Annotated in this window: 54 protein-coding genes and 3 pseudogenes (2 of these 57 running past the window's edge); 33 read left to right on the top strand and 24 right to left on the bottom strand. The window is 66.2% G+C overall.

Annotated elements, in window-relative coordinates:
* A protein-coding gene (locus POS15_RS12405; protein WP_284128232.1) for a GntP family permease crosses the window boundary here: on the top strand, positions 1–304 show its end. Its footprint begins 1,157 nt before the window's first position; the window shows 304 of its 1,461 coding nt (coding positions 1,158–1,461); its start codon lies off the left edge, out of view; the stop codon is at positions 302–304.
* A gap of 40 nt (positions 305–344) precedes the next feature.
* On the opposite strand, the gene POS15_RS12400 is transcribed toward POS15_RS12405, so the two are convergent.
* Positions 345–554 carry a hypothetical protein gene (locus tag POS15_RS12400; protein ID WP_019186274.1) on the bottom strand — a complete coding sequence of 70 codons (210 nt, stop codon included), beginning with the start codon at positions 552–554 and terminating at the stop codon, positions 345–347.
* A 23-nt stretch (positions 555–577) separates the two neighbouring features.
* A pseudogene (locus POS15_RS12395) lies at positions 578–1,780 on the bottom strand (transposase); the annotation flags it as partial.
* On the opposite strand from POS15_RS12395, the pseudogene POS15_RS12390 reads away from it, so the two are divergent.
* The 6 genes and pseudogenes from POS15_RS12390 to POS15_RS12365 all read left to right on the top strand — a co-directional run.
* Positions 1,779–1,988, top strand: a pseudogene (locus POS15_RS12390) (transposase); the annotation flags it as partial. The pseudogenes POS15_RS12395 and POS15_RS12390 sit on opposite strands and share 2 nt — an antisense overlap.
* A gap of 247 nt (positions 1,989–2,235) precedes the next feature.
* Positions 2,236–2,679 carry a peptide-methionine (R)-S-oxide reductase MsrB gene (gene msrB, locus POS15_RS12385; protein WP_116089488.1) on the top strand — a complete coding sequence of 148 codons (444 nt, stop codon included), beginning with the start codon at positions 2,236–2,238 and terminating at the stop codon, positions 2,677–2,679.
* Position 2,680: 1 nt separating this feature from the next.
* Positions 2,681–3,220, top strand: coding sequence for a peptide-methionine (S)-S-oxide reductase MsrA (gene msrA / locus POS15_RS12380; protein WP_164146002.1), 540 nt, complete (start codon positions 2,681–2,683; stop codon positions 3,218–3,220).
* Between the two features lie 132 nt (positions 3,221–3,352).
* Positions 3,353–4,057, top strand: a complete 705-nt coding sequence (locus POS15_RS12375; protein WP_164146003.1) for a glutathione S-transferase N-terminal domain-containing protein — start codon at positions 3,353–3,355, stop codon at positions 4,055–4,057.
* Complete coding sequence (locus POS15_RS12370) at positions 4,054–5,022, top strand: magnesium and cobalt transport protein CorA (protein ID WP_164146004.1); 969 nt, start codon at positions 4,054–4,056, stop codon at positions 5,020–5,022. The genes POS15_RS12375 and POS15_RS12370 overlap by 4 nt, the downstream gene beginning before the upstream one ends.
* Positions 5,023–5,116: 94 nt before the next feature.
* Complete coding sequence (locus POS15_RS12365) at positions 5,117–5,401, top strand: hypothetical protein (RefSeq protein WP_069953517.1); 285 nt, start codon at positions 5,117–5,119, stop codon at positions 5,399–5,401.
* Between the two features lie 106 nt (positions 5,402–5,507).
* On the opposite strand, the gene POS15_RS12360 is transcribed toward POS15_RS12365, so the two are convergent.
* Positions 5,508–7,043, bottom strand: coding sequence for a transposase (locus POS15_RS12360; RefSeq protein WP_183153828.1), 1,536 nt, complete (start codon positions 7,041–7,043; stop codon positions 5,508–5,510).
* Positions 7,044–7,113: 70 nt separating this feature from the next.
* Between POS15_RS12360 and POS15_RS12355 the strand changes: the two are divergent.
* Together POS15_RS12355 and POS15_RS12350 are read left to right on the top strand one after the other, a co-directional pair.
* A pseudogene (locus POS15_RS12355) lies at positions 7,114–7,677 on the top strand (transposase); the annotation flags it as partial.
* A gap of 242 nt (positions 7,678–7,919) precedes the next feature.
* Positions 7,920–9,665, top strand: coding sequence for an alpha/beta-hydrolase family protein (locus POS15_RS12350; RefSeq protein WP_149500785.1), 1,746 nt, complete (start codon positions 7,920–7,922; stop codon positions 9,663–9,665).
* 30 nt (positions 9,666–9,695) lie between these two features.
* Here POS15_RS12350 and POS15_RS12345 read toward each other — a convergent pair whose 3' ends face one another.
* Positions 9,696–10,139 (bottom strand): hypothetical protein, encoded by a 444-nt coding sequence (locus POS15_RS12345; protein WP_047290313.1) that lies wholly within the window; start codon positions 10,137–10,139, stop codon positions 9,696–9,698.
* Positions 10,140–10,744: 605 nt separating this feature from the next.
* Between POS15_RS12345 and POS15_RS12340 the strand changes: the two genes are divergently transcribed.
* The 3 genes from POS15_RS12340 (at position 10,745) to POS15_RS12330 (ending at position 13,537) form a co-directional block, all read left to right on the top strand.
* A protein-coding gene (locus tag POS15_RS12340; protein WP_149500787.1) for an IS3 family transposase occupies positions 10,745–11,835 on the top strand; the annotation gives its coding sequence in 2 pieces (ribosomal slippage) (positions 10,745–11,003 and positions 11,003–11,835; 1,092 coding nt in all).
* Positions 11,836–11,962: 127 nt separating this feature from the next.
* On the top strand, positions 11,963–12,133 hold the full coding sequence (locus POS15_RS12335) for a hypothetical protein (protein ID WP_180882534.1): 171 nt from the start codon (positions 11,963–11,965) through the stop codon (positions 12,131–12,133).
* Positions 12,134–12,511: 378 nt separating this feature from the next.
* Positions 12,512–13,537 (top strand): AI-2E family transporter, encoded by a 1,026-nt coding sequence (locus tag POS15_RS12330; protein WP_019186213.1) that lies wholly within the window; start codon positions 12,512–12,514, stop codon positions 13,535–13,537.
* Between the two features lie 13 nt (positions 13,538–13,550).
* Here POS15_RS12330 and POS15_RS12325 read toward each other — a convergent pair whose 3' ends face one another.
* Positions 13,551–15,596: a TonB-dependent receptor gene (locus tag POS15_RS12325; RefSeq protein ID WP_284128231.1), complete on the bottom strand. Its 2,046-nt coding sequence runs from the start codon at positions 15,594–15,596 to the stop codon at positions 13,551–13,553.
* Positions 15,597–15,812: 216 nt separating this feature from the next.
* On the opposite strand from POS15_RS12325, the gene POS15_RS12320 reads away from it, so the two are divergent.
* The 8 genes from POS15_RS12320 (at position 15,813) to POS15_RS12285 (ending at position 22,685) form a co-directional block, all read left to right on the top strand.
* Positions 15,813–16,274, top strand: coding sequence for a DUF1801 domain-containing protein (locus tag POS15_RS12320; protein WP_037554143.1), 462 nt, complete (start codon positions 15,813–15,815; stop codon positions 16,272–16,274).
* A gap of 88 nt (positions 16,275–16,362) precedes the next feature.
* Positions 16,363–17,487 carry a metallophosphoesterase gene (locus tag POS15_RS12315; protein WP_019186210.1) on the top strand — a complete coding sequence of 375 codons (1,125 nt, stop codon included), beginning with the start codon at positions 16,363–16,365 and terminating at the stop codon, positions 17,485–17,487.
* Entirely contained in the window at positions 17,487–18,338 is an 852-nt protein-coding gene (locus tag POS15_RS12310; RefSeq protein ID WP_157267262.1) for an alpha/beta hydrolase-fold protein, read from the top strand. Before POS15_RS12315 ends, POS15_RS12310 begins: the two co-directional genes overlap by 1 nt.
* Positions 18,339–18,421: 83 nt before the next feature.
* Positions 18,422–18,856, top strand: a complete 435-nt coding sequence (locus tag POS15_RS12305; RefSeq protein ID WP_019186208.1) for a pyridoxamine 5'-phosphate oxidase family protein — start codon at positions 18,422–18,424, stop codon at positions 18,854–18,856.
* A 3-nt stretch (positions 18,857–18,859) separates the two neighbouring features.
* Positions 18,860–19,615, top strand: coding sequence for a DUF72 domain-containing protein (locus POS15_RS12300; protein ID WP_284128230.1), 756 nt, complete (start codon positions 18,860–18,862; stop codon positions 19,613–19,615).
* Positions 19,608–20,444: a DNA-formamidopyrimidine glycosylase family protein gene (locus tag POS15_RS12295; protein WP_046272997.1), complete on the top strand. Its 837-nt coding sequence runs from the start codon at positions 19,608–19,610 to the stop codon at positions 20,442–20,444. Before POS15_RS12300 ends, POS15_RS12295 begins: the two co-directional genes overlap by 8 nt.
* Before the next feature lie 121 nt (positions 20,445–20,565).
* Positions 20,566–21,243, top strand: coding sequence for a methyltransferase domain-containing protein (locus tag POS15_RS12290; RefSeq protein WP_019186205.1), 678 nt, complete (start codon positions 20,566–20,568; stop codon positions 21,241–21,243).
* A gap of 215 nt (positions 21,244–21,458) precedes the next feature.
* The gene (locus POS15_RS12285) at positions 21,459–22,685 is read left to right on the top strand and encodes an MFS transporter (protein WP_046272996.1); all 1,227 of its coding nucleotides are present in this window, start codon (positions 21,459–21,461) and stop codon (positions 22,683–22,685) included.
* Positions 22,686–22,919: 234 nt separating this feature from the next.
* Here the strand turns inward: POS15_RS12285 and POS15_RS12280 are convergent, their stop codons facing one another.
* The 4 genes from POS15_RS12280 to POS15_RS12265 all read right to left on the bottom strand — a co-directional run bounded on the left by POS15_RS12280 (position 22,920) and on the right by POS15_RS12265 (position 28,895).
* Positions 22,920–25,118, bottom strand: a complete 2,199-nt coding sequence (locus tag POS15_RS12280; protein ID WP_070426840.1) for a TonB-dependent siderophore receptor — start codon at positions 25,116–25,118, stop codon at positions 22,920–22,922.
* A 325-nt stretch (positions 25,119–25,443) separates the two neighbouring features.
* Positions 25,444–27,135 (bottom strand): malate dehydrogenase (quinone), encoded by a 1,692-nt coding sequence (mqo, locus tag POS15_RS12275; protein ID WP_019184557.1) that lies wholly within the window; start codon positions 27,133–27,135, stop codon positions 25,444–25,446.
* Positions 27,136–27,287: 152 nt separating this feature from the next.
* Positions 27,288–27,872 carry a hypothetical protein gene (locus POS15_RS12270; protein ID WP_046273024.1) on the bottom strand — a complete coding sequence of 195 codons (585 nt, stop codon included), beginning with the start codon at positions 27,870–27,872 and terminating at the stop codon, positions 27,288–27,290.
* A 117-nt stretch (positions 27,873–27,989) separates the two neighbouring features.
* Positions 27,990–28,895, bottom strand: coding sequence for a LysR family transcriptional regulator ArgP (locus tag POS15_RS12265; protein WP_046272993.1), 906 nt, complete (start codon positions 28,893–28,895; stop codon positions 27,990–27,992).
* Positions 28,896–29,028: 133 nt separating this feature from the next.
* Between POS15_RS12265 and POS15_RS12260 the strand changes: the two genes are divergently transcribed.
* The 3 genes from POS15_RS12260 (at position 29,029) to POS15_RS12250 (ending at position 33,377) form a co-directional block, all read left to right on the top strand.
* Complete coding sequence (locus POS15_RS12260) at positions 29,029–29,664, top strand: LysE family transporter (protein ID WP_019184554.1); 636 nt, start codon at positions 29,029–29,031, stop codon at positions 29,662–29,664.
* A 148-nt stretch (positions 29,665–29,812) separates the two neighbouring features.
* A complete protein-coding gene (locus POS15_RS12255) occupies positions 29,813–31,780 on the top strand; it encodes a S9 family peptidase (RefSeq protein ID WP_284128229.1) in 1,968 nt (655 codons plus the stop codon).
* A gap of 154 nt (positions 31,781–31,934) precedes the next feature.
* Positions 31,935–33,377 carry a hypothetical protein gene (locus POS15_RS12250; protein ID WP_284128228.1) on the top strand — a complete coding sequence of 481 codons (1,443 nt, stop codon included), beginning with the start codon at positions 31,935–31,937 and terminating at the stop codon, positions 33,375–33,377.
* A 37-nt stretch (positions 33,378–33,414) separates the two neighbouring features.
* Here POS15_RS12250 and POS15_RS12245 read toward each other — a convergent pair whose 3' ends face one another.
* Both POS15_RS12245 and POS15_RS12240 read right to left on the bottom strand, forming a co-directional pair.
* Complete coding sequence (locus POS15_RS12245; RefSeq protein WP_284128227.1) at positions 33,415–35,190, bottom strand: oligopeptide:H+ symporter; 1,776 nt, start codon at positions 35,188–35,190, stop codon at positions 33,415–33,417.
* A gap of 105 nt (positions 35,191–35,295) precedes the next feature.
* A complete protein-coding gene (locus POS15_RS12240) occupies positions 35,296–36,447 on the bottom strand; it encodes a heparan-alpha-glucosaminide N-acetyltransferase domain-containing protein (RefSeq protein ID WP_284128226.1) in 1,152 nt (383 codons plus the stop codon).
* A 223-nt stretch (positions 36,448–36,670) separates the two neighbouring features.
* Here POS15_RS12240 and POS15_RS12235 point away from each other — a divergent pair, with 223 nt between their 5' ends.
* The 3 genes from POS15_RS12235 to POS15_RS12225 all read left to right on the top strand — a co-directional run bounded on the left by POS15_RS12235 (position 36,671) and on the right by POS15_RS12225 (position 42,378).
* Entirely contained in the window at positions 36,671–38,641 is a 1,971-nt protein-coding gene (locus POS15_RS12235) for an oligopeptide transporter, OPT family (RefSeq protein ID WP_019184547.1), read from the top strand.
* Positions 38,642–38,795: 154 nt separating this feature from the next.
* On the top strand, positions 38,796–40,859 hold the full coding sequence (locus POS15_RS12230) for a S9 family peptidase (protein WP_019184546.1): 2,064 nt from the start codon (positions 38,796–38,798) through the stop codon (positions 40,857–40,859).
* Positions 40,860–41,139: 280 nt separating this feature from the next.
* The gene (locus POS15_RS12225; RefSeq protein ID WP_172838052.1) at positions 41,140–42,378 is read left to right on the top strand and encodes a DUF819 family protein; all 1,239 of its coding nucleotides are present in this window, start codon (positions 41,140–41,142) and stop codon (positions 42,376–42,378) included.
* Positions 42,379–42,565: 187 nt separating this feature from the next.
* Here the strand turns inward: POS15_RS12225 and POS15_RS12220 are convergent, their stop codons facing one another.
* From POS15_RS12220 to POS15_RS12200, 5 genes are read right to left on the bottom strand one after another with little or no spacing between them, the layout of a single operon-like run.
* Positions 42,566–43,051: a hypothetical protein gene (locus tag POS15_RS12220; protein WP_284128225.1), complete on the bottom strand. Its 486-nt coding sequence runs from the start codon at positions 43,049–43,051 to the stop codon at positions 42,566–42,568.
* Between the two features lie 47 nt (positions 43,052–43,098).
* Entirely contained in the window at positions 43,099–43,359 is a 261-nt protein-coding gene (gene minE, locus POS15_RS12215) for a cell division topological specificity factor MinE (RefSeq protein WP_017355894.1), read from the bottom strand.
* A 2-nt stretch (positions 43,360–43,361) separates the two neighbouring features.
* Positions 43,362–44,171 carry a septum site-determining protein MinD gene (minD, locus tag POS15_RS12210; protein ID WP_019184543.1) on the bottom strand — a complete coding sequence of 270 codons (810 nt, stop codon included), beginning with the start codon at positions 44,169–44,171 and terminating at the stop codon, positions 43,362–43,364.
* 35 nt (positions 44,172–44,206) lie between these two features.
* A complete protein-coding gene (gene minC, locus POS15_RS12205) occupies positions 44,207–44,992 on the bottom strand; it encodes a septum site-determining protein MinC (RefSeq protein WP_070473440.1) in 786 nt (261 codons plus the stop codon).
* Between the two features lie 15 nt (positions 44,993–45,007).
* On the bottom strand, positions 45,008–45,604 hold the full coding sequence (locus POS15_RS12200; RefSeq protein WP_019184541.1) for a GNAT family N-acetyltransferase: 597 nt from the start codon (positions 45,602–45,604) through the stop codon (positions 45,008–45,010).
* Between the two features lie 138 nt (positions 45,605–45,742).
* Between POS15_RS12200 and POS15_RS12195 the strand changes: the two genes are divergently transcribed.
* The 6 genes from POS15_RS12195 (at position 45,743) to POS15_RS12170 (ending at position 50,124) form a co-directional block, all read left to right on the top strand.
* Positions 45,743–46,939 (top strand): sensor histidine kinase, encoded by a 1,197-nt coding sequence (locus tag POS15_RS12195; RefSeq protein ID WP_019184540.1) that lies wholly within the window; start codon positions 45,743–45,745, stop codon positions 46,937–46,939.
* Positions 46,939–47,580 carry a response regulator transcription factor gene (locus tag POS15_RS12190; protein WP_019184539.1) on the top strand — a complete coding sequence of 214 codons (642 nt, stop codon included), beginning with the start codon at positions 46,939–46,941 and terminating at the stop codon, positions 47,578–47,580. Before POS15_RS12195 ends, POS15_RS12190 begins: the two co-directional genes overlap by 1 nt.
* Positions 47,581–47,672: 92 nt before the next feature.
* Entirely contained in the window at positions 47,673–47,837 is a 165-nt protein-coding gene (locus POS15_RS12185; protein WP_160298430.1) for a hypothetical protein, read from the top strand.
* Between the two features lie 56 nt (positions 47,838–47,893).
* A complete protein-coding gene (locus POS15_RS12180; protein WP_019184538.1) occupies positions 47,894–48,973 on the top strand; it encodes an SRPBCC family protein in 1,080 nt (359 codons plus the stop codon).
* Positions 48,974–49,076: 103 nt separating this feature from the next.
* Positions 49,077–49,448, top strand: a complete 372-nt coding sequence (locus POS15_RS12175) for a DUF423 domain-containing protein (RefSeq protein WP_284128224.1) — start codon at positions 49,077–49,079, stop codon at positions 49,446–49,448.
* Between the two features lies 1 nt (position 49,449).
* Positions 49,450–50,124, top strand: a complete 675-nt coding sequence (locus POS15_RS12170) for a DNA-3-methyladenine glycosylase (RefSeq protein ID WP_284128223.1) — start codon at positions 49,450–49,452, stop codon at positions 50,122–50,124.
* Positions 50,125–50,126: 2 nt separating this feature from the next.
* Here the strand turns inward: POS15_RS12170 and POS15_RS12165 are convergent, their stop codons facing one another.
* The 6 genes from POS15_RS12165 to POS15_RS12140 all read right to left on the bottom strand — a co-directional run bounded on the left by POS15_RS12165 (position 50,127) and on the right by POS15_RS12140 (position 53,351).
* A complete protein-coding gene (locus POS15_RS12165; protein ID WP_284128222.1) occupies positions 50,127–50,639 on the bottom strand; it encodes a hypothetical protein in 513 nt (170 codons plus the stop codon).
* Positions 50,640–50,666: 27 nt separating this feature from the next.
* Positions 50,667–51,476, bottom strand: a complete 810-nt coding sequence (locus POS15_RS12160; RefSeq protein ID WP_284128221.1) for a M15 family metallopeptidase — start codon at positions 51,474–51,476, stop codon at positions 50,667–50,669.
* Between the two features lie 9 nt (positions 51,477–51,485).
* Complete coding sequence (locus POS15_RS12155; protein ID WP_019184533.1) at positions 51,486–52,028, bottom strand: PH domain-containing protein; 543 nt, start codon at positions 52,026–52,028, stop codon at positions 51,486–51,488.
* A 1-nt stretch (position 52,029) separates the two neighbouring features.
* The gene (locus POS15_RS12150; RefSeq protein WP_284128220.1) at positions 52,030–52,218 is read right to left on the bottom strand and encodes a DUF4177 domain-containing protein; all 189 of its coding nucleotides are present in this window, start codon (positions 52,216–52,218) and stop codon (positions 52,030–52,032) included.
* On the bottom strand, positions 52,215–52,394 hold the full coding sequence (locus POS15_RS12145; RefSeq protein ID WP_046272204.1) for a hypothetical protein: 180 nt from the start codon (positions 52,392–52,394) through the stop codon (positions 52,215–52,217). Before POS15_RS12145 ends, POS15_RS12150 begins: the two co-directional genes overlap by 4 nt.
* 87 nt (positions 52,395–52,481) lie before the next feature.
* Positions 52,482–53,351, bottom strand: coding sequence for an SPFH domain-containing protein (locus tag POS15_RS12140; protein WP_070473430.1), 870 nt, complete (start codon positions 53,349–53,351; stop codon positions 52,482–52,484).
* Positions 53,352–53,482: 131 nt separating this feature from the next.
* On the opposite strand from POS15_RS12140, the gene purT reads away from it, so the two are divergent.
* Complete coding sequence (gene purT / locus POS15_RS12135) at positions 53,483–54,670, top strand: formate-dependent phosphoribosylglycinamide formyltransferase (RefSeq protein WP_284128219.1); 1,188 nt, start codon at positions 53,483–53,485, stop codon at positions 54,668–54,670.
* 149 nt (positions 54,671–54,819) lie between these two features.
* On the opposite strand, the gene POS15_RS12130 is transcribed toward purT, so the two are convergent.
* On the bottom strand, positions 54,820–56,025 hold the full coding sequence (locus tag POS15_RS12130; protein ID WP_019184528.1) for an endonuclease/exonuclease/phosphatase family protein: 1,206 nt from the start codon (positions 56,023–56,025) through the stop codon (positions 54,820–54,822).
* A gap of 37 nt (positions 56,026–56,062) precedes the next feature.
* Positions 56,063–56,322: the final stretch of an arginyltransferase gene (locus POS15_RS12125; protein WP_019184527.1), read on the bottom strand. Its footprint extends 496 nt past the window's final position; 260 of the gene's 756 nt are visible here — the last part of the coding sequence; its start codon lies beyond the right edge, outside the window; its stop codon occupies positions 56,063–56,065.

Below are 56,322 nucleotides of genomic sequence, written 5' to 3'. Positions count from 1 at the left end.
CCTCGCCGGCCTCACCGGCTCGGCGTCCGGCGGCCTGACCATCGCCCTGGATGCGCTGGGTCCGACTTTCATGGCCATCGCCTACGAGACCGGACTGTCGCCGGAGCTGATGCATCGGGTGGCGGTGATCGGCGCCGGCACCCTGGACAGCCTGCCGCACAACGGCGCGGTGGTGACTCTGCTGGCGGTGTGCGGCTGCACCCACCGCGACAGCTACGGCGACATCGCGGTGACCGCGGTGCTCGGCTCGATCGTGGCGCTGGTGGTGGTGATCGTGCTGGGGACGATGTTCGGGTCGTTCTGAGCGCACGTGCGCGGCGTGACGGCGCCGCCCGGCACGATGCTCAGGCGCGGCGCGGCTGGATCGAGGCCAGCTGCGCGTCGGCCAGTCCCAGCAGCAGGCGCCGCGTTTCGCGGCCGCCGCAGCGGAACGCCTGCAGCAGGCGTCGCTCGAGCGGGTCGTGGACCAGTTCGGCGTCGAGTGCCGGAATGTCGTCCGGATCCGCCTCCCAGGCCAGCGGGCCACGGCCGGTGGCCAGCCACTCGAAACGCACGCGGGTGACATGCGCCAGGCGGGCGCGCCGTGTTTCTCGAAGTGGGCGAGGATGGCGCGGATGGTTTTGGGTTCCTCGATGCTGGCGACGATCCGCACCGCGCCGCCGCAGTGGGCGCAGGTGGTGACGTCGATGGAAAAGACCCGCTTGAGCCGTTGCGCCCAGCTCATCGCACGGCGCTTCTGCTCGGGGCTGCGCGGCTCGTCGTGGGCGCTTGCGTCAACCGGCGCCGCATCGCCCGCAGGCCGCTTGCCGCGCCCCGATGGCGTCACCTGCGCGCGCAGGTTTGCATTCGGGGCGAATACGCCGTGGAAGCGGGTGAGATGCGCGCGAGGTGGCGGGACCAGTGCCGCCAGCTTGGCGATGAAGTCCACCGCATCCCATTCGACATGGGTGGTCCCATTTCGCCACGGCGTCTTGAGCTGATACCGCACCCTACCCTGCGGTGAGATCGATAGCCGCTGCTCGCTGATCGCCGGGCGCGTGATGTAGCGGCACAGCTTTTCGAGCTTGTGGCTCTCGTGTGCTTCCGCGGCCACGCCGGCATGCAGCGAGAAGCCGCCGACCTTGCCGGCGTCGCCCTCCAGCGAGCCTGCGTCACCGGGCAATGTTTGCAGCGTGACGACCTTGCGGCCAGCGTCGCGACCGGTGGCGATGCGGTAGGTCATCGAACTCATCCGCAGCCCATCCATGCCGTCGTCGCTACCCGCGCTGTCGGACAGGAACACGGATTCGTCTTCGCCTTCGAGCCAGCCGCGGCGCGACAGGTGCCGGCACACGCGATGCGCGATGGTGTTGGCGACCTGCGTCAGTTGCGCAGAGGTGGGGGCGCGGCGCAGGCGCGGCTTGCGCCGCGGGGGCTCGACGTTCGCGTCGTACACGCCGTCGAGCCACAGCATGTGGAAGTGAACATTCAGGTTCAGCGCGCTGCCGAAGCGCTGGATCAGGGTCACCGCACCGCACTGGGCGCTGGCGCGGTCGATGCCGGCTTGATCGGCCAACCAGCCGGCGATCACGCGCTGCACGATGCCCAGCACCGGGCCAATGGCTTCTGGCTTGCTGGCGAACAGGAAACGCAAGGGGTACGGAAAGCTCAGCACCCATTGCCGCACAGGCCGCGGGCCGAACACCTCGTCCACCAGATGCCGCGCCGACTCGGCCATGCGCCGTGCGCCGCAGCTCGGGCACAGCCCGCGCTTCTTGCAGGAATACGCCACCAGCCTCTCCTTCCTGCGCTGCATCGAACTGCCCGAGGCCATGGCGGACTGGTCGTTGACCAGCCTGCAACTCAAGCTGATCAAGATCGGCGCCCGCGTCGTCCGCCACGCCCGCGCCATTACCTTCCAGTTGGCCGAGGTCGCCGTCACCGGCCCGATGGTGCGGGCCGTCCTTGCCGCCATCCGCCGTCTTCGAACGCCTCCGTCATGCGCATGACCACGATCCATGCCCAAGCTGAACGAAAGCGGCAGGACAGGTCCGTCTGCCGCGCGGAAAAGCGGCTCTGCCGGGCCAGAATGCTGCGGGTTCGAGGCTTGATCCACCCGACTTCGGCCGTTTGCGCGACGACAGACACCGCTCGGGGCGAAAAACGCTTGCCCAGCGAGCAAAATCAGGCGATCTTGAAGTCAAGCGGCAGGCCACTTGGGGAATGTCGGCTCTAGATTAATTATTGGAGACTATCATGAAGTTTGAAAAGTCACAGACAGCAGTTGACCGCCTGACCCCCGAGCAACGCCGGATTACCCAGGAGTCGGGGACCGAAAGGCCCTTCACGGGCGAGCACAACGACAACAAGGAGCCTGGCATCTACGTCGACATAGTGTCGGGCGAGCCGCTGTTCGCTTCAACGGACAAGTTCGATTCGGGTACTGGCTGGCCCAGCTTCACCAAGCCGATCGTTCCGGCAAACGTGAACGAGGTGCGGGACAGCGCACACGGCATGGTCCGGACGGAGGTCAGGTCGGTACATGCCGACAGCCATCTCGGCCACGTGTTCCCAGATGGTCCTTCCGACCGCGGCGGTCTGCGCTACTGCATCAACTCAGCGTCCCTTCGCTTCATCCCGCGCGACGAAATGGAGGCCGAGGGATACGGTGAATATCTCGATCAGGTAGAGGAGGCTTAACATGCATCAGCGCGCTATTCTCGCAGGCGGATGTTTCTGGGGCATGCAGGATCTGATCCGCAAGCGGCCCGGCATCGTCTCGACTCGTGTAGGTTACACTGGCGGCGATGTTCCGAACGCCACTTATCGCAATCACGGCACGCATGCCGAGGCGATCGAGATCGTTTTCGACCCGGCGGTGACGAGCTACCGGAACATCCTGGAATATTTCTTCCAGATCCACGATCCGACGACCAAGAACCGCCAGGGCGGTGATATTGGGCTCTCCTACCGGTCGGGCATCTATTACGTCGACGAGGAGCAGAAGCGCGTCGCCGAGGACACGATCGCCGACGTGGATGCCTCCGGGCTGTGGAAAGGCATAGTGGTCACTGAAGTCGTCCCGGTCGGAGATTTCTGGGAGGCCGAGCCCGACCACCAAGATTATCTGGAGAAACGGCCGGGTGGCTACACATGCCACTTCCCCCGTCCCGACTGGGTTCTTCCGAAGCGGCGTGAGGCCGGCGATATGAGCCCTGCGGCCGGGGCTGCAGCGGAATAAGCTTCGCTGCCGTCCGTGTCGCGTCGATCCGGTTCGCAACCTTCGACGACCGCGTCAATCGACGCGGTCGTCGAACCTGGCCTTGAAGCAGATCATTTCATTCAGCCGCCGTCGCAGTGCCAGGATCCAGATATGACAGACCTCTCCTCCTTTCCCATCACGCAGCGCTGGCCAGCATCTTATCCGGATCGCCTGCAACTATACGCGGCCCCCACGCCCAACGGCGTCAAGGTCTCGATGATGCTGGAGGAGACTGGCCTGCCGTACGAGCCCCACTTCGTCGACATCTCGAACAACGAATCGAAAGATCCAGCGTTCGTGTCGTTGAATCCCAACGGCCGCATACCCGCGATCATCGATCCGGCTGGCCCTGACGGCCAGCCCATTGGCATATGGGAAACCGGTGCGATCCTCGTCTATCTGGCCGAAAAGACTGGCCAGTTCATCTCAACCACACCCACCCAACGATACGAGACTCTGGCCTGGGTGTTCTTTCAAGTGTCCGGCATCGGGCCGACCTTCGGCCAGCTTGGCTTTTTCCTGCGATCTGCTGGCAAGGATTATGAGGACAAGCGGCCTCGGCAGCGCTTTATCGATGAATCCAAGCGTCTTCTCGGGGTCCTAGATCGCCGCCTGGAAGACCGCGAATGGATTGTCGATGATTACTCGATCGCGGACATCGCGACGTTTGGCTGGGTGAATGCGCTGGTTGAATTTTACGCTGCTGGCGACATCCTCGGCCTTAGCAGCTATCCTAACGTCCAGGCATGGGTCGGGCGCGGGCTGGCGCGGCCCGCGGTACAGCGTGGCCTGCGAATTCCTGCGAGGCCTGCATGACCATCATCGCCGCTTATTATTACAACGAAGGCAAGCGAGTCCGGGAAATCGCGCTCGACGAGCGCATTGAACTGGGCGAGAGTCGTTCGGGCTTCTGCTGGATCGCGCTCAGCGAGCCTACCGACGACGAACTTCGCGCGATCCAAACGACGTACAATCTGCATCCGCTGGCAATCGACAACGCGATGCACCCGCTGTGCCCGCCCAAGCTCGAAGTCTACAACGATGAGCTATACATCGTCGCGCAGACCGCCGAACTGGTCGGCGACCGGATCAGCTACGGCAAGATGGCGATCTTCACCGGTCACAATCACCTCATCACCGTGCGGCACGGCAACGCCGGAGCGCTGGGCAAACTTCGGGCGCAACTCGAGGCATCGCCGACGCAGTTCGGCAAGGGTGTCGACTATGTGCTGCATGCGATCCTGCACCGCGTGGTCGACCAGTATCTGCCCATCTTCGAAATGATCGAGGACGACGTCCTGGCCATGGAACGACGGTCGCTGCACGACTTCCTCGGGCCAGAAGAGGTGGCGCGAATCTTCGAACTAAGGTCCGAACTCACGCGGTTCCAGCGCACGCTCGGGGCTATGGCCGAGCTGGTGCGAAAGCTCGTTCGCGGCCACTTTCCCTGCATCAGCGCCGAAATGACACCATATTTCCACGACGTCGCGGACCATGTCCACCGCGTGCAGTCCATGGTCGACGGCCTCCTGCTTGTCCTGTCCACGGTCTTTGAGGCCAGCAGCCTTCTGGAAGCGCAAAGGATCGGGGTGGTCACCCGCCAGCTCGCTGCCTGGGCGGCGATACTCGCAGTCCCGACGGCGATCGCCGGAATATACGGCATGAACTTCAAGAACATGCCGGAACTGAACACGACCTATGGCTACTTCGTCGTGCTCGGGCTGATCGCGGTGTCCAGCCTCATCCTGTTCGTGCGCTTCAAGAAGTCCAAGTGGCTATGAACTCCGCACTCCGCGCTCTTCTCCGTCATCTGATGGACCAAAGCACGACTTGTGCGGAAGCGCGTCCAATCCAACTCGATATGAAAGTGCGCGCATGACATCCGAAGTGACCGACGTTCTAGAAGCAGTCCAGTCGTTCATCGCCAAGGGCTATGACCGCGAATACCGCGTCAAGGACGGCAATCTCGTTGATCTCGAACTTGGATCGATCCTCGACGCGTGCACCATTGGGTATAGGAAGTTCAACCGCCCTTTTTTGCGAGTCTGGCGGGTAGGAAGCGGCCGCGCAAGCGCCGCTTTGGGCACAGATCGGGCACAGATCGGGGGTTCATGCGTGGGTTTTCGACATCGCGGGGCCGCGCAGCGGCTCAGTGCGTAGCCATTTCTCACCGAATCCCGGCACAGGGCCGAGCGCAGCCCTGCGGGGTCGTGGCCGCATCGGATCCGACTCTGGCTTGGCTGCCGGCTGTGTGGCCGGCACCTCGTCACGCGGCCGGCGGCGGCGCGCGCGCTGCGGGCCGGTAGTGCGCTTGCTCCAGCGCGCCGTGCTTCTCGAAGTGGGCGAGGATGGCGCGGATGGCGGTGGGTTCCTCGATGCTGGCGACGATCCGCACCGCGCCGCCGCAGTGGGCGCAGGTGGTGATGTCGATGGAAAAGACCCGCTTGAGCCGTTGCGCCCAGCTCATCGCACGGCGCTTCTGCTCGGGGCTGCGCGGCTCGTCGTGGGCGCTTGCGTCAACCGGCGCCGCATCGCCCGCAGGCCGCCTGCCGCGCCCCGAGGGCGTCAGCTGCGCGCGCAGGTTTGCATTCGGGGCGAATACGCCGTGGAAGCGGGTGAGATGCGCGCGAGGTGGCGGGACCAGTGCCGCCAGCTTGGCGATGAAGTCCACCGCATCCCATTCGACATGCGTGGTCCCATTTCGCCACGGCGTCTTGAGCTGGTAACGCACCCTGCCCTGTGGCGAGATCGATAGCCGCTGCTCGCTGATCGCCGGGCGCGTGATGTAGCGGCACAGCTTTTCGAGCTTGTGGCTCTCGTGTGCTTCCGCGGCCACGCCGGCATGCAGCGAGAAGCCACCGACCTTGCCGGCATCGCCCTCCAGCGAGCCTGCGTCACCGGGCAATGTTTGCAGCGTGACGACCTTGCGGCCAGCGTCGCGACCGGTGGCGATGCGGTAGGTCATCGAACTCATCCGCAGCCCATCCATGCCGTCGTCGCTACCCGCGCTGTCGGACAGGAACACGGATTCGTCTTCGCCTTCGAGCCAGCCGCGGCGCGACAGGTGCCGGCAGACGCGATGCGCGATGGTGTTGGCGAGCTGCGTCAGTTGCGCAGAGGTGGGGGCGCGGCGCAGGCGCGGCTTGCGCCGCGGCGGCTCGACGTTCGCGTCGTACACGCCGTCGAGCCACAGCATGTGGAAGTGAACATTCAGGTTCAGCGCGCTGCCGAAGCGCTGGATCAGGGTCACCGCACCGCACTGGGCGCTGGCGCGGTCGATGCCGGCTTGATCGGCCAACCAGCCGGCGATCACGCGCTGCACGATGCCCAGCACCGGGCCAATGGCTTCTGGCTTGCTGGCGAACAGGAAACGCAAGGGGTACGGAAAGCTCAGCACCCATTGCCGCACAGGCCGCGGGCCGAACACCTCCTCGACCAGGTGCCGCGCCGACTCGGCCATGCGTCGCGCGCCGCAACTCGGGCAGAAGCCGCGCTTCTTGCAGGAATACGCCACTAGCCTCTCGGCACGACAGTGCTCGCAGACCACGCGCAGGAAGCCGTGCTCGAGCACGCCGCAGCGCAGGTAGGTCTCGAACTCCTCGCGCACATGCTCGGGCAGCGGGCGGTCTTCTACCTCACGGCGCGCGAGAAAGTCCGGCCAATGCGCCTGCACCAGCGAATACAGCAGCGTGCGCTCGGGACGGTGAGGCGCATAGCGAGCCGTGGGCAGATGCGCTGCCGGCGACGTTGCGTGCGCCACGGCATCCTGCAGCTGCGACACGGTCGCGGCGAGGCGCGGCACGAAACACTCCGGTGCAGGGAATGGCTGCTCAGGCTTGCGCCCGCCCCGGCCGGTTCATATCGGCCTTTATGAGCTGCACCTCACACCGCTGGAGCTGATCGACCGCATTGCCGCGCTGGTTCCCCCGCCACGCACCCACCGGCACCGCTATTTTGGCGTGTTGGCACCCAACTCGCCGCTCAGGGCTGCGGTGACGGCGCTGGCGACACCGGCGCGAGCCGCTCCCGTGCTGGGCGCGTCGATCAGCACGGGGGAGTGCGCGCCTGGTGTGGTACCGATGAGCAGCGCGCTGCCATCCCAGAGCGAGCCGGTGCTGCCCAAGCGTGCAGCGCACTACCTGTGGGCGGTGCTGATCGCCCGCATCTACGAGGTGTTCCCCCTCTTGTGTCCGCTGTGTGGCGGGCATATGCGCATCATCGCGTTCATTACGCACAGCGCTGACATCCGGCACATCCTGGACCACATCGGGGCAGATTCAGAGCCACCCCGCATCTCCCCGGCGCGCGGGCCACCGCTGTGGGATGACTGTAGTGATGCGCAGATGGATGACGGGGCGCAAACCGAGCCAGCAGACTGGGACCTAGCGGCGCAACCGGCACCGGACTTTGAGGTCGATCAGCGCATCAGTTGGTGAATGAACAAAGCGGCGATTTTGACTTGCCGCGAACTGGCTCTGCGCCCGGTACACGCCGAGCGCCGCAAATCACTCTCCTGAACGCCAAACCCTGGTGGTGAACCTGACACCTGGGCGGGAAAATCGAGTGTCTCAGCCGGCTTGATGGCGCTTCCGCGGTGCGATACTTGGCCTCATGCGGTTAAAACGCCTATCCGTGGCCGGCATATTGGCCCAAGGGGACCACTCGCAGGGGATACTTGATGCGACAGGACGACGACGCTGCACTCGCTTCCGGTACTACATCCGATGGCTGGTTCACCCGGCTCCGGCGTTCGCTGCTGGCGCGCCTTGGCAATACCGGGCTCGTGCTGGGGACGTTGTTCTTCGCCGCCTCGCTCACGCCCAGCCTCACGCCACGGATCACGGTCGCGCAGGCGGTGCTGTCGGGCATGTGCCTGGCCGCCGGCTACGGCCTGGGCGTGCTGCTGCGCTGGCTGTGGGGATACCTGGAGCTGCCGCTCCCCGGGCCGGCGGGACAGCCGCGTCGCCGCCGTATCGCGGTCGTCGCCTGCGCGGTCATCGCCGCGCTCGCGCTTTGGCGCAGCCAGCATTGGGAAAACATCGTCCGCGAACTGATGCACCTGGCTCCCGCCGGTCCATCGCGCATCCTGGGCGTACTCGCGGGTGCGGCGGTCGTGGCGCTGCTGCTGGTCGTGCTGGGCCGCATCGCGCTGATGATCATCAAGGCGGTGATGCGCCTGGTCACCCACAAGGTGCCGCGACGGATCGCGCACGTGGTCGGTGCGATCGCCGGCGTGCTGCTGCTGGTGGGCCTGGTCAACGGCGTGATCCTGTCCTCGTTGCTGGACACCCTGGACGCCTCCTATCGCCAGGCCGATGCACTGATCCCGCCCGACATGCCGCCGCCGACCGAATGGGACAGCCCCGGCAGCGCGCAGTCGCTAGTGGCCTGGAACCAGCTCGGGCGCATGGGCCGGCGCTACGTCGATGCCCGCCCCACCGCCGACGAACTCGCCGCCTACGCCGGTCCCGGCGCCAAGGCGCCGCTGCGCGTGTACGCGGGCCTGCCCACCGGCGACACGCCCGAAGAGCGCGCCCAGCTGGCGCTGGAAGAACTCAAGCGCGTCGGCGGCTTCGAGCGCAAGGCGCTGATCATCATCACTCCGACCGGCACCGGTTGGGTCGACCCGTCCGGCATCGACGGCATCGAATATCTCTACCGCGGCGATGTGGCCAGCGTCGCGGTGCAGTACTCGTACCTGTCCAGTCCGCTGACGCTGTTCCTGGATCCGGACACAGGCGGGGTCACCGCGCGCGCACTGTTCCGCGAGGTCTACGGCTACTGGCGCACGCTGCCGCCCGAGCGGCGGCCGAAGCTGTACCTGCACGGCCTGAGCCTGGGCGCGCTCAATTCGGAACGCTCGTTCGAGATGTTCGAGCTGCTCGGCGAACCATTCGATGGCGCGGTCTGGAGCGGACCTCCGTTCGCCGCCAGCAAGTGGGCCGGGCTGACCCGCTCGCGCAATCCCGGTTCGCCGGTGTGGCTGCCGCAGTTCCAGGACGGCTCGTTCGTCCGCTTCATGAACCAGGACGGCAGCTCCACCCCGCCCGGCACGCCGTGGGGCCCGATGCGCGTGGTCTACCTGCAGTACGGCAGCGACGCGGTGACGTTCTTCGACCGTCACGGCTTGTTCCGCGAACCGGAACTGCTCGATGCCCCGCGCCCGCCGGACGTATCCCCGGCGATGCGCTGGTATCCGGTCGTGACGATGATGCAGATGGCAATGGATACTTCGCTGTCGATGAGCGCACCAATGGGTTTCGGCCACGTCTACGCGCCATCGCACTACATCAACGCCTGGCTGGAAGTCACCGGCATCGACGACTGGTCGCCCGAAGACGTGGCCCGCCTGCAGCGCCACCTGGATGAGCGCCGGGCCGAAGAGCTGTCCAAGGATGGCGGCGAGGAGACCGTGGACGGCTGAACGTCGACGGTCTTGCGTGGACCGGCACCCTCAGTACATCCCGACCATGTTGAGGAACCAGCCCTCGTGGTCGTAGTCGAAGTCGGTCAGGTCGTCGCTGAACTCGGTGAAGTTGTAGCCGGCGCCGATGCGGAAGTTCTTGCCGATGTCGCGGTCCAGTCCGACCAGCCAGCCCTGCCGCGTGCCGCCGGCCTGCACGTCCAGCCAGCGGTATTCGGCCAGCGCGTGCCAGGCGTAGACCACCTCGTAGCGCAGCTGTAGCGCGGCGAAGTCGGTGGCCGAGTCGAACCACGGCCCGCTGCCGCGTCCGTAGCGCACCTCGCCCTCGCGCCGGGCGAGCTTGCCGGCCACTTCCCAATGCTGGTCGTGGCGGTAGACGCCTTCCACCGACAGCACCTGGGTTTTCTGGTCGTAGTCCTGCTCGCGCTGGCCCAGGCTGGAGAGGTCGTACAGGTAGGTGTAGCGGCCGAACATTTCCCAGCGCGCGCTATCCCACGGCCGCCAGGCGAAGCCGGCGTTGCCTTCGATGAAGCGCGCGTTCGCCAGGCGGTCGCGATGGTCGTCGGTGTCGGCGTAGTTCAGCCGGCCGGCGATGCGGAAGCGGGTATAGGAAGTTCAACCGCCCTTTTTTGCGAGTCTGGCGGGTAGGAAGCGGCCGCGCAAGCGCCGCTTTGGGCACAGATCGGGCACAGATCGGGGGTTCATGCGTGGGTTTTCGACATCGCGGGGCCGCGCAGCGGCTCAGTGCGTAGCCATTTCTCACCGAATCCCTAGGTAGCTGAAGCGATCGCCAGGCCGCTGAGCCTGAGGGAGCTTTTAGCGGCAGCAAGTCCTTCAGCGCGTGCTGGCTCAGCTTTGCTCCGCCCTCAGCATGCTACCTTTAGCGCCAGTCCCTTATGGGACGCCTATCTAAAACAGGCGGTGACTATGCCTCTAATGTTGCTGGACCCAGAACGCGGTGTGATGCTCGAGCTTCCGCTGGAAGCTGGTCTGCTGGAGTCGCTTCAGGAGCGACGCCCCCCCTCAATTGAGTAGCAAGCTGCTTTGGAGTCCAATCCCCAACGAGAAGGAGATTGGACGTGAAAAAGCGTTTCAGCGAAGAGCAGATCATCGGCTTCTTGCGTGAGGCCGAGGCCGGGCTGCCGGTCAAGGAGCTGTGCCGTCGGCACGGCTTCAGCGAGGCGTCGTACTACCTGTGGCGCAGCAAGTTCGGCGGCATGAATGTGTCGGAGGCCAAGCGCCTGAAGGAACTGGAGACCGAGAACGCGCGGTTGAAGAAGCTGTTGGCCGAGCAGGTCCTCGAGAACGAGGTGATCAAGGACGTGCTGCGAAAAAAATGGTGAGCGCACCCGCCCGACGCGAGCAGGTGCGCTACATGGCAAGAAAAGGACTCAGCGAGCGGCGCGCTCTGCGCGTGGTCGGCATGAGTGCCAGCGCACTGCGCTACACGCCTCGTCCGGACCGCAATGTAGAACTGCGGGCGCAGATCCAGGCCTTGGCGCATCGGCACAAGCGCTACGGGGTGGGCATGATCTACCTCAAGCTGCGGCAAGGCGGCCAGGTCGTGAACTACAAGCGCGTCGAGCGGCTGTATCAGCAGGCGAAACTGCAGGTGCGGCGGCGCAAGCGCAAGAAGGTGCCCCTGGGCGAACGGCAACCACTGATTCGTCCGGTTGCGGCCAACGAGGTGTGGTCGATGGACTTTATCTTCGATCGCACAGCCGACGGCCGTGTCATCAAGTGTCTGGTGATTGTGGATGACGCCAGCCACGAGGCGGTGGCAATCGAGGTCGAGCGTGCGATTTCGGGCCACGGCGTCAGCCGCGTGCTGGACCGCCTGGCACTCAGCCGTGGCCTGCCGAAGGTGATCCGGACCGATAACGGCAAGGAATTCTGCGGCAAGGCAATGGTGGCCTGGGCGCACGAACGTGGCGTGTCGCTGCGTCTGATCCAGCCGGGCAAGCCGAATCAGAACGCTTACGTTGAATCGTTCAACGGACGCCTGCGCGACGAATGCCTCAACGAACACTGGTTCCCGACACTGCTGCACGCGCGCACCGAGATCGAGCGCTGGCGGCGGGAGTACAACGAAGAGCGGCCGAAGAAATCGCTCGGCGGGCTAACGCCTGCCGCCTATGCCCAACAGCTGGCGGTGAAACCGCTACGATAAAGCCGGGCTCCAAACAGCTCCGCTACTGAAAGCGGGGGGACGTCGGGAGCAGTGTTCGAGAGCGGATCCGGTCAAGCTTCAGCGACTCGCCAATCGGGTTGCGCAGGCTGTCGGTCCGGTCGTTGACATGTACTTGGACTATGACTTGAGGCCACCGTCCCAGGCGCAGATCCAGTACGCGGTTGCCATTGCGCGACGAGAGGGGCTCGAGATCCCGGCCGACGTGCTGAAGAAAAAGGTTGCGATGGGCAAGTTCCTTGACCAGCACGCCAAAGGTGGTGCCCGAAGCGGTAAGTAAGCGCTTGCCTCTGCGCGCTGCTAGGATTGCTACCTATGTAGAAAAAGGCGGTCGCTTTCGGCTCGAAATCCGTCTTTTACAACAAAAACCTCTCTCAATGTATAAATGCGAGTTTCAATGATCAAGAAAAAGCCTTTAGATACAGGAACTTGCGATGGTTTCGCGTTGAGAGCGCTGCGATCTGTGGGTTCACAACCGTTCTAAGCGGATGTGATCAAAAAGCCCTCGCACAGCGAGGGCTTTTTTGTTGGGCATGGCATGCATCCGTTACGCGGTTGGCAACGCGCGGCTGGCTGTATTTTGAACGTTTCCCCCAAGGCCACAGGCTCCGCCCACACCACATCCACTACCATGGGCCACCCGTCTGGATGCCCCCGCATGTCCATTGTGATTCCCACGCTGCCCAAGCCACCCACCGCCCGCATCGCGGCCTGGCTGCTGATGCTGCTGGGCATGTGGCTGACCTTGAAGCTGGGCCTGGTGGTGACCCTGCTGTCGGGCCTGCTGGTGTTCCACCTGACCCACCTGCTGGCCTCCACCGTCGAGGGCAGGCTGCCGCCCGGACGTGCGCGCGCCTATTCGGTGATCGTGCTGTCGGCGCTGATCATCGGCGCGCTGACCCTGGCCGCGATCGGCATCGCCTCGTTCTTCCGCAATGAGACCGGTGGCCCCGATGCGCTGCTGATGCGCCTGATGGACATCCTCAACACCTCCCGCCACCAGGTGCCGGACCTGTTGCAGCCGTACATCCCGGAAGATCTGCAGGCCTTGCGCACGGCCATGAACGACTGGGCCGCCACCCACCGCCAGCAGCTCGGCATCGCCGGCACTTCGGCCGTGCAGATCAGCGTGCGGATCCTGATCGGCATGGTGCTGGGTGCGATGATCGCGCTGTACGACGAGCTGCCGCTGCCGAAGCTGGGGCCGCTGGCGCAGGAGCTGATCGGCCGCACCAGCCGCCTGGCCACGGCCTTCCGGCAGGTGGTGTTCGCGCAGGTGAAGATCTCCCTGCTCAACACCCTGTTCACCGCCATCTTCCTGCTCGGGGTGCTGCCGCTGTTCGGGGTGCATGTGCCGCTGTCCAAGACACTGGTGCTGATCACCTTCCTGGCCGGCCTGCTGCCGGTGGTGGGCAACATCATCTCCAACACGGTCATCACCATCGTCGCGCTGTCGGTCTCGTTCTACGTGGCCGTGGTCGCACTGCTGTACCTGGTGGTCATCCACAAGCTGGAGTACTTCCTCAACGCGCGCATCGTCGGGGGCGAGATCCAGGCGCGCGCCTGGGAGCTGCTGCTGGCGATGCTGGTGATGGAGGCCGCGTTCGGGCTGCCAGGGCTGGTCGCAGCGCCGGTGTTCTACGCCTACATCAAGCGCGAACTGCTGGACCAGCGCTGGATTTGAGGGCCGGGCCGCGCTAGAGCTTCAGGTTCAACGACACATACGCCGAGCGCCCGGGGGCCGGTGAGAACATCGGCTGGTCGTCGCCGCCCCAGAAGAAGTTGTCATACCACGCATACGCGTAGTCGCGGCCGGTCAGGTTCTTCACCTGCACGTCCACGCTGACCCGCTCGGAAAGCCGATACGACGCACTGGCATCGAGCACCGCGAAGGCGCCGAACCTGCCCTGCGTGTTGCGCTCTTCAATGTAATAGTCGCCCTGCATCCGGCCCTGCAGGCCGAAGGTCCAGCGCTCGTTGCCGCGGTAGTCCACGCCGATGTTGCTGATGTAGCGCGGCGTGGCGATCACCTCGTTGCCGGCCAGGGCGGTGCCATCGGTGGTGAACGCGCGCACCACCTTGGCCTGCTGGATCGCATGCGAGCCCCACAGCGTCCAGTGGTCGCCCAGGCGCGAGGTGAACTGCAGGTCGACGCCTTCGCGACGGGTCTGGCCCAGGCCGACCGAGGTGCCGGTGGCCGGCATGTTCGCTACTTCGTCCGTCGCGTCCTGGCGCCACACCGCGATGCGCGCGTCGGTGCCGACGGCCGGGGTGAACTTGATGCCCAGCTCCTTGCCGGTGTTGATCGAGGGCCGGAAGGTCTCCTGCCCGGCGGTGAGGTAAGCCGGTGCGGTGGAACCGGTCAGCACCTGGAAGGTCCTGCCCCAGTTGGCATAGATGTTGAGTACCGGAGTGATTGCGTAGACCACGCTCAGCTTGGGCTGGCCGATGGTGCCGTAGCGCTGCAGCGGCGCGGTGATGCCACCGGGCAGGTGGGTGCTGCCGGAGAAGCGGTCCACACGGTAGGCCGGCACGATCTTCAGCGCGGAGGTGGGCTGATACACGGCCTGCGCATAGGCACCGAGGTTGTCCAGGGTGTAGCGGTCGTCGTTCTGGATCCGCGCCGGGGTGGAGAAGTCGGTCGGGATGGCGTGGCTGTAGCGCAGCCGGCGGTACGTATTGTCCTGATGCTCGGCGTTGAATCCGCCCTCGACCGTCAGCGCAGGCGTGGCGGCCCAGGTCATCGTGCTGAGCAGGCCGTTCTGTTTCTCATCCCACTGACGACGCTGGCGCGGCGCGTTGCCGGGTACGTACGCGGTGAAGGTCACCTGCCGGTCGTCCTCGTAACGGTTGTAGTACAGCTTGTTGCTGACATGCACGGCATCGCCGAGCTGCAGATCCAGATGGGTGCTGAGATGGCGCATGTCGCGGTCGTCGACGTCGTTGGCATTCTTGAGCGCGGATCCGCGACGATCGGCTGCCAACTCTGCGGCGGTCATGAAGCCGGGCTCGTCGGCTTCGTGGTGGTACACGCGCGCGATCAGACCGAGATTGAACAGGTCATCGTCGCCGCTGTAGAACCACTTGCCGCTCAGCGAGTACTTCTTCGATCGGTCATGATCGCGGTAGCCGTCGGACGCCTGCGACGCCAGGAAATAGTTCTGCGCGACACCGTTGGCGTCGCGACCGATCGCCACCTGCGCTTCGCGGGTGTTGTAGCTGCCATAGGTGAGCCGCGCATCGGTATAGGTGCCGCCCTGGCGGGTGCCGAGGTTGATGTTGCCCCCGATGTTGTGCAGGCCATAGCGCGGGTCGTTGGTACCGCGCACGACTTCGATGTAGTCGATGTCCAGCGGGAACACCATGTCGATGAAGCGCTGGTTGCCACTGTTGACGTTGCTGGGAATGCCATCGATCAGGATCTTGATCCCGTTGAGGTAGCCCTCGCCATTGAATGCACGGAAGGTCGCCTTGCCGGACTCCGCGCCCTGGCGGGTTTCGGTCAGCTGCATGCCCGGCATCTGGCCGAGCAGTTCCCAGCTGTTGGACACGTTCTTCTCATGGACCTGGTCGCCGCCCATCACATCCACCGAGGTCAGCACCCGGTGGGCGGCCAGGGGACGGTTCGCGCCTTCCCGCACGAGCACGCTGCCGAGGGTGATCGCAGCATCGGCGGATTGGGCGCGCGCTTCGCCGGCGCACAGGGCCGCCAGTACGGCGGACACCATTGCCTTGGTTCTCATCTCTTCGTGCCTCAGGAGCAGGTATGACAGGGCGTGGACCAGCAGACACCGGAAGTCTGCTGTTCTGACCTGTAAAAGAAATAATATAACATTGCAATCGAGCGTCGTTCCATCCCGGAGGTCGCTCACGCGCCTGTGGCTTGAAGCCCCTTCCGATCGGGTCTATAACGCGCACGAAGGGCGCCGGCCGGGCCGCCCATGGTGATCGGTGTCCCCATGATCCAGCCCAATGCCCGTTCAACGCCGCGCGCCGCAACGGCCAGCGAGCCGTCCGCGTCGCAACAGATCGATGCCCGCATCCAGTCGCTGGAGGATTGGCGCGGCGAGGCGCTGTCCCGGATCCGCGCCTTGATCCACCAGGTCGATCCGGACGTGGTGGAGACATGGAAGTGGCGGGGTGTACCAGTGTGGGAGCACCACGGCATCCTGTGTACCGGGGAGACCTACAAGGCGGCCGTGAAGTTGACCTTCGCCAAGGGCGCGTCGCTTCCCGATCCCAACGGGCTGTTCAATGCGAGTCTGGAAGGCAACACCCGCCGCGCCATCGATCTGCACGAAGGCGATACGATCAACGCCACCGCGTTCAAGGCGTTGATCCGCGCGGCGATGGCGCTGAACCGGGCGGCCAGAACCGCTGCTCCGGCGCCACGCGGGAAGGCCCCCCGGCGCTCAGCCTGAATCGTCACGACCTCCTGCACTGGAACCGGCGGGCCGAATCGGGAACGATGGGGGGCTGACTCCCCCATCGATATTCCAGGATGTGCCTGTGCTGAGTGTGATCGGCTGTTTGCTTGCGTTGTATCTGGTGTGGCGCCTGATCTGGCCGTTGCGGCTGTCGCGCCCGGTCCGGATCGCGCTGGGCCTGTTGGTGGTGGCCCTGGCGCTGCACCACCGGATCGTGGCGCAGTTTGCCGGGACCATGGCGTCGCCGGAAATTCCCACGGCGATGATCGCCGTGCTCGCCACCGGCTTCACCACGCTGCTGCTGAGCGCGGTATTCGTGCTGCTGCTGGACGCGCTGCTGCTGATCGCGTGGCTGGTGCGTGCGCGGCGCGTGCTGCCGACGCTACGTGCGACATGGCTGCGTCCGACGGCCGGCGCATTGGCGCTGCTGCTGTCCGCCTACGGCATCTGGCAGGGCATGGCCGTGCCCAAGCCGCGTCAGATCGAGGTCGCCATCGATGGCCTGCCGGCCGCGTTCGACGGTTATCGCGTGCTGCAGCTCACCGATATCCACGCCAGCCGCCTGCTCACCGGTGCCTGGGTGGAGAAGGTGGTCGCCGAAAGCAATGCGCTCCATCCGGATCTGGTGGTGATCACCGGCGATCTGATCGACGGCAGCGTCAGCGCCCGTGCCAACGACTTCGCGCCCCTGGCCAGGCTGCACGCGCCGGATGGCGTCATCGCGATCACCGGCAACCACGAGTATTACGCGCAGTACGCCGAGTGGATGCAGGCCTTCCGCGGGCAGGGCATGCAGGTGCTGGAGAACACCCATACCCGGGTGCAGCGCGACGGGGCGACGTTGACCATCGCCGGCGTGACCGATCCAGTGGCGGCACGCTATGGCCTGCCCATGCCGGACCTCGGCGCTGCCCTGGCCGGGGCGGACCCGCAGGCACCGGTGATCCTGCTCGACCACCGCCCGGTCGAAGCCCGCGCCAACGCCGCGCACGGCGTGGCCCTGCAGCTGTCCGGCCACACGCATGGCGGGCATATTCTGGGTATGGACCAGCTGGTCAAGCGTGCCAACGGTGGCTATGTCTCCGGGCGCTACCAGGTGGACGCGATGACGCTGTACGTCAGCAACGGTGCCGGGCTGTGGCCGGGCTTCGCCGCGCGGATCGGCGTGCCCTCGGAGATCACCCTGATCACGCTGCGGGCGCGCTGATGGCGTCCGGATGTGCGATGCCCGGGGTGGTGTTGCCGGACACCGAAGCCTGGACCGTCCGCGACCCGGTGGGCCGGGACTACCCGATCTGGGTGTCCCTGCCGGCCGGGTATGCGCGGGACACGCACCTGCGCTACCCGGTGCTGTATGTCACCGACGCGCTGTACAGCTTCCCGCTTGCGCGCAGCGTGCGCAACATGGTGGGGCAGGGCGGTGCGCACCTGGCGCCCTTCATCCTGGTCGGGCTGCCGCCGCAGCAGGGGCTGAGCTCGCAGCAGAGCCGCTCGCGTGACTACACCCCGACCCAACCCAGCCGCACCCCGGGCGACGATTACACCGATGGCATCACCTACGGCGGCGCTGCGCACTACCGCGATTTCCTGGCCGACCATGTGCTGCCACAGGTCGAGGCGCGCTACCGCACCGACGCGGCGCAGCGTGCGTTTGCCGGCCATTCCTACGGTGGGCTGTTCGGTGCGTACGTGCTGCTGACCCGCCCGGCGATGTTCCAGCGCTACATCCTTTCCAGCCCATCGCTCTGGTTCGACCAGCACGTGATCAACCGGATCGAGGCGGAGTACGCCGACGCCCATGCCGATCTGAACGCGCGCGTGCTGCTGTCGATCGGCGCACACGAAACCCCGGCGTCGGACGCACCGTTTGCTGCGCGCAACGACATGGTCGCGCATACGCGAGCGTTTGCCGAGTGTCTGCGCGGGCGCGGTTATCCAGGCCTCTGGCTCGAGACACGCGTGGTTGCCGATGAGGATCACCTGACGGTCTATCCGGCGATGCTCACCCGCGCGCTGCTGGCCCTGTTCCCCAGCCGGAGCACCGCTCTGGCCGTGTGAAATTTTCGCCAGTGGGCGTGCACGCCTCGGTCACCGCGCAGCGCGGAGGCTGGACGCACACGCCACGCCCACCCGGAGACCCCATGACCACGCTGACCCTGCCTGAACTGGCCAAGAAGATGGCCGGCATCGATTTCGCCATGCTGCAGACCCACACCGCCAGCGGCGAGATCGCCGGCCGGCCGATGAGCAACAACGGTGACGTGGACTACGACGGCGACAGTTATTTCTTCGCCTTCGACAGTGCCGACATGGTGGGCGAGATCGAACGCGACCCGAAGGTCGCGCTGTCCTTCACCGGCAGCAAGTCACTGCTGGGCAAGCCGCCGCTGTTCGTGGCCGTGGAAGGCCATGCCACGCTGAGCCGCGACCGCGCGACCCTGCAGGCACATTGGGTTCCGGACCTGGAACGCTGGTTCGAACAGGGCGTGGATACCCCGGGCATCGTGCTGATCCAGGTCAAGGCGACCCGTATCCACTACTGGTCCGGCGAAGACGACGGTGAGATCCGGCTGTAAGCGATGCCGGCCGACCCCGTCAGGATCGGATGCGCAGGCTGGTCCATTCCCGGCAGGTACGCGGCGTTGACCGGCGTGGGCGAGAGCATGCTGGCGCGCTATGCGACGCGTTTTTCGGCGGTGGAGATCAACTCCTCGTTCTACCGGCCACACCAGCAGCGTACTTACGAACGCTGGGCGGCGAGCGTGCCGACTGGCTTTCGCTTTTCGGTGAAGCTGCCCAAGGCGGTGTCGCATGACGCAGCGCTGCGCGGTTGCGGCCCGGCGCTGGATCGGTTCCTCGAAGAGACCGCCGGCCTGGGCCGCAGGCTGGGCGGATTGCTGCTGCAGTTGCCGCCCAGCCATGCATTCGATGCACGGGTGGCGGCGGGTTTCTTCGGCCTGCTGCGTCGTCGCACGGATACGCCGGTGGTCTGCGAACCGCGGCATGCCAGCTGGTTCACGCCACAGGCCGAGGCGTTGCTGGGGCGGCACTCGGTAGCGCGCGTCGCGGCCGATCCTGCGCGGGTTGCGGGGGCGGCCCGCCCCGGGGAGGACGCCGCGTGGCGCTACTGGCGTTGGCATGGCGCACCGCGGATGTATTACAGCGAGTACGACGAGGAGGCGCTCCAGTCCTTGGCGCGTGATGTCGCGTCGCACGCCGGCAGCACGCGCTGGGTGATCTTCGACAATACCGCCCATGGGTTCGCCATCGCCAACGCGGCACGGCTGCAGGACATCCTTGGCGGCGCATCCCACCCGGGGGCCGCCCATGCCTGAAGGTCCTTCCATCGTCATCCTGCGCGAGGCGGCGGCGAAGTTCCATGGCAAGACCGTGCGCCTGGCGACCGGCAACAGTTCACTCGACCTGACCCGCATGGAAGGCCGTCGCGTGGTCGCCCTGCGCAGCTGGGGCAAGCATTTCCTGATCGAGTTCCGAGGCTTCAGCCTGCGCGTACACATGCTGATGTTCGGCAGCTACCGCATCGATGAGCGCAAGCCTTCCCCGCCGCGGGTATCGCTGCAGTTCGACAACGGCGAGCTCAACATCTATGCCTCGTCGGTGAAGTACATCGAAGGCGCGCTCGAGGACACCTACGACTGGCGCGGCGACGTGATGGATCCCTCGTGGGATCCCAGACTGGCGCGCAGGAAACTGAAGGAACACCCGGACACCTTGATCTGCGACGCGCTGCTGGACCAGGACATCTTTGCCGGCGTGGGCAACATCATCAAGAACGAGGTGCTGTTCCGCACGCGCGTGCATCCTGAATCCACGGTCGGCGCGCTGCCATCGCGCAAGCTGGGCGAGGTCATCAAACAGGCGCGGCAATACAGCTTCGATTTCCTGGACTGGAAGCGGCAGTTCGTCCTGCGCCAGCACTGGTTGGTGCATACCAAGCGCACCTGCCCCCACTGCGGTGGCCCACTCAGCAAGACCTACCCGGGGACGACCCGGCGGCGGACGTTTTTCTGCCCGGTCTGCCAGCTGCGCTACGGTACGGCGCCGGCCGTACGCAAGGCCGCAGGCAAGGCAGTCCGCAAGGTCGCAAAGGGCACCCCTGGAAAGGCCCCAAGGCGTTCAGCCAGGGCCACGCGCATGGCGTAGGATGGGCTGTCACACGCACGTACGCGCGTCCTGCGCGATCGACGTCCGATCGCCCTCGCTCCTTCCTCCGAGTCCTTCATGCCGCCCCGGGATGAAGACTCCCGTGTCCTACGGAGCGCTCATGCCGGGCTATACCACCCGCATCCTCACCATTCCGGTCGGCGGTCACGACTTCCGTATCCGTGCGCTCAGCGATCTGCAGCAGTTCTCCGATCCTACCGGCCGCGCCGCGCGTGCCGGCATCCACTCCTCGCTGTGGAGCCTGTTCGGCCAGATCTGGCCGGCCGGCCGCGCGCTGGCCGATACCATGAGCCACTTCGACGTGGCCGGTAAGCGCATCCTGGAACTGGGCTGCGGGCTGGGCCTGTCCAGCCTGGTGCTGGCACATCGGGGCGCGGATGTCGTCGCGACGGATCACCATCCGTTGGCCGAATCCTTCCTGGCCTACAACGCAGGGCTCAACAACCTGCCGGCGGTGACCTACCGCGACCTGCCCTGGGAAGTTCCGGATGGCTCGCTGGGCCGCTTCGACCTGATCATCGGCAGTGACATCCTTTACGAACGCGGCCACGCCCACCAGATCGCCGCGATGATGCTGCGGCATGCCAAGCCCGATGCCGAACTGCTGATCACCGATCCCGGACGTGGCAACGTCGGCGCGTTTTCGCGCGGCATGGCCCTGCAGGGCTTCGATGTGAGCGAGGAACTGGGCCTGTTCGAGGATGAGGGCGATGCGCCAGGCCACGGGCGGCTGCTGAGTTATCGGCGGGGCGCCGTCCGCCCGGCGGCCCTCGCCTGAGCGCGGGCCGGGCGCGTTGCGGCACCGGCGTTCCTCCGTGACACGGCGTGCAGATCCGCTGGCGTAGGCTGTCGCCGTCCAGATGCGGCCCAGGCGGCCGGGAGAGCTCCGATGCGATGTCGTCCCCTGTCCAGCCGCGATGGCCTGTCTGTCAGCAGGACGCACGCTTGAGTACGGCCAGCGCCGCGCCGGATGCGCGACCTCAGACCCGCTCGATGATCATCGCTGGGCTGTCCACCGTGGTGGAGTGGTACGACTTCACGCTCTATCTGTATCTGGCCACGGTGTTGTCGCGGGTGTTCTTCGGCGGCGGCGAGAACGCGCTGCTGGCCACGCTGGCCGGGTTCGCGGTGTCGTATCTGATGCGCCCCCTGGGCGCGCTGGTGTTCGGCCATCTCGGCGATCGCTTCGGCCGACGCTACATGCTGCTGGCCTCGATGCTGCTGATGACGCTGGCCATGCTTGCTACCGCGCTGCTGCCCACCTTCGAGAGCATCGGCGCCACCGCCGGTGTGCTGTTGTTGCTGTTGCGCTGCCTGATGGCTTTTTCGGTCGGCGGCGAATACACCGGCGTGGTGGCGTACCTGCTGGAAACCGCGCCCGTGCAGCGGCGCGGCCTGGTCACCTCGCTGGCGTCGGCCGCGAGCGAAGTGGGTGCCCTGTTGGCAGTGGCGCTGTCGGCGCTGACGGTGGCGCTGCTGAGCACGGCCCAGCTGGATGGCTGGGGCTGGCGCATTCCTTTCTTTGTCGGCGCGGCGCTGGCCGGCGCGATCCTGCTGGCGCGCTCGACCATGCATGAGTCGCCCGAGTTCGAGCGGCAGCAGGCCGAAGGCACCGTGCCGGAGTCGCCTATCCGCGACACCTGGCGGCACCACAAGGCCGCGATCGCCCGCACCTTCGCGATCTCCGCACTGGGTTCGATCACCTATTACGTCGGCATTACCTATGTGCCCGCATTCCTCGGTTCGGTGGGGCAGGTGAGTGAATCCGAAGCGCTGTGGCTCTCCACGATCGCGGCGGTGGCGGTGATCGTGGTGACGCCGCTGGCCGGCGCGTTGTCGGACCGGGTCGGTCGCAGGCCGATGTTGATCGCGTTGGCCGCCCTGTCGGCGTTGCTGCCGTTGACGATGTTCTCGGTGATGGCCGGTGGCAGCACGCTGGCGATCGGGCTGGCCGCGGTGGTGTTGGCGTGCCTGGCCGGTGGCGTGAGTGCGGTGGCGGCACCGGCGACGGCCGAGCAGTTTCCCGGCGAGGGGCGGCTCAGCGGGCTGGCATTGGGCGTCACCATGGCGACGGCCTTCTTTGGTGGCGCCACGCCGTTGCTGGCCGAAGTGCTGGTGCGCCACACCGGCTGGTCATCGGCCCCAGGCGCGATGATCGCCGGGGTCGCCGTGCTGGTGCTGCCGGTAATGTGGACGCTGCGCGAGACGCGGCCCCGTTAGCGCCGGCCGCTGGCCGGCTGCACGCAGGGTGCCGAGAATGTAGCGCGCCGGCCGCTGGCCGGCTGCACGCAGGGTGCCGAGAAGGTAGTGCCGGCCGCTGGCCGGCTCCACGCAATGTCGGGTCTTGGAGGAGCCGGCCAGCGGCCGGCACTACCTGTGTACGGTGCGTCGCCACAAAAAAAACGGGCCGCCCGAAGGCGACCCGTTCGTTCAACACAGCGATGTCGTCAGGCCTCAGTATTTCCAGCGCAGGCTCAACGCGACGAAACGCGGCTCGCCGTAGTTGTTGTAATCCAGGTTGGCCCAGTAGGTCTTGTCCAGCGCGTTGCGCACGCTCAGGGTCGCGGTCCAGCTGTCGCTGAGGCGGTAGTTGGCGTTGAACTGCACCAGCGCGTACGCCGGCTGGTTCACCGTCACCGTGCCGCCGAGCGGATAAGGCACGTTGTAGCCCTGCACCTTGCTCTGCCACTGCACGCCCGCACCCACGCTCAGGCGTTCGAGCGCGCCGCGCAGCCGCACCTGGGTGTTGAGCTGCAGCAGGTCCTCGGCCGGGTTGGCGTACAACAGATCAGTGGCGGCACGGGTCACCTTGACGTGGGTGAAGCCGGCATTGACCGTCCAGCCCGGCAGGATTTCGCCGTTGACGTCCAGTTCCCAGCCACGTGCCTTGGTGCCGTTGATGCCGATGTAGGCCGAGCTGCCATCGCTGAGCGAGCGCTCCGGCACGCTCGTGTCCAGCACCGCGTAGTTGTCCTGCTTGGCCTCGAACACAGCCGCATTGGCGGTCAGGCGGCCGTCGAACCACTGCGACTTGATGCCCGCTTCCAGGTTCGAGCCCTCCACCGGCGCCAGCAGGTTTTCGTTGCGGTCCTTGAAGTTCTGCGGGTTGAAGATCTCGGTGTAGCTGGCATACGCCGCGACCTGCGGGGTGATGTCGTAGACCAGGCCCACATAGGGCGTGACTTCGTCCGTCACCTTGTAGGCGCCGCTGGTGCCGGTGTAGGCCCCGGTCGTGCCGTAGGCGCGGGTCAGCGTCTCCCAGCGGCTCAGCCGCGCGCCGGCGATCAGTGCCAGCGGGTCGGCCAGGCGCAGGCGGGTGGCCACGTAGAAACCGCTCTGCGTGGTCTTGGCGACCCGGCGTGCACCGGTACGCGAGTAGGTCACTTCGGAGATGTCGCCATCCCAGGTGCGGATGTCCGGGATGTAGTAGCAGCGCTCGGTGCCGCACCGCGCCCAGTCGGTCGGGTAGCGCAGGGCGATGGTGTTGGTGGTGCCTTCCAGGTCCGCCCACTGGCCGCCCACGGTCAGGTCGTGTTCGCGGCCGAACAGCGAGAACGTGCCGCTCAGGTAGGCATCGACGTTGCGCCGGGTGTCTTCCGAATCACCCGCGGCAGTGCGCAGGAAGATGCCCGCGCCGGTGGCCGGATCGGGGTAGCCGCTGCCGTAGACGCGCACGTTCTGGACGTTGCCCCGGGTGTAGGCGGTGTTGATCTTCAGCAGCCAGTTCTCGCCGAAACGCTGCTCCAGGTTGGCGAACGCCGTGCTCGTCTCGCGCTGCCAGTAGCTCCACTTCGGGGCGACGTTGGTCGAGCGCGGCAGGTGCGCGAAGTCGCCCTGGCTGTTGAAGAACGGCACGGTGCCCCAGGTCGAGCCGACCGGGTTGTTGTCCTGGGTCTGGTAGCCCACGGTCACGGTGGTGCTGTCGGTCAGGTCACCTTCCAGCACGGCCATGCCGGCCATCTTGTTCTCGTGGTAGCGGTCGTAATACAGATCGCGGTCGGTGTAGGCGGCGACCACTCGGCTGCGGAAACGGCCATCGGCGGTCAGCGGCGCGGTCACGTCGGCCTCCATGCGCTGGTAGTCCCAGCTGCCGGCGCTCACTGCGAAGGAGGCATCGAATTCCTTGCCCGGGCGCTTGCGCAGCAGGTTGACCGTCGCCGATGGCACGCCGGCGCCGCTCAGCAGGCCGTTGGCACCGCGGATCACTTCGACGCGATCGTAGAAGGCGGTGTCGTACTCCTGGTTGGTCGAACCGCTGTAGGTGGGGATGCCATCGACCTGGAAATCAGTGATGGGAAAGCCGCGGGCGTAATAGAGCGGACGCTGGGTGTCGTAGAAGGAGACACTCACGCCGGTGACGTTGCGCATCACGTCGTTGATGCTGAACAGCGATTCGTCCTGCAGGCGCTGGAGCCCGATCGAGGTCGCCGACTGCGGGGTTTCCTGCAGGCTGATCGGCAGGCGGGTGGTGCTGGATGGCATCGCGCGCGCACCGACCACGCTGACCTTGTCCAGGGTCTTCGCATCGGCAGTGCTGCTGGCGTCTGCCAGCGCATCGGCGAAGGCCTGCGGGGCGGTCAGCGAAAGGGCGGAAAGCAGGGCCAGGGCCAGCGGGGCACGGCGGGAGCGGAACGGGTGGGCGCGGAGCGACATGGGGGTCTCTGGACGGGAAGTAGGGAAGAAAGGCAACAGGCAGGCAACGCCGGCGCGCAGGCACGGTAGGTCCATCCTGGGAAAGCAGGTTGCCGGGCAGCTGCGGGGAGACGGCAGTCCGTTGAGACCGTCCAATACCCGTAGCGACAACCCTGCGATGCGCAAATGTAAATCGTTCTCAGTCGCTTTACAATTCTTGAACAGTCGGGCGCGTCCGCGTAAACGTCCGGGCCGCAACGTCACCGGACCTGAAACGCAACCGGCCACCGCAAGGGTGGCCGGAGGGAAAACCGTGGCGAGACCCGCAGGCCGCGCCGGGGCAGGCTTACAGCGCCTGCAGTTCTTCGTTGGCGTTGCGCTTGGCCTCGGCCGGCTGGGTAGCCGGCGGCGGGGTCAGCATCACGGCCGGGCTGGTCTCGCCCGGCACGTCCAGGTACGGCAGCTTCAGCGTATCGCTGGTCAGGCGGCGGATCTCGTTGGTCAACGCCGGGCTGTCGTTGAGCTTGCGCCCATACGAGGGCACGATCTCCTTCAGGCGCGCTTCCCAGCCGGCGGCCATCTGCTCGGGGAAGGCCTTCTTGAGCAGGTCCAGCATGATCGGCGGCGACGTCGATGCACCCGGCGAAGCGCCGAGCAGGGCGGCCAGGGTGTGGTCCTGGTCGGTCACGATCTCGGTGCCGAACTGCAGGATCGAGCCCTTTTCCGGGTCCTTCTTGATGATCTGCACGCGCTGGCCGGCGGTGACCAGCGTCCAGTCCTCGCGCTTGGCGTTGGGGTAGTACTTGACCAGCTCGGCCTGGCGGTCGTCATCGTTCAGGCGTGCCTGACCCATCAGGTACTTCACCAGGTCCAGGTTCTCCAGGCCCACGCCCATCATCCCGGCCACGTTGTTGTGGTTCACCGAGGAATACAGGTCGAACCACGAGCCGTGCTTGAGGAACTTGGTGCTGTACAGCGCGAACGGCCCGAACAGCACGACCGGCTTGCCATCCAGCTTGCGTGCGTCCAGATGCGGGACCGACATCGGCGGCGAGCCGGTTTCGGCCATGCCGTAGGCCTTGACCGAATGGCGGCCGGCCACCTGCGGCGACTGGAAGGCCAGGAACTGGCCACCGACCGGGAAGCCGGCGTAGTTCTTCGATTCCGGGATGCCCGACAGCTGCAGCAGCTTGAGCGCGGCGCCACCGGCACCGATGAACACGAAGCGCGACTTGACGGTGGACTCGTTGTCGGACTTCAGGTCCTTGACGGTCACGTTCCAGCTCTTGTCGTCGTTCTGGCGCAGGGCACGCACTTCATGGTTGAGGTGCAGGCTGAAGTTCGGGCTGCGCTGCAGGCCAGCGGTCAGCTGACGGGTGATCACGCCGAAGTTGACGTCGGTACCCAGCGGCATCCAGGTCGCGGCGACCTTCTGCTTCGGGTCGCGGCCTTCCATCAGCAGCGGGGCCCACTGCTTGATCTGCGCGGCGTCCTCGGAATACTGCATGCCGTAGAACAGCGGGTTCTTGACCAGTGCCTGCTGGCGCTTGTGCAGGTAGGCGATGTTCTCATCGCCCCAGACGAAGCTCATGTGCGGGGTCGGGTTGATGAAATCGCTGGGCTGGCTCAGGCGCCCTTCGCGCACCTGGTGGGACCAGAACTGGCGTGAGATCTCGAACTGCTCGGCGATGCCGACCGCGCGCTTGGTCTCGATGCTGCCGTCGGGCAGTTCCGGGGTGTAGTTCAGTTCGGCGAACGCGGAGTGGCCGGTGCCGGCGTTGTTCCAACCGTCCGAACTTTCCAGGGCAACCCCGTCCAGGCGCTCATAGACCTGGATGTTCCAGTCCGGTTGCAGCTCCTGCAGGAACGTGGCGAGCGTGATGCTCATGATGCCGCCGCCGACCAGGACGACGTCGACCGGCTTGTCGTTGCCGGCGGCCGGGACCGAGCGCTGATGCAGCGGCCAGTACAGGAACAGGGCCGCTGCCAACAGCAACAGCACGAGCAGGCCGAGGACGACCTTCGCTAGTTTTTTCATGGGGATCTCAGGTAGGGAGACATGGGAAGGATGCCGCCGCTGCCGGGAACGCCCGTGAAGACGGGCGTCACAGCGGTACCTTGATCGCAATTTTAGCCCGTTCCGGTACGGATTTGGTGCAACGCAGCATCCGGTGGCTGTGCCGGACCGGCTCAGTCGCTGGCGAGAGTGAAGTACTCCAGGAGGAAATAGCTGGCTTGATAGGCCAGTGCTATCAGAGCCAATACCAGATGCGCACGCTGCTGGCGCAGGGCGAAGCCCAGCCCGGCGATCCCCAGCATCACCACGGTATGCACCCAGTAAGCGTCCCCCAGCATCTGCCAGCGGCTGTGGCCCTTGATGGCGGTATCCACCAGATCCAACAGCGTGACCAGCGCCAACATCCCGAAGAAGCCGCCGCGGCGCTGCAGCAGGTAGTTCTCATAGCTGCCGAACTCGCGCACGTCGTCGGGAAACAGCAGCACGCAGAGCAGGTACCACGACGCGCAGTAGGCGATCACGAACAGATACAGCTCGAAGGTCCACTGCCGGACCTCGCCCAGCCGGAACTCCCACCACCAGAAGGTCACCACCGAAATCAGCGCCCAGACCACCCAGCACAGGTGGATCAGCGAGCAGCCGCGTCGTTTGGGGTGCTCGATGATGCCCGCCAGCCCGCGCAGCAGGGTGGTGATGCTCAGGCCGAGGATGATGCTGAGCACCACGCGGATGTGCAGGTAGACCGGATCGGTGTCCATCGACGTGCCCGCGGCTGGGATGCGCCGATGCTGCATCGGGGCGGGTCATCGGGTCGTGTAGGGCGGCGTGCGGCCCCGGCACGACAGCCGACCAGCGGTCGCCTCTACCGGTCGGGGTTATCGCTTCTTGCGCACCAGCGTCGCCGAGGCCGCCAGCACTGCCCGGGTCAGCAGCGCCATGGTCTGCACATCGCCTTTCCAGTGCTGCCAGTACAGCGGCACGTCTTCCCACGCGCGCTGCTTCATGTGCACCAGGCGCCCGGCATCCAGGTGGCGTTTGACCAGCGGCAGCGGGTTCATGGTCCAGCCCAGCCCGCCCAGGTTCGCCTGCACGAACGCGCGGGTGGAGGGAATCCACCAGGTCGGTGCGGTCAGCGGCAGGTCGTTGCCCGCCAGGCGCCGGGCGAAGCGGGCCTGCATGTCGTCCTTGCGGTTGAACACCAACACCGGCGCCTGGGCCAGCGACTGTGCATTGACCCCCTTGGCGAAGTACTGCTCATGGAAGGCCGGGGTGCAGGTGGCGGCGTAGCGGATGCTGCCCAGCGCGTGGATCTGGCAGCCCTGCACCGGCTCGTCCAGGGTGGTCACCGCGCCCAGCACGGCCCCCTGGCGCAGCAGGGCCACGGTGTGGTCCTGGTCTTCCGAGCGCAGGTCCAGGGTGGTGCCGGTCTGCCGCGCGAACTGCAGGGCGGCCTCGGGGAACCAGGTCTCCAGGCTGTCATGGTTCACCGCCACGGGGATGCTGGCGTGCGGCAGGTCCTCATCTGCGATGCCCATGCGGTGCAGCGCATCGTGCTCGAGCAGGGCGGTCTGTTCGGCCAGCTGCACCAGCACCTGGCCCTCGGTGGTGGCGACCGCTGGGGAAGAACGTTTGACCAGCAGGCGGCCGACCCGGTCCTCCAGTGCCTTGACCCGCTGGGAGACGGCCGAGGCGGTGACATTGAGCGACTGCGCGGCCCGTTCGAAGCTGCCTTCCCGGATCACCGCCGCCAGGGCGCGGAGCTGGGCATGGTCGATGCGCATGATCTTAAGTTCCGCTAAAGATGGTTAAGTAAGTTTAGCTCTACTTTTTCATGTTGCGGCGCGACAATATGCGCCATCCGGGCTGTACGCCTTGGCGAGGCACCGCCCCCCAGCACGACACAGGTGGTATCCAATGTTTTCGATCATTTCCGGCGGCGCCGGGCTGAGCGCGTGGCTCAGTGGTGCCGCAACCGGCATCGGCCTGTTTGCGGTGGTCGGCGCGCAGAGCGCGTTCATCCTGCGCCAGGGCATCCTGCGCAAGCACATCATTCCGGTGGTGGCGACGTGTGCCGCCATCGATGGCATCTTCATCTTCGCCAGCGTGGCCGGCCTGCGCACGCTGACCCAGGCGCTGCCGTGGCTCACCACCGTGGTGCTGTGGGGCGGCGTCGCCTTCCTGGCCTGGTACGCCTGGCAGTCGGCGCGGCGCGCGCTGGCCGGCGGTGGCGGCATGCACGTGGACGAGGGCGACAGCACCTCGCGCCGCGCGGTGCTGATCTCGGCGGTCGGTTTCTCGCTGATCAATCCGCATTTCTGGCTGGACATGATGGTGATCGGCGGTATCGCCGAGAACTTCGGCAATGCGCGCATGGCCTTCGCCGCCGGCGTGTTCACGGCCAGCTGCCTGTGGCTGACCGCCCAGGGCCTGGGGGCACGCCTGCTGGCGCCACTGTTCACCAAGCCAAAGACCTGGCGCATCCTCGACGGCACCATCGCGGTGATTCTGTCGATCCTGGCGCTCAGCCTCGCGTTCCGCGGCATGCATTGAACTCTCTCCTCGATGCAGGTCCTGGAAATGGCACCGTTCGCGGTGCCATTTTTTTTGCATCAGCAGGAACATCCCTCTGGTTGGCAGCTCGATCTTCCGCCTAGAATCGCGATCCCGGACATGAGGTCCGATGCAGCAGGGGGAAAGGATGAAGCACGTACAAAGGTTGGGACTGCTGGTATTGCTGGCCATTACGGGCCAGGCCGGCGCGGTGGATCTGGAGCGCTACCTGCGCCGGGATGCCTTCACCGATATCAAGATTTCGCCGAACGGCGACTATTACGCGGCCACCGTGCCGATGGAAGATCGCACCGCCCTGGCGATTCTGCGCAGGAACGGGGGCGAGGTGGTGGGCTCGTTCGTGCCGCCCAGGAACAATCACGCCAATCATTTCGACTGGGTCAGCGCAGAACGTGTGCTGATCGGCCTGGCCGAGAAGCAGGGTTCGCTGGACCAGCCGCGCATGACCGGCGAGCTGTATGCCATGAACGCCAACGGCGGGCGCGGCGAGCTGCTGGTCGGCTACCGCGCGCAGGACAACGGCCCGGGTACCCGCATCCAGCAGAAAAAAGTGGAGGCCGTGGCCGCGTTCCTCGCCGATGATCTGCCCGCGGACGAGCGCAACGTGCTGGTCACGATCTGGCCATTCAACGATGACCCGTTCACCCGTGCCGACCGGATGGATGTCACCACCGGCCGTCGCCAGACGGTGGCGCGCTCGCCCGTACGCCGCGCCGATTTCGTCACCGACAACCAGGGCCAGGTGCGTTTCGCCCATGGCGCGGGAACCGACAACGTCAACAAGCTGTACTACCGGGAAGGGTCGGGCACGACCTGGAAGCTCGTCAACGATGAAGCCTTGAACGGGCGGATCGAAACGGCGATCGGGTTCTCCGAAGATGGTCGGCTGGCGTATTTCAACACCGAGATGCCGCAGGGCCCCGACGCCATCGTGTCCTGGGATCCGGTGACCGAAGAACGCAGGCTCGTGCTGCGTGATCCCGTGGTGGACGTGCACAAATACATCTACCGGCCCGGCACCTCGATCCCGGTGGGCGCGCTCTACCTGGGTGACACGCCACGCACCCGCTTCTTCGACGAACAGGGGCCCGATGCGCGGTTGTATCGCAGCCTGGAAGCGGCGTTCGGGGGCGATGCGGTCTTCGTCACGTCCAGTACCCGCGACGGCCGGCAGCTGATGGTGGAGGCGTGGTCCGGGCGCAACCCGGGCGATTTCTACATCTTCGACAACGTGGCCAAGAAAGCGGACCACGTCATCAGCCGCAGCAACTGGATCGACCCGGCCGCCACCGCAGAGGTACGCCCGGTGGCCCTGAAGGCACGTGACGGGCTGCCGCTGCACGGCTACCTGACCGTGCCCGGCAAGGCCGCTGCCAAGTCGCTTCCGATGGTGGTGATACCGCACGGCGGGCCTTACGGTCCGTTCGATACCGGCGGGTACGACGCGGAAAGCCAGATGCTTGCCGATGCCGGGTACGCTGTCCTGCAGGTCAACTTCCGCGGCTCGGGCAACTACGGGCGCGCCCATCGGTCCGCGGGTGCCCGCCAGTGGGGCGGCACCATGCAGGACGATCTGACCGATGCAACCCGCTGGGCGATCCGGGAGGGCATTGCCGACGCCTCGCGGATCTGCATCTATGGCGCCAGCTATGGCGGTTATGCGGCGATGATGGGGGCGGCGAAGGAGCCAGGGCTGTACCGGTGCGCCGCCGGGTATGTAGGTGTCTACGACCTGCCGATCATGTTCACCAGTGGCGATATCCAGCGCCGCGGCTCGGGCGAGACCTACCTCAAGGAATGGATCGGCGAGCGCGCCCAATTGGCGGCGGTATCGCCGGTGAACCTGGCCGACCGCATCAAGGTGCCGGTGTTCCTCGCCGCCGGTGGCGAAGACGAGCGCGCCCCGATCCAGCACACCAGGCGGATGGAAGCGGCGCTGAGAAAGGCCGGCGTGCCCGTGGAGGCGTTGTACTATCCGACCGAAGGCCACGGTTTCTACACCGATCCGCACCGCCGCGAGTACTACACCAAGCTGCTGGCGTTCCTGTCCAACAGCCTGGGCGGGGAGACTGCCTCGGCGTCCGCGCAGCCTTGATCGCATCATTCGGTGGAAAAACAACGACGGCACCGTGAGGTGCCGTCGTTGTTTGTGAAGGGATTGCTGGCCGCGACAGAATGCAAGTTGTTGCATGGTTTCCGGCGCGACCCCGCGGGATGCTGGACAGCTCTCCCCTTCGGTGTTCCCCAGCATGTGGCGCAACCTCTCCTCGACGTCCCGCCTGCGGTCTTTCCCGTGCCGTTCAGCGCCGTTGCTGCTTGTGCTGTTCTGCAGTCCCTCCCGTGCGGCCGACATCGATGACGGTCTGCAATTGACGGTGGAGCAGGCGTTCAAGATCGCAGTGCTCAGCGTCGAGGTGGACGAGTGGTCGATCCGGTTGCACAAATTGATGCGGGGAGGAGAGCCTACGGCGCCATTGAGCGAGCCCGACGCTGCGGTACTTCATGACACCGTCCAGTTGCTGACAATGGGCAAGCTGGTGACCGAAAATGTTGTCGCAGTGGCGTACGGCAACCGGCTTGAGGGCACAGCGGCAGGTCGTCTACTGGCGGCATCGCAAGCATGGGGATTTGCCGGCGACGGCGCTCGTTGCCTGGCACAGGACGTCCGGCGCGAGCCTGTTGCTGGCGCACCTCCCGCCGCCGCACCCACCGATAGGGTGGGCTATCGCGTCCAGTACGTTTGCATTGCACCACACATGCACAAAAGCCGTGCGCTGGCACAGCTGATGACGGCTGTCGTGCAGGGACAGGCCGCACCGTCGGTAGACGCACTGGAGCGGTCGATGTTGGCCGGCGAGCGCCGCGACGAGGCCCGGCCTCGGTCGATGGGCGGCAGCCTCCATTTGTCCAGCGATGCACACGGCCGTAACTGGACGAGCAGCGGTGCCATTGTGAGCGAACAACTGCTGGCGGAAACAAAGGTGCCGCCCACTGTGTGGATGCCGGCGCCGGTGTCGCAGGCTGAATCGGTCCACATGGCGGTGCAGGAACTGATGCAGCGCATGCAGGTTGCGGGGGAAGTGTCGGCAGACCTGCAGGATGCGATCGCCGCGCACCTCCTGCTGCGCTTTCCGGAAGTGTTGTGGGATGCCGTGCGCGAGGACGTCACCGGGCTCGCCCGCGCAGTTGCCCGCCGCGCGGCCACGGCCGAATGCCGGGTGCAGGAGGTGCAGCAGGGGGAGGACAGGTATGAAGCGCACACCGTTCGCCTGGCGCAGGCAGCCTTGGAATGCACGTTGCCCGCGCTGGAGTGGACGCTTGCACCTCTGGACGCCCATGATCGTGATGCGATCGCCTTGGCCGCACGCTATCGCCAGTTCCTTCAGCGCGCGACGGAAACGATCGCCACGTCACCTGCTCATGCGGCCGCAACCGCAGTGGACTTTCAGCAGGTGTCCGGACCGAATGGCGACGCATGGCGCGCCGAGCCAGATGCTTTGCCCAAGCTGCTGCTGGAGGGCATCCTGCCCGCACCGTTGGTGAAAGAACTCGGCGGCCTGGCCCTGAACGCAGATGCGCTCCATCCGGATATGCGTTTCGAGCATCTTGACGGGCGCAATCTGGACGAGTCTGGACGCGTGCTTGTGCGCCGCTTCCTGCAGGAACTGCGCGCGGCCAGACGGGTGGAATGACGTGGCACTGGCGGGGCGCTGATTGCCCGGGGTTTCCCTACTTCACCCCGTGCATCATTCGCTTCAGCAGCGGCGAACAGATCAGTGCGACCGCCGCGCAGCCCAGGCCGATCCACATCAGCAGCCAGAACAGGTGTTCGTAGCTGGCGGCGGCGCTGGCGATGTTCATGGTTTCGCCTTCCGGTACCTCGATCGCGGCGAGCTTGCCGAACAGCGCGGCCAGCGTTTCCGAAAACGCGGTGGCCAGGAACCAGGTGCCCATCATCAGGCTGACCACCCGCGGCGCGGCCAGCTGAGTAACGGCGGACAGACCGACCGGTGACAGGCACATTTCGCCGATCTCCAGGATCAGGTAGGCCAGTACCAGCCACCACACGCTGGCCATCTGCCCGGTCGCGCCCACCTGCTGCGCCGCCAGTGCCAGCGGCACGAACGACAGTGCGGCGAAGATCAGCCCGATCGAGGATTTGACCGGCTTGGACGGGTCCATGCGGCGACGGTCCAGCCACGCCCACAGCATGGCGAACAGCGGCGCGAGCACCACCAGGAACAGGCCGCCCAGGTAAGTCAGCGAGCCGGCGGTCTGCGGAATCACCAGGCAGTCGCGGATCAGCATGACCAGCATCGCCGCGACGATCACGATGAACAATGTGCGTGGCGCGGACGAGCCCGGGCGGCGCTCGGACAGACGCGCGGCCACCACGAAGCCCAGCGGCGCCAGCAGCAGCGAGGCGATCGACCACGGCAGCGGGGTGCCACCCTGGATCACCAGCGACGGCACCAGGTCCTTGGTGAGCAGGCGGTCGGTGAAGGTCACCCAGGAGCCATAGGTCTGCTCGTACAGGGTGAAGAACACCAGCGCCATGAAGATCAGCGCCATCAGCGCGATCATCTGCTGGCGCTGCACCGGCGTGCAGCGGGTGCCGGTGAACCAGGCGAACCAGACCAGCACGCCACCGAGCACCACGATCATCAACATCAGCGCCAAGCTGAGTTCACCACCGAGCGCGAACGCACCATTGGCGGCGGCCCACATCAGCGCGGCCACCGGAATCACGCCCAGCACGGCCACGGCATAGATCAGCCATTCGCGGCGGATGCCGAGCACGCGTTGGCGCAGCGCGGGCAGATCGGACGGTTCGGCGTGGCCCTGCAGATACTTCTGGCCCCACAGGAACATGCCCAGGCCGATCACCATGCCGATGCCGGCCGCACCGAAGCCGTACTTCCAGCCATAGGCTTCGCCGAGGAAGCCGCACACCAGCGAGGCGAACAGCGCGCCCAGGTTGATGCCGGCGTAGAACAGCGAAAAGCCCGAGTCGCGGCGCGGATCGTTTTCCGGGTACAGCTTGCCGACGATGGTGGAGATGTTCGGCTTGAGGAAGCCCACGCCCATGATGATCAGGGCCAGCGAGAGGTAGGTGATGCCCAGGGCCGCGTCATCGCGCACGATCGCGCCATCGACGCGGACCGCTGCGTGACCTTCGAAAGCCATGCCCAGGTGGCCGAGCACCAGCAGCACGCCGCCGAACACCACCGCCTTGCGCATGCCCAGCCAGCGGTCGGCGAGCAGGCCGCCGAAGACCGGGATGCAGTAGACCAGGCCGCCATAGGCACCGAGCAGATCCAGGCCGGCCTTGTCGCCGAACAGGTGGTATTTGGTGAGGTAGAGCAGCAGCAGCGCCTTCATCCCGTAGAACGAGAACCGCTCCCACATCTCGGTGAAGAAGCAGATGTAGACGCCCTTGGGATGGCCAAGGAAGTCGTCGGTCGCGGTGGAGGTCGAGGTGGCGGGCAGGACGGCTGCGGTCATCGAGGGCTGGGGCAGGGCGGACAAGGGGGCGAGTATAGGCCCGGGGCGAAGGGTCAGCCGTGCCGTGTCTGGCCGCTCCGCCGTCGTGCTGCCGGCCATGCGCGCTTACAGATAGCGAAGCCAGGCCAGATCCCGCCGCCGCGCCTTGAACCGCGCGAATGCCCGTGTCGGCCAATACAGCGCCAGTGCCAGCACGGCGGTGATCACCCACAGGCTCGCCACGTGGTCCACCGCGAAGTAGCCGCCGTGCGTCTGGCCCCAGCGTGCTTCGGCCAGAACGTACAGCAGCTTCAGCACATACAGGTGCAGCAGGTAGAAGAACATCGGCGCCGCGCCGATGTCGGCCAATGGCGCCAGCGCCCGGGCCACGCGCGGCTGTTCGTACAGGCGCAGCAACAGCAGGCCGATGCCCAGGGTCAGCAGCAGGAACAGCAGCGAGGGCGGGTACTTGGTCACGTTGAAGAAGCTCATCAGCGTATTGCCCAACGTGGCCAAGGACTGCCACGGGCTGTCGCCGTAAGCGTTGATCGCCCGCAGCAGCACGAAGGCGAGCAGCGCACCGGCACCGGCCAGCCACAGCCGACCCTGGCGCAGGAGGGCATCGCCGCCGCGTGCGAACCACGGGCCGATCACCCAGCCCAGTGCAATCACGCCGATCCACGGCAGCACCGGATACGAGGTCCGCAGGCGCAGCCCGTCGGTCACCGTGATCCAGTCGCGCTGGTGCAGCACTTTCCACAACACGGCCAGCGCCCCGTCACCCTGCACGCGGATGCCATCGAGCAGGTTGTGCCCGGCGATCACGGCCAGCGCCAGCACCGCCAGCGCGCCGCGCGGGAGCCAGAGCAGCCCGGCCAGCGCGATCATGCTGATGCCGATTGCCCAGATCACCTGCAGGTACACGACGCTCGGTGGGAACTGCAGCGTCCAGGCGAAGTTGACGACCAGCAGTTCCAGCACCACCAGGAACAGGCCGCGCTCGAGCAGGAAGGCCGAGGCGGCCCGGCGCCCATCCGGTTTGCCGCTGGCGTACAGCCAGGCCGACAGGCCGGTCAGCAGCACGAACACCGGGGCACACAGATGCGCCAACAGCCGGCTGACGAACAGGGCCGGCTCCACCTGGTCCACCGCCATCGGGTCGGCCACCTGGGCATGCAGGTAGAAGGTTTCGCGCACGTGGTCGAGCAGCATCAGCACGATCACGGTGCCGCGCAGCTGGTCGATGGAGGTCAAACGGGAGGCGGGGGAATGCGTCACAGCGGCGCCGGGTACTCGGCGCGATAGGATATAACATAACTAAAGTGGACGGGCCCGGCCTGGGACGTTGCCGAGTCCGGCGTGTGGCCACTCCGGTGGCACGCGCAGGTCAACAGGCGCCTCGATCAGGCGGTGAAGCGTTGCCGGCCAGCGGCCGGCACTACTGGACTTGCCCGTACATGAACGCTAGCGTGGCAGGGATTTTTTGCCAGCAGGGGCTTCCATGAACAACGACGCTGCGCCACGCCAGCTCACTTTCCGTGCGGTGGTGCTTGCCATCGTGCTGGCGGTGATTCTGTCGGCCGCCAACGCCTACCTCGGTCTGTTCGCAGGCCTGACCATCGCCACCGCCATTCCCGCCGCGGTCATTTCCATGGGGGTGCTGCGCCTGCTCGGCGGTGGCACGATCCTGGAAAACAACATCGTCCAGACCGGTGCTTCGGCCGGTTCGTCGATCGCCGCCGGTGTGATCTTCACCATCCCCGCGCTGGTGATCATGGGCTACTGGCCGGACTTCAAGTACTGGTGGGTGCTGGGCATCGCCGGTCTGGGTGGCCTGCTGGGCGTGCTGTTCTCGGTGCCGCTGCGCCGTTCGATGATCGTGGAAGATCCGCTTCCGTTCCCGGAAGGCAAGGCCGCCGCCGAAGTGCTCAAGGCCGGTGAAAACCCGGGCCCGGGCCTGAAGATCCTGGCCGTGTCGGCGGTGATCGGCGCCTTCGTGAAGCTGGCCGCCGAAAGCGGGCTGCGCCTGATCCCGGATGCCTGGGCCACCTCGGCCTACGTCGGTACCTCGAAGATCACCGCCTTCATCGGCACCAACCTGTCCCCGGCGCTGCTGGGCGTGGGCTACATCGTCGGCCTGAATGTCGGCATCGTGGTGGTGTCTGGTTCGATCCTGACCTGGCATATCGCCATTCCGCTGTACCAGGCGTTCTTCATGAACACCGATCCGGCGCTGGCGGCCTCGATCGCCACGGCCAGTTCGACGGAAGCGGCCTTCGCCATCTGGGGCGCGAAGATGCGTTACCTGGGCGTGGGCGCGATGCTGATCGGCGGCGTCTGGACCCTGATCTCGCTGCGCAAGTCGCTGCTCAACGGCGTCAAGAGTGGCTTTGCCGCGGCCCGCAAGAGCGGTGGCCCGGCGCTGGCGCACACCGAACGCGACCTGCCGATGAAGTGGATGCTGGTGGCCCTGGTGGTGTTCACCCTGCCGCTGCTGGCGCTGTACCAGGCCATCGTGGGCCAGTGGCATGTCTCGATCCCGATGACCCTGATCATGATCGTGGCCGGCTTCCTGTTCGTCTCGGTCTCGGCCTACCTGGCCGGCCTGATCGGCTCGTCCAACAACCCGGTCTCGGGCATCACCATCTCCACCATCCTGTTCGCCTCGGCGGTACTGGTGCTGCTGCTCGGCAAGGATGGCCTGACCCCGGTCGGCATCGGCGGTGCGCCGCTGGGCGCGGTGGCCGCGATCATGATCGGCGCGGTGGTGTGCTGCGCGGCCGCGGTCGGCGGTGACAACCTGCAGGATCTCAAGGCCGGCTACATCGTCGGCGCCACCCCGTGGAAGCAGCAGCTGATGCTGGGTATCGGCGCGTTCTCGTGCGCGCTGATCATGGCCCCGGTGCTGAACCTGCTGGCCACCGCCTACGGCATCGGCGTGAAGTCCGAGCTGCATCCCAACGCGCTGGCCGCGCCGCAGGCCAACCTCATGGCCTCGGTGGCCAAGGGTCTGTTCGGCGGCGAGCTGCCGTGGACCTTCATCGGTATCGGTGCGGTGGTCGGTGCGGCGATCATCGCCTTCGACAGCTGGCTGAAGTCGCGCAATGCCCGCTTCCGCGTGCCGGTGCTGGCCGCCGCGATCGGCATCTACCTGCCGCTGGAACTCATGGTCCCGATCTTCCTGGGTGGCCTGATCGCCTACCTGGTGGAGCGCTTCCACAAGATCCGTGGCGATGATGAAGAAGGCCGTGACCGCGTGCACAAGCCGGGCGTGCTGTTCGCCGCCGGCCTGATCACCGGTGAAGCCCTGATGGGCATCGCCATCGCGATCCCGATCGTGGTCAGCAGCCGCGCCGATGTGCTGGCGCTGCCGTTCCACCTGCCGGGCGCGCAGTGGATCGGCCTGGCCGTGCTGTTCCTGGTCGGTTGGCTGATCTACCGCACCGGCAAGCGCGCGGTGGGTTCGGTCTAAGCAACAACGACTCCGATCCGGGTCGTGACACACCCCGCTCCGGCGGGGTGTGTCGTTTCTGCGTTCAGCCAATGCGCCGGCATGACCGATGGCCTTTGCATGTGCGGCCCTTGCGGCCCTAACATCGGCGTTTTGCCGTTCCGCGGAGACCCCGATGAAACTTCGTTACGCCCTGCTGCCGTTGTGCCTGCTGACCGCGATGCCCTCGCTGGCGGCCACGCGTGGCCTGGATGTGCGCGACATGATCGCGCTGGATCGTGTCTCCAGCCCGCTGCTCACTGCCGATGGCGGCAACGTCATCTTCGCCAAGCGCGTGGTCGGCACCGACAGCAAGGCCAGCACCGGCCTGTACATCCGCAACCTGCGCACGCGCGACCTGGCCCCGCCCAAGCCGCTGACCCCGGCCGGCTGGAACGTCAATTCCGCCGCGCTGTCGGCCGATGGCCAGACCGTGTATTTCCTGAGCGCCAGGAACGGCAGCCAGCAGCTCTACGCGCAGCCGGCCACCGGCGGCACGCCGCGCCAGCTGACCGATTTCCCGGTCGATGTGGACAGCTTCCACGTCTCCCCGCAGGGCGACCGCGTGGCCTTCAGCAGCGGCGTGTTCCAGGACTGCGGTTCGGACCTGGCCTGCACCAGCAAGAAGCTGGACGCGCACAAGGCGCGCAAGAACACCGGCGAGGTGTTCGACAACCTGTTCGTGCGTCATTGGGACACCTGGGCCGACGGCCGCCGCAACACGCTGTTCGTGGCGCCGCTGCCGGCCGCCAAGGCCGCGGCGGTGAAGGGTGCCTCGGCGATCAGCGCAACGCTGGCCGGCGATGCACCGTCCAAGCCGTTCGGTGGCAATGACGACTTCACCTGGTCGCCGGATGGCAAGAGCGTGGTCGCCGCGATCCGCGTGGCCGGCAAGCAGGAGCCGTGGTCGACCAACTTCGACCTGTACCGCCTGGATGCCGAGGGCAAGCAGGCGCCGGTCAACCTGACCGCGTCCAACCCTGCCTGGGATGCCGGTCCGGTGTTCAGTGCCGACGGCAAGACCCTGTACTACCGTGCCATGAAGCGCCCGGGCTTCGAAGCGGACCGCTTCGGCCTGATGGCGATGGACGTGGCCACCGGCAAGACCCGCGAGATCGCCCCCAAGTGGGATCGTTCGGCCGGCGAGATCGTGCTGTCCGGTGACGGCAGCCTGATCTACACCAGCGCCGACGACATGGGCGAGCACCGCCTTTTCGCCGTGGACATCGCCACGGGCAAAGCCGAAGTGGTGGTGGACGGCGGCAGCATCGGCTCGCCGGTGATCGCCGGCACTACCCTGGCGTATACGAAGAACAGCCTGAAGAGCGGCGACCAGATCGTCGTGGCCGCCTTCGATGGCGCCAACCCGCGCGAGATCACCCCCAGCGCCGGCGAGATGCTGCCCGATGTCGCCTTCGGCGATTACGAGCAGTTCCAGTTCAAGGGCTGGAACAACGAGACCGTGCACGGTTACGTGGTCAAGCCGTACAACTACCAGGAAGGCAAGCGCTACCCGGTCGCGTTCCTGATCCACGGCGGCCCGCAGGGCAGCTTCGGCAATGGCTGGAGCTATCGCTGGAACCCGCAGACCTACGCCGGGCAGGGCTACGCAGTGGTCATGATCGACTTCCACGGCTCCACCGGTTACGGCCAGGCCTTCACCGACGCGATCAGCCAGCACTGGGGCGACCGCCCGCTGGAAGATCTGCAGAAGGGCTGGGCCGCGGCACAGAAGCAGTACCCGTTCCTCAACGGCGACAAGGCATGCGCGCTGGGCGCCAGCTACGGCGGCTTCATGGTCAACTGGATCGCCGGCAACTGGAACGAGCCGTGGAAGTGCCTGGTCAACCATGACGGCGTGTTCGATCAGCGCATGATGGGCTACGCCACCGAAGAACTGTGGTTCACCGAGTGGGAGCAGGGCGGCACGCCGTATGAGAAGGCCGCCAACTACGAGAAGTTCAACCCGGTCAACCACGTCTCGGACTGGAAGAAGCCGATCCTGATCGTGCACGGCCAGCTCGACTACCGCATTCCGGTGGAGCAGGGCCTGGCGGCGTTCACCGCCGCGCAGCGCCAGGGCATCGAGTCCAAGTTCCTGTATTTCCCGGACGAGAACCACTGGGTGCTCAAGCCGCAGAACAGCGTGCAGTGGCATGACACCGTCAACGGCTGGCTGAAGCAGCACATCGGCGAGTAAGCCGGTTCGAAGCGCCGCCCCCAGGGGCGGCGCTTGTTCAAGGCACCGGGTCTCGTTGGCCGTGGCGTCACCGGTGATCGGTGGTGTTGTAACCGAGCATTGTCGGCGGTGTGACCGGCCAACGTCGGCGGTGTAACCGGCCAACGTCGGCGGTGTAACCGGTAGAGCCGACCGTTGGTCGGCTGCTCTTTTACGGCAGCCGACCAACGGTCGGCTCTACCCGTGATTGTTTCCCGAAACGTGCCGAATCGCACGCCCATCGTCCAGGCACTCCACACCCGTGAAAGCACCCGCCCTGATCCAGAACGATATCGTCGTCTTCGGCCTGATCGCCGCCACCCTCGGCGCCGTGTTCTGGACTGCCTCGCGCGAGCAGGGGCCGTGGAAGCGTTTCTACACCTACGTGCCAGCCCTGTTGCTGTGCTACCTGATTCCCGGGGTGTACAACACCGTCGGCCTGATCGACGGCCAGAACACCCATCTCTACAACCCGGTCGCCCGCGACATCCTGCTGCCCGCCGCGCTGGTACTGCTCACTTTGGCCGTGGATATCAAGGGCATCCTGCGGCTGGGACCGAAACTGATCGTGATGTACCTGGGCGCCTCGCTGAGCATCATGGTCGGCGCGGTGGTCGCGTTTCAGTTGATGAAGTGGCTGCATCCGGCAACCGTGGCCGGCGATACCTGGGCCGGCATGGCCGCGCTGGCCGGCAGCTGGATTGGCGGCGGCGCCAACATGCTGGCGATGCGCGAAGTGTTCGATGTCAACGCGACCACCTTCGGGCAGTTCGCGGTGGTCGATGTCGGTGTCGGCTACGTGTGGATGGCGGTGCTGATCTTCATGGCCGGGCGTTCGGCGAAGATCGATGCGCGCAGTGGGGCCGATACCTCGGGCATCGATGCGCTCAAGCTGCGCATCCAGGCCTTCCAGGCGCAGCACGAGCGCGTGGCCAGCCTGACCGACCTGATGCTGATCGTCGCCGTTGCCTTCGGCGTGGTGGGGCTGTCGCATGCGATCGCCGGTCCGGTCTCGGCATGGTTCAAGGGCCATGTCGCCTGGGCCTCGCAGTTCAGCCTGGACGCGCCCTTCGTATGGGTGGTGGTGATTTCCACCACCTGCGGCCTGGCGCTGAGCTTCACCCGTGCGCGCAACCTGGAAGGCGCCGGTGCCTCCAAGCTGGGTTCGCTGCTGCTGTACTTCCTGATCGCCTGCATCGGCATGCAGATGGATCTGCTGGCGTTGCTGGACCGCCCTTGGCTGTTCCTGCTTGGCCTGATCTGGATCGCGGTGCACATCGTGCTGCTGTGGGCGCTGGCGCGCGCGCTGAAGGTGCCGTTCTTCTACTTTGCGATCGGCTCGCAATCCAACATCGGCGGGCCGGCCTCGGCGCCCGTGGTCGCGGCGGCGTTCCACCCCTCGCTGGCACCGGTCGGCGTGCTGCTGGGCACGATGGGCTACGCGACGGGCACGTACCTGGCCTACATCGTCGGCATCACGCTGCGCGCGATGGCGGGGTAGAGCCGACCGTTGGTCGGCTGCTGTAACGTCGCGTCACAGCGTACGACAGCCGACCAACGGTCGGCTCTACGGCAGAAGCAACCTGCGCTAAATCAGCCAGGCGATGCATCAGGTGTCCAGGAGGTTGCCGGCCAGCGGCCGGCACTACCGGGAATCCGGGCCGCCGGGAGTTACCGCACATGCGGATTTACGCAGGAAGAAGGCCGCGTTCGAGCAACCATGCTCTGGCATCTTCCGCATCCTGCTCGAACCACGCCTTCGTAGACCCCAACCGATACGTATACCCCCACGCATCCATGTCGGCCATCAGGCGCGCGCTGCCTACCCCCGGTAGTTGCCCGGCCAGCACGATCTGCAGGTAGCAGGTGGCGTCTTCTTCGGGTACCGAATCGGTGGCATCGGTGTGCACCAGCGCACGCCGCTCCGGCGGCAGCACGATCAGATGGCAGGCTTCGTGCAGCATCGAGTGCACGGGCGTGTCATCGCGGACATAGACATCGCTGCCGATGATGCCGGCTTCAGGTTCGCCCCAATAGCTGCCCGGAATCGGCGCGCCATCGGCCACACGATGCAGGCGCAGATCGTGGGCCGCGAGCAGGGTGTGGGCGTCGTCGAAACGGATATCGCCGAGGCGGGTGACCTGCGGTTCGGCGGTGGGGGCAGCGTCGTTCATGGGTTACCGCTCAACCGCCCCTTCCGGGGCGGAAGGGGCGATGTCGATCAGGGCTGCTGCGGGCCTTCCGGCAAGGCGACGGAAATATCGAGCACATCGTGCTCGCCGTCCTTGACCAGGTCGACCTTGACCGCATCAGCGTCGATGTTGACGTACTTCTTGATCACTTCCAGCAGCTCGCGCTGCAGCAGGGGCAGGTAGTCCGGGCCGCCGCGGTGGCTGCGTTCCTGCGCGATGATGATCTGCAGGCGGTTCTTGGCCGTTTCGGCAGTGGTCTTCTTTCGGTTCAGGAAATCGAACAGTCCCATGCTTACCCTCCGAACAGCTTGCTGAAGAAGCCTTTCTTCTCCACGGTGGTGAAGCGCATCGGACGCTCTTCGCCAAGGATGCGGCCCACCGCATCTTCGTATGCCTGGCCCGCCGCCGATTCGGGGTCCAGAATGACCGGTTCACCCTTGTTGGACGCATTGAGCACGTCGCCCGACTCGGGCACCACGCCAATGGCCTTCAGGCCCAGCACTTCTTCGACGTCGGTGATGCTGAGCATCTCCCCGCTTTCCACCCGCACCGGGCTGTAGCGCGTGAGCAGCAGGAAGGCCGGCACGTTCTTGCCGGATTCGGCCTTGTGGGTCTTCGAGTCGAGCAGGCCGATGATGCGGTCCGAGTCGCGCACCGAAGACACTTCCGGGTTCACCACCACGACCGCACGGTCGGCGTAGTACATCGCCAGGAACGCGCCCTTCTCGATGCCGGCCGGGGAGTCGCAGATGATGTATTCGAAGCCGTCGGCGACCAGGTCGTCGAGCACCTTGCGCACGCCTTCCTGGGTCAGCGCGTCCTTGTCGCGGGTCTGCGAGGCAGCCAGCACGTACAGGTTGTCGAAGCGCTTGTCCTTGATCAGGGCCTGCTTGAGGGTCGCTTCGCCGTGCACGACATTGACGAAGTCGTACACCACGCGGCGCTCGCAGCCCATGATCAGGTCGAGGTTGCGCAGGCCGACGTCGAAGTCGATCACGGCCACCTTCTTGCCACGACGTGCCAGCCCGCAGGCCAGGCTGGCGCTGCTGGTGGTCTTGCCGACGCCGCCCTTGCCGGAGGTGACTACGATGATTTCAGCCAAAGGATTTCTCCTGATTCTTCTGTTTGGGGGCTGCGTCAGTCCAGCGCAGCGATCTTGATCTGGTCCTGTTCCAGCCACACCTGCACGGCCTTGCCGCGCAGGGAGTCCGGAACATCGTCCAGTACCTTGTAATGGCCGGCGATGGCGACCAGTTCAGCGTGGAATTCACGGCAGAAAATACGCGCCGTGGTGTTGCCCTGGGCACCTGCCAGGGCACGGCCCCGCAGCGTACCGTAGATGTGGATGCTGCCGTCGGCGATCACTTCGGCGCCGGCGCCGACGGTGGCCATGACGGTCAGGTCGCAGTTCTCCGCGTACAGCTGCTGGCCCGAGCGGACATTGACGGTCTGCATGCGGCCCGGCTTGGGCGCGCCGCCGGTGGCCACGGCATTCGGGGCAGGCGCCGCGGGTACGGCGGCAGCGGCACGCGAACGGCGCGGCGGCTCGGCCACCGGCGCGCGGGCAGGCGCGGGGGCCGGCTCGGCTTCGGCACGCTCGTACTGGGCGCGGAACTTGGCCAGCAGCGGCAGGCCGAGCTGCTGGGAGAGCAGGTCGGTTTCGGTGGTGCCATAGGCCAGCGCGACCGGCAGCACGCCGGCCTTGCGCAGGCCATCCAGCAGTGCCTTGGCGGTGGCCACGTCGGGTATTTTGCTGAGTCCGCCGAAATCCAGGATCACCGCGGCACGCCCGAACAGCTTCGGCGCACGCGCGACACGTTCCTGCATTTCCCGGGTAAGGCGTTCGACATCGAGGGTGCGGATGCGCAGATTGGCGATGCCGACCTGGCCGATCTTCAGTTCGCCGGCCTGTTCAAAATCCATGTTCGCTGCCACCGATCAGGTCCCCGTCTGCTGCTGCGCGCGCAGCGGCTCGCGGCGATGGCCCACCCAGGGCACATCCGGCAGCTGGTCGCCGTAGGTGTCGTGCACCCACTGGTAACTGCACAGGTCCTTGAGCAGCATGCTGGCACGCACATCCACGTGGGCCATGTTGTTCTGCCCGACTTCGCGGAAGCCGAAGCTGCCGTGGAAGAGCAGGGCGGCATCGGCGCCGTGGTCCAGGAAGACTTCGCAGGTGAGCTGCGGATAGCGCAGCTCGGCGTAGCTCTGGGCGTCGGCATAGAACGCACGGCCGACACCACCGCCGCGACGGCGGCTGGCGACCACGATGCGGTCGATGTAGAAGAATTTGGTATCCAGCTGCTGCTTGAACCAGGCGAAGTTGCTGCTGTCGTGCTGGCTGTCGCTGCCGAAGCCGATCAGGAAACCGGCCAGGTTGCCGTCGCGCTCGGCGACGCGGAAATACTCAGCGCTTTCATAGAACAGACGCAGGCGGGCGGCATCCAACGGCAGGATGGCCAGGCCGGCATTGTTGTTCAGGGCCAGGACGGAATCGAGCTCGTGCTCGCGCACGTCGCGGATGACAATCGACATTGTGACTCCGTGGGGTAACGCGGTTGGCCCATCGAGGGGCCCTCGGTCCGATTATTGCATGGGTGGCTTCCCCCCGCGAGCCGACAGGCATGACTTCTGTGGGAGTGCAGGGGAACAGGTTCAGCCTACTATGCGTCCATGTTGGGATACCTCAGCCACACCCGAGTACTGCGACTGGCCGGCCTGTTCACCTGGGTCATGGTCGGACTTCCTCTGGTTTACTCGCAGTACGAAGCGCTGCTGCGCCGCGGCGGTGGCGTCGATGCGTGGGCGCTGTGGCTGTTCGCCGCGTACCTGGCCTTCGGTGCCGGCTACTTCTGGCTGACCCGCGGGCTGCGCAACGGCGGCCACTCGCGCTGGTACGACCGGGTCATGCTGGTGCTGCTCACCGCCTCGGCGCTGGGCGTGAGCTACCTGAGCGGTTCGGGCCTGGGCAGCATCCTGATGATGGTCGCTGCCGGTGTCATTCCCTGGATGCTGCCGGTGCGCGGGGGGGTGATCTGGCTGTTGTTGAGCCAGCTGGCGGTCCTGCCGGTCTACTACCTGATCCTGAATTTCTCGCTGTTCGAGGCGGTGATGCAGTCGCTGCTGTATGGCGGCTTCTCCATGTTCATCTTCGTGACCAGCCTGGTGGCCCGGCAGCAGACCGATGCCCGCGAGGAACAGCGCCGGCTCAATACCGAGCTGCGCGCCACCCGCGTGCTGCTGGCCGAAAGCGCCCGGGTCAATGAACGCACCCGCATCTCCCGCGAGCTGCACGACCTGCTGGGCCACCACCTCACCGCCCTCAGCCTCAACCTGGAGGTGGCCGGCCACATCACCGAGGGCCAGGCCCAGGAGCATGTGCACCAGGCCCACACCCTGGCCAAGCTGCTGCTGACCGACGTGCGCGAGGCGGTGAGCCAGCTGCGCGACAGCGGCGCGATCGACCTGGCCGCGGCCCTGCGCCCGCTGACCGAGCAGGTCCCCTCGCTGGACATCCACCTGGATATCGACGAGCCGCTGAGCGTGGAAGACCCCGAGCGGGCCCACGTACTGCTGCGCTGCACCCAGGAAATCATCACCAATGCGGTGCGCCACGCCGGCGCGCGCAACCTGTGGATCAAGGTCCGGCGCGAGCCACCGGGCATCGTGGTGCTGGAAGCGCATGATGACGGGGTGGGGGCCGACGGCATCGTGGTCGGCAACGGGTTGCGCGGGATGCGCGAGCGCCTGCAACAATGCGGTGGTGAGCTGCAGATCGAAACCCGCCGGGGCCAGGGCTTCCGCCTTCGTGCCTCGGTACCCGGCGTGCCAGTATTGATGCTGAGCGCTGTCATTGAAGGAGTGCGTTGATGATTCGCGTCTGCCTGGTCGACGACCAAACCCTGGTGCGGCAGGGGATCCGCTCGCTGCTGGCGCTCGATGACGGCATCGAGGTGGTCGCCGAGGCCGCCGATGGCCGCCAGGCAGTCGAGGTGGTCCCGCAGGTCCGCCCGGACGTGGTCCTGATGGACATGCGCATGCCGGTGATGTCCGGCCTGGAGGCGCTGCAGATGCTGTCGCGGCTGAACCAGCTGCCGCCGACCATCATCCTGACCACCTTCGATGATGACCAGCTGGTGCTGGCCGGGCTCAAGGCCGGCGCCAAGGGCTATCTGCTCAAGGATGTGACCCTGGACCAGCTGGTGGGGGCGATCCGGACCGTGGCCGATGGCGGCTCGCTGGTCCAGCCGGCGGTCACCCAGCGGCTGCTGTCCGGCCTGGAGCACATGCGCAACGAGTTCGTGAGCCTGGACCGGCCCGACCCGCTGACCGACCGCGAGACCGAGATCCTGCGGCTGATGGCCAGCGGCTTCTCCAACAAGGAGATCGCCAATTCATTGGGTGTGGCCGAGGGCACCATCAAGAACCACGTGTCCAACATCCTCTCCAAGCTGGGCGTGCGCGACCGCACCCGGGCCGTGCTCAAGGCCTTCGAACTGCAGCTGGTCTGAGCCGGGCGGACCGGCGGAGGCCATTGTGCAGCCGCCGGTCCCGACGTATTTGCCGAATTTCGTGAAACCCTTGCGGCGCAAGCGATGCGGGGGTGTTTTCGGGCCTGACGGCCGAATCCGGCAAAGAAATATTGTCCATCCGCTACGTGCTGACACGCGCGATGCGTTATCTTTCCGCTCCTTGTCTATGCAAAACCGCTGCCGACATGGAAACCGGTGTGCCAACCCTGATCAACAACACCGGCGAAGCCTGCTAGGATTGGCGCTTCGCTTCAATCAACCCGGCCGTGGGATCGGCCCCGGAGACTCCTGAATGACCCGTATTATCGAGTTCCTGATCGCCTTGGGGATCGTGGCTGGCCTGTTCGTCATCATTGGCGTATGTCTGCCGGGCGAGCGCCATATTTCCGAAAGCATCGAGACCAACCGCAAGATGACGATCGTGTTCGACACGGTCAACAGCCTGCGCCGCTTCAAGGACTGGAACCCGCTCTTGCTGCGCGATCCCGCCGTTGAACTGAAGCACTCCGGCCCCGCTGCCGGCGTCGGCGCACGCCTGGACTACACCTCCAAGGAAGGTTCCTTGGGCCAGGGTAGCTGGGTGATCACCGAGTCCGAGCAGAACAAGCACGTTGCCATCGCCATCGAGGACGAGAGCAAGGGCCACGACAAGGTGACCAACTTCACCCTCGAGCCGACCGGCAAGGGTGGCCGCAACGTCAAGATCACGCAGGACTACAACGTCAAGTACGGTTTCAACCTGTTCGGTCGTTACGCTGGCCTGTACGTAAGCCGTCACGCCGGTGACGACCTGAAGCTGGGTCTGTCGCGCATGGCCAACATGCTGGCCACCGTGCCGAACGTGGACTACCGCACCGCCGAAGCCCCGCTGACCGATCTGGCCATCGTGGACGTCCCGGCCGAGGACCTGCTGGTCGTCACCGCCGGCAATGTGGACCGCGGCCAGGAAACCATCACCAAGTCCATCAAGGACAACCAGGAGTGGATCAAGCGCGTCATGGAGGCCAACAACCTCGAAGCCGCCGGTCCGTTCCGCATCATCACCACCGATTTCGGCGCCGAGAAGTACGCCTTCGACGTGGCCCAGCCGGTCAAGAAGAAGGGTGCTGAAGGCGCGACTGCCGAAGCCCTGACGGTGAAGATCGACGGTGGTGCCCCGGTCAAGTACGTGCATGTCGCTCCGCACCGTTCGGCCCACGCGGCCTACACCGGCCACATGGCTGGCCTGGACATCGCCCGCAACGCCCTGCGTGCGTGGTCGGTGACCGGCGGCAACGAAGTGATCGATCGTCCGTACGAGTCCTGGAAGGACGGCGTGGACAAGTCGTTCACTCCGGAAGGCACGTACGACATCTACTGGGCCGTCAAGTAAACCGACGGTTGCCGTGATGTAACGCACGACCTGAAACGCGCCGCTTCCTGCGGCGCGTTTTTTTTTGGCTCCGCCAGCGGGGCACTGTCTGAAGGACGCAAGCATGCTCAACCTGGAACGACGCACGCGCAAACCCTCCCTGCTGGCCGGCCTGGGTGGCCTGCTGGCGGCCACCGCGGTCGGGCTGTCGGCCTATGCTTCGCACGGCATCGCCGACCCGCTGGCGCAGTCGCACGTGACCACGGCGGCGCTGTACGCGTTCGGGCACGGCGTGGCGCTGGCGGTGCTGGGCCCCGCGCAGCAGAACACGCTGGGCCGCTTGGCGCTGTATGTCCTGCTGATCGGCACCCTGTTGTTCTCCGGCAGCCTGGTGGCAGGCGCGCTGTGGAAGCTCAGCACGCAGCTCGCTCCGGTCGGTGGCACCGCGCTGATGGTGGGCTGGCTGGCCTACGGCCTGAATGCGCTGAGGCGCTGACATGCCCCGTTACCGCCGCGGCTTCGATGTTGATGAAGCGCATGACTGGTTGAGTCGGCGCGACCGGCGGCTGGGCACCTGGATGAAGCGGCTCGGCCCCATCCAGGCGCAGCCCGGCTGGGCGAAGACCTTCGACCCGGTCGATGCGCTCACGCGCGCGATCCTGTTCCAGCAGCTCAGCGGCAAGGCGGCCTCGACCATCGTCGGGCGCGTGGAGACCGCCATCGGCAGTCCCCGTCTGCATGCCGATACGCTGTCGCGCATCGACGATGCGGGGCTGCGGGTGTGCGGGGTATCGGGGAACAAGGCACTGGCGCTGCGCGACCTTGCGCGGCGCGAGGCGGCCGGCGAGATTCCCGACCTGCGCCGGATGTCGGTGATGGACCACGACGCCATCATCGATGCGCTGGTGCCGATCCGCGGCATCGGCCGCTGGACGGTGGAGATGATGCTGATGTTCCGGCTCGGCCGCCCGGACATCCTGCCGGTGGACGACCTGGGGGTCCGCAAGGGCGCCCAGCGCGTGGACAAGGCCGAGCGGATGCCCAGCCCGAAAGAGCTGCTCGCCCGCGGCGAGAAATGGGGGCCGTTCCGGACCTACGCCAGCCTGTACCTGTGGCGGATCGCCGATTTCACGGTGGATCCGAAGGCGACGACCGATCGGTCGCAGGGGTGAGGCTACGCGGCCGGCGGCTTCGGCGCGAAGGCCGGGTCGTCGCTGATTCGTGCCCGTGTTGGCTGGCGCTTCTTCGCCGCAAGGTGGCGGTGATGGCGGAAGGTGGCGACGGTGCCGCGGAGGACCACCACCCCGATCACAAGCGTCGTCCCTATCCTCCGCAGCGTGTCTGCCATGCCTGCGGTGTCCTGCCTCAGATGCATCACGAACACCCATGCCCACAGCGCAGCGGTCAGGCAGGCGGCAACCCGGCTGCGTTTGTAGACCCCCACTGCCAGAGCCAGGTAAACGCAGCTGAGCATCGCCGCAGCGATGACGTTCATCATGGCGAGCACGTGCTGGTTCTTGGCCCACGTCCAGCCGCCCGTGGCGAGGGTGAACACGGTGAGTCCCGCGCCCAGTAACCAGAGCTGCGTGACTGGCCTGGTGATCCCGCTCGGCACCTGTTCCCAGTGCGGTGCCTTGGGCGTGGAGGGGGGAACCTCACCGGCCTGGTAGGGATTCTGATCGTCCATGGTTCTCCTCCTTGTGGGCCGCCCTGGTCACGGTGTGGCGTTGCGCCAGCACCAGTGCCACGGTTCGTAGACGATCCCGTGCGGGTTGTCGCGCGGGTAGCTCAGCTGGAACCCGAAGCGCCCGGCATGCTCGCCCAGCCACGCGAACGCGGCAGTCGACTCGAACGATTCTTCCGCCGGCGGTTCGCCCGGTGTGCCGATATCCAACGCGTAGCCGCTGTGGTGTTCGCTGTACCCGGGCGCGGCGTTGACCGTGAGGATGTCCTCCACGCTCAGCCCACGGCCGCGCTTGCGCGCGAAAATGCCGAGCTGGTAATCGTGGCTGCGGTAACCGGAGATCGCGTCCAGTGCGATGCCATCGGCGGACGCCTGCTGGCGCAGTCGTTGCCAGCCCCGGGCGGCCTCACGGCGCAGCCAGAGGGGGCGACGGTAGCGGTCGAACCCGGCCAGGTGCAGCTGCGCCGGTTCGGCCTCCAGTGCCAGTCCGGTCGCGGCTTCGTAGGCATCGGCATCAATCCCGAGGGTTTGGAGGCGATGCTGCAGTCCACTGAGGGGCAGCACCGCATCGGGCGCGCCGCCACGGCGGTGCTCCAGCAGCTGGCGGTCCAGCGCATCCAGTGCCTCCTCGATGCCCGGCTCGCGCATCAGGCGCGGCACCAGGGGAAGCACGCCGTGGGCGGTAGCGACGGCGAGGTAGCGCCCATCGCGCTTGCGCCGCAGTACCCACTGCGCGCGCGCCAGGGCGCGCGCGTCGGCAGAGCCGCGTGCACGCAGCAGGCCGCCGGGCCACAGTTCGATCTCGGCGGTGTTGATCAGCAGGGCGTGAGATCGGCGCATGCGGCCAGCTTAGTGCGCGCGCGGCGGTCCGGCCAGCGCCTGCAGCGCATCGAGCAGTGCACGTGGGCGCTCCGGGCTGACCAGCACGGCGCTGCCATCGCGCAGCGGCAGGTGCAGCACACGGCTGCTGTCGGTGATCAGGCAGAACGCCTTGCTGCGGTCGGCCATCCGGTAATGACCGGACTGGAACCCGGGCATGCCGTAGCCGTTGGTCTTGATCGTGGGCTTGTAGCGGCCATGCTCGGCGAAATCGACGATGCGCGCCTCATCCAGGCGCATGGCGCTCACCGGCACGCGCTTGCGGTAGAAGGTCGACTGCACCTCCAGCGTGTCCTGGTGCAGCACGATGCTGCGGCGGGTGTACGCCCAGGTCAGCGCCGCGGCCAGCACCGCCAGGAACGGCAGGGTGATGAACAGTTCGGTGTGCGAGCGCTCCGGTGCATCCAGCGCGGTGCCCACCATCACGCCAGCGACCAGCAGCAGCGGAACCCACAACCACAGCAACCGCCAGGCCGGCGATGGGGCGACGTCGAAGCGGTGAAGTGCACTCACCTCATGCCTCCTTCTTGAAGATCAGCACCGACGTCGTGAACGGAGGTGCCGACACCAGGCTGATCGCGTTGACCAGCTCCCAGCCCAGTTGGCCCTGCCTGGTCAGTTCCTGCTGGATCTGCTCGGCGTTGACGATTCCCATCAGGTTCGGCTTCACCTCAATGGTCAGGTAGTTCCAGCGCTTGCTCATGACTTGCTCTCCTTGTCGGTGGTGGGTCTGGGAAGGCGTCCGGCCTTGCGCAGCGCATCGCGCAGCACGTATTCGATCTGCGCGTTGAGGCTGCGCAGCTCGTCGTCGGCCCAGCGCTGCGCCGCCGCCAGGACGTCGGCATTGATACGCAGCGGGTACGCTTTCTTTTCGGTCATGCGGGGTCCTTTATCCACACCCCGTGCCGTCCCCTCGGCGCCGGGCTGCGTTGGTAAGTGCCGACCCTGGGTCGGCACGTGGGTGCATCAATACAGCGAACCGGCGTTGACCACCGGCTGGGTGCCACGGTCCGAACACAGCACGGTCAGCAGGTTGCTCACCATGTGCGCCTTGCGCTCTTCATCGAGCTGCACCACGCCGTTCTTCTGCAGTTCGGCCAGGGCCATCTCAACCATGCCGACCGCACCGGCCACGATCCGCGTGCGCGCAGCAATGACCGCGTTGGCCTGCTGGCGCTGCAGCATCGCCTGTGCGATTTCCGGTGCGTAGGCGAGGTGGCTGATGCGCGCATCGATCACCTGCACGCCGGCATCGGCCAGGCGCTCGGCCAGTTCGTCCTTGAGGTGCTGGGAGATCTCGGCGGCATGGCTGCGCAGCGACAACTGGCCCTCCTCGTGCTGGTCATACGGGTAGCTGGTGGCCATCGCACGCAGCGCCGATTCGGACTGGATGTGCACGAAGCTTTCGTAGTCGTCCACGTTGTAGACGGCCTCGGAGGCGTCCACCACCTGCCACACGATCACCGCGGCAATCTCGATCGGGCTGCCGTCCAGCTCGTTGACCTTCAGCTTGCCGCTTTCGAAGTTGCGCACGCGCTGGCTCACCTTGACCTTGGTGAAGAACGGGTTGTTCCAGCGCAGGCCGTTCTCCTTCACGGTGCCGACGTACTTGCCGAACAGGCTGACCACCACCGCCTGGTTGGGCTGCACGGTATACAGCCCGACCAGGCTGACCAGGGCGGTGGTGGCCAGCAGCAGGCTGCCGATGATCAGTGCCGGGTTGCGGTTTCCCTTATCCACCCCGACCACGAACATCCACACGGCTACCGCGGTCAGGGCCAGCACCAGCAGCAGGAAGGGCAGGCCGGACAGCGAGCGGATCGACTTCTCTTTCATGGCAGGGCGTCCTTGGGTAGTTGATAGGACGATATCAAATTGATATCAGTCCGCAAGTGCCGGGCCAGCCGGCCATGGGGCGGCCGCAGCGGCTAGAATGCCCTCCCGTCTCTGTTGCCCGGAACACCGCCATGTCCACGCTCGGTACGCCGCTGTCTCCTTCCGCCACCCGTGTGCTGCTGCTGGGGTCCGGTGAACTTGGCAAGGAGGTCGCCATCGAACTGCAGCGGCTGGGGGTGGAGGTGATCGCCGCCGACCGTTATGCCGATGCCCCGGCGATGCAGGTGGCGCACCGCTCGCACGTGATCGACATGCTCGACGCGATGGCGCTGCGCGCGCTGATCGCGCAGGAGAAGCCGCACCTGGTGGTGCCGGAGATCGAGGCGATCCACACCGAGACACTGGTGCAACTGGAACAGGAGCAGGGCCTGCGGGTCGTGCCGACCGCGCGTGCCGCGCGCCTGACCATGGACCGTGAGGGCATCCGCCGTCTGGCCGCCGAGACGCTGGGCCTGCCGACCTCGCCGTACCGCTTCGTGGATACCGATGCCGAGTACCGTGCCGCCGTGGCGGCGATCGGGCTGCCGTGCGTGGTCAAGCCGGTGATGTCCTCCTCGGGCAAGGGCCAGAGCACGCTGCGCAGCGAGGCGGACATCGCCCCGGCCTGGGAGTACGCGCAGACCGGCGGCCGTGCCGGGGCCGGGCGCTGCATCGTGGAAGGGTTCATCGACTTCGAGTACGAGATCACGCTGCTGACCGTGCGCCATGCCGGTGGCACGTCGTTCTGTGCCCCGATCGGCCATTGGCAGAAGGACGGGGATTACCGCGAGAGCTGGCAGCCGCAGCCGATGTCGCCGCGTGCCCTGGCACGGGCCGAGGAGATCTCGCAGGCGATCACCGATGAGCTGGGCGGCTGGGGTCTGTTCGGGGTCGAGTTGTTCGTGAAGGGCGACGAGGTGTGGTTCAGCGAGGTGTCGCCGCGTCCGCATGACACCGGTCTGGTGACGTTGGTTTCGCAGGAGCTCAGTGAGTTCGCGCTGCATGCGCGCGCGATCCTGGGGCTGCCGATTCCGGTGATCCGCCAGAGCGGTCCGTCGGCCTCGTGCGCGCTGTTGGCACACGGCGAGGGTGTCCCGTTCTTCAGCAACGTGGCCGCGGCGCTGGTGCATCCGGATTCGGCACTGCGTCTGTTCGGCAAGCCGAGCGTGCATGGGCATCGCCGGGTCGGGGTGACGCTGGCGCGGGGGGCGGACATCGATGAGGCGCGGAAGATCGCGCGTGAGGCGGCTGAGGCGATCGGGATCGAGTTGCGGTCGTGAGGCAGGGCGCCTTGGGTGCGGCCGGTGTGAGGTGATCGGTCTGCCCGATCACCTCCTCGTGGAAGGTCGGTTGCGCGGTTCGAACAGCGGAGCAAACGAAAAACGGCGAGCCTTGGCTCGCCGTTTTTTTGTTAAGAGCGACGCGGGCCTTACTTCAGGTCGACCCACACGAGGTGGTGGTCGCTGCCGTCGGCGATTTTTGCTTCCGGGCTGTCATTGGACGGCCAGAACACGCCGCTGCCGAGGTAGCTGAAGCCGACCGAGGGCAGCACGTAGTCCAGGCGCATGGTGCCGGATTTCGGGCCGAAGTCACCGGTGGCATGGAAGGGGGCGCCCTTGCGGACGATGCCTTTCTCGGCGTACGCCAGGCTGGTCTGTTCGGCGCCGACGCTGCGCGGGGTGGGGTAGCGCAGGACACGCGGGTTTTCGATCAGTTCGACGATGGCCTCGTGGCGGCCGTCGCCGTCGACCGGGTCGTTGTTGAGGTCGCCGAGGATGACGAAGCGCGCGTCCTGCGGAAGGCCGCCACAGTGGCCACGGTCATCGCACAGCCAGGACGTGTCGCGGTCCTTGAGGTAGTCCTGCCACAGGCGCAGTTCGTCGTGGTTGCGGGCGGCGTTGCGCTTTTCCGGGCCGTCGAAGACCGGCGGGGTCGGGTGCGAGACCAGGGCGTGTACGGTGCCGTTCGGGGTGTTCACCGGCACGTCCCAATGCGACTTGGAGGACAGGCGCAGCTGCGACCAGACGTGGTCGTTGTAGAAGGATTTACCGGTGCGCGGATCGATCGGGCGCAGCGCGCCGGGCATGGTGCTCCACTTCAGCAGCTGGAAGCTGCGGACCTTGGCCGCGTCGATCGGGTAGCGCGACAGCACCAGCATGCCGTACTGGCCCGGGTGCAGGCCGTAGCCCCAGGCATCGTTGCCACGGGCGCGGCCTTCGCCGCCGATCTCGCCGTTGTTGTCCAGGTCCAGGCCGCTCTGCACGCCGGTGTTGACCGGGGCGAGGTAGCGGTAAGCGTAGTGCAGCGGCTCGCCACCGCCGGGCTGGGCGGCTTCCAGGTAGCGCTGCTGGAACAGGTCGGCGGCGCGGTGGGCGTCGTCGTAGTCGAACTCGTTGAGCAGCACCAGATCCGGGCGGACCTGCTGCAGGACGGCGGCGATCTTGCGCGCGTGTTCGCTGTCGCCTTCGAGCTCGGCGATCAGGCCGCCGGTCTCGTCGCTGTACAGGGAGGTGTTGTAGGTGGCGATCCGCAGCGGTGCGGAAGCAGTCTCCGGCATGGCGGCGGTCTTGGCAGGGGTCTGTGCGCAGGCGCCGCAGAGCAGGGCCAGGGCAAGGATCAGGGGATGGGCTTTCATCCGCCTATTTTGCACCCGGCACGGTGTCAGTGTTGCGTCAGCGGCCGTCCCGTTCGTCATCGAAGGCGTGCCAGCGGCGCCCATCGTAGGCCTCCAGCGGGCGGAACCGTCGCTTGTAGTCCATTTTGCGGTGGTCGCGGATCCAGTAACCCAGGTACAGGTGCGGCAGCTGCTCGCGCTGGGCCCAGGCGATCTGCTGCAGGATCGCGAAGGTGCCCAGGCCGCGATGGGCTTGGTCCGGGTCGAAGAAGGTATAGACCGCCGAGAGCCCCTGCGGGGTCACATCGGTCACGGCGA

The sequence above is a fragment of the Stenotrophomonas sp. BIO128-Bstrain genome, assembly GCF_030128875.1.
Taxonomy (GTDB): Bacteria; Pseudomonadota; Gammaproteobacteria; order Xanthomonadales; family Xanthomonadaceae; genus Stenotrophomonas; species Stenotrophomonas bentonitica_A.
This window is presented reverse-complemented; position numbering and strand designations above follow the sequence as displayed.

Excerpts from the sequence above, each read along its gene's own strand:
- msrB (WP_116089488.1), top strand. The coding sequence starts at position 2,236 with ATGAAGTTTGAAAAGTCACAGACAGCAGTTGACCGCCTGACCCCCGAG.
- msrA (WP_164146002.1), top strand. The coding sequence starts at position 2,681 with ATGCATCAGCGCGCTATTCTCGCAGGCGGATGTTTCTGGGGCATGCAG.
- POS15_RS12375 (WP_164146003.1), top strand. The coding sequence starts at position 3,353 with ATGACAGACCTCTCCTCCTTTCCCATCACGCAGCGCTGGCCAGCATCT.
- POS15_RS12370 (WP_164146004.1), top strand. The coding sequence starts at position 4,054 with ATGACCATCATCGCCGCTTATTATTACAACGAAGGCAAGCGAGTCCGG.
- POS15_RS12365 (WP_069953517.1), top strand. The coding sequence starts at position 5,117 with ATGACATCCGAAGTGACCGACGTTCTAGAAGCAGTCCAGTCGTTCATC.
- POS15_RS12350 (WP_149500785.1), top strand. The coding sequence starts at position 7,920 with ATGCGACAGGACGACGACGCTGCACTCGCTTCCGGTACTACATCCGAT.
- POS15_RS12345 (WP_047290313.1), bottom strand. The coding sequence starts at position 10,139 with ATGTTCGGCCGCTACACCTACCTGTACGACCTCTCCAGCCTGGGCCAG.
- POS15_RS12335 (WP_180882534.1), top strand. The coding sequence starts at position 11,963 with ATGTACTTGGACTATGACTTGAGGCCACCGTCCCAGGCGCAGATCCAG.
- POS15_RS12330 (WP_019186213.1), top strand. The coding sequence starts at position 12,512 with ATGTCCATTGTGATTCCCACGCTGCCCAAGCCACCCACCGCCCGCATC.
- POS15_RS12325 (WP_284128231.1), bottom strand. The coding sequence starts at position 15,596 with ATGAGAACCAAGGCAATGGTGTCCGCCGTACTGGCGGCCCTGTGCGCC.
- POS15_RS12320 (WP_037554143.1), top strand. The coding sequence starts at position 15,813 with ATGATCCAGCCCAATGCCCGTTCAACGCCGCGCGCCGCAACGGCCAGC.
- POS15_RS12310 (WP_157267262.1), top strand. The coding sequence starts at position 17,487 with ATGGCGTCCGGATGTGCGATGCCCGGGGTGGTGTTGCCGGACACCGAA.
- POS15_RS12305 (WP_019186208.1), top strand. The coding sequence starts at position 18,422 with ATGACCACGCTGACCCTGCCTGAACTGGCCAAGAAGATGGCCGGCATC.
- POS15_RS12300 (WP_284128230.1), top strand. The coding sequence starts at position 18,860 with ATGCCGGCCGACCCCGTCAGGATCGGATGCGCAGGCTGGTCCATTCCC.
- POS15_RS12295 (WP_046272997.1), top strand. The coding sequence starts at position 19,608 with ATGCCTGAAGGTCCTTCCATCGTCATCCTGCGCGAGGCGGCGGCGAAG.
- POS15_RS12290 (WP_019186205.1), top strand. The coding sequence starts at position 20,566 with ATGCCGGGCTATACCACCCGCATCCTCACCATTCCGGTCGGCGGTCAC.
- POS15_RS12285 (WP_046272996.1), top strand. The coding sequence starts at position 21,459 with ATGATCATCGCTGGGCTGTCCACCGTGGTGGAGTGGTACGACTTCACG.
- POS15_RS12280 (WP_070426840.1), bottom strand. The coding sequence starts at position 25,118 with ATGTCGCTCCGCGCCCACCCGTTCCGCTCCCGCCGTGCCCCGCTGGCC.
- mqo (WP_019184557.1), bottom strand. The coding sequence starts at position 27,135 with ATGAAAAAACTAGCGAAGGTCGTCCTCGGCCTGCTCGTGCTGTTGCTG.
- POS15_RS12270 (WP_046273024.1), bottom strand. The coding sequence starts at position 27,872 with ATGGACACCGATCCGGTCTACCTGCACATCCGCGTGGTGCTCAGCATC.
- POS15_RS12265 (WP_046272993.1), bottom strand. The coding sequence starts at position 28,895 with ATGCGCATCGACCATGCCCAGCTCCGCGCCCTGGCGGCGGTGATCCGG.
- POS15_RS12260 (WP_019184554.1), top strand. The coding sequence starts at position 29,029 with ATGTTTTCGATCATTTCCGGCGGCGCCGGGCTGAGCGCGTGGCTCAGT.
- POS15_RS12255 (WP_284128229.1), top strand. The coding sequence starts at position 29,813 with ATGAAGCACGTACAAAGGTTGGGACTGCTGGTATTGCTGGCCATTACG.
- POS15_RS12250 (WP_284128228.1), top strand. The coding sequence starts at position 31,935 with ATGTGGCGCAACCTCTCCTCGACGTCCCGCCTGCGGTCTTTCCCGTGC.
- POS15_RS12245 (WP_284128227.1), bottom strand. The coding sequence starts at position 35,190 with ATGACCGCAGCCGTCCTGCCCGCCACCTCGACCTCCACCGCGACCGAC.
- POS15_RS12235 (WP_019184547.1), top strand. The coding sequence starts at position 36,671 with ATGAACAACGACGCTGCGCCACGCCAGCTCACTTTCCGTGCGGTGGTG.
- POS15_RS12230 (WP_019184546.1), top strand. The coding sequence starts at position 38,796 with ATGAAACTTCGTTACGCCCTGCTGCCGTTGTGCCTGCTGACCGCGATG.
- POS15_RS12220 (WP_284128225.1), bottom strand. The coding sequence starts at position 43,051 with ATGAACGACGCTGCCCCCACCGCCGAACCGCAGGTCACCCGCCTCGGC.
- minE (WP_017355894.1), bottom strand. The coding sequence starts at position 43,359 with ATGGGACTGTTCGATTTCCTGAACCGAAAGAAGACCACTGCCGAAACG.
- minC (WP_070473440.1), bottom strand. The coding sequence starts at position 44,992 with ATGGATTTTGAACAGGCCGGCGAACTGAAGATCGGCCAGGTCGGCATC.
- POS15_RS12200 (WP_019184541.1), bottom strand. The coding sequence starts at position 45,604 with ATGTCGATTGTCATCCGCGACGTGCGCGAGCACGAGCTCGATTCCGTC.
- POS15_RS12195 (WP_019184540.1), top strand. The coding sequence starts at position 45,743 with ATGTTGGGATACCTCAGCCACACCCGAGTACTGCGACTGGCCGGCCTG.
- POS15_RS12190 (WP_019184539.1), top strand. The coding sequence starts at position 46,939 with ATGATTCGCGTCTGCCTGGTCGACGACCAAACCCTGGTGCGGCAGGGG.
- POS15_RS12180 (WP_019184538.1), top strand. The coding sequence starts at position 47,894 with ATGACCCGTATTATCGAGTTCCTGATCGCCTTGGGGATCGTGGCTGGC.
- POS15_RS12175 (WP_284128224.1), top strand. The coding sequence starts at position 49,077 with ATGCTCAACCTGGAACGACGCACGCGCAAACCCTCCCTGCTGGCCGGC.
- POS15_RS12170 (WP_284128223.1), top strand. The coding sequence starts at position 49,450 with ATGCCCCGTTACCGCCGCGGCTTCGATGTTGATGAAGCGCATGACTGG.
- POS15_RS12165 (WP_284128222.1), bottom strand. The coding sequence starts at position 50,639 with ATGGACGATCAGAATCCCTACCAGGCCGGTGAGGTTCCCCCCTCCACG.
- POS15_RS12160 (WP_284128221.1), bottom strand. The coding sequence starts at position 51,476 with ATGCGCCGATCTCACGCCCTGCTGATCAACACCGCCGAGATCGAACTG.
- POS15_RS12150 (WP_284128220.1), bottom strand. The coding sequence starts at position 52,218 with ATGAGCAAGCGCTGGAACTACCTGACCATTGAGGTGAAGCCGAACCTG.
- POS15_RS12145 (WP_046272204.1), bottom strand. The coding sequence starts at position 52,394 with ATGACCGAAAAGAAAGCGTACCCGCTGCGTATCAATGCCGACGTCCTG.
- POS15_RS12140 (WP_070473430.1), bottom strand. The coding sequence starts at position 53,351 with ATGAAAGAGAAGTCGATCCGCTCGCTGTCCGGCCTGCCCTTCCTGCTG.
- purT (WP_284128219.1), top strand. The coding sequence starts at position 53,483 with ATGTCCACGCTCGGTACGCCGCTGTCTCCTTCCGCCACCCGTGTGCTG.
- POS15_RS12130 (WP_019184528.1), bottom strand. The coding sequence starts at position 56,025 with ATGAAAGCCCATCCCCTGATCCTTGCCCTGGCCCTGCTCTGCGGCGCC.